The organism is Streptomyces sp. NPDC054866, from assembly GCF_053610745.1.
On record NZ_JBSGZA010000003.1, the window covers coordinates 958,381 to 1,013,282 of the forward strand.

The window sequence follows — 54,902 nt, forward strand, 5'->3', positions numbered from 1 at the left end:
TCATCCCGAACAAGCAGGCCCTGGAGGCCCAGCTCAAGGGCAACCCGGCCGCCGAGGCCATGGCCCCCGCCACCGCCGGCGGTGGCACGACCCCGCTGATCCCGGAGTGGGCCGCCGTGGAGAACCCGCCGAACCCGATCAAGAACTACATGACCGCGGTCCTGAACGGTAAGTCCAACGACGAGGCCGCCAAGTCGGTCGAGGGCGAGCTCAACAAGCGCCTGGCGCAGAAGCAGTAAGGGCGTACTCCTGCCGGGGATTCCGGGCCCGGGGTGTCATCACCCCCGGGCCCGGTGCCCCGGCGCAGCGCTGCGTTCCGCGATGCCCACGAAAGAGATGGCGAGCATGACCGTGCAGACCGAACGGCCGCCCACCGGCCCGACGGACGTCGTGAAAACGGACCGACGGCCGGGGGATTCCGGCAAGCCCCGCGAGCGTGCCCGGTCGCTCGCGCCCTATCTGCTCCTGCTTCCCGCGGTCGCGGCCACCCTGGTGTTCCTCGGCTGGCCGCTGGTCAACAACGGGATCCTGTCGTTCCAGAACCTCAACATGAGGCAGTTCATCCTGCACCTCACGGAGTGGAACGGGATCGACAACTTCAAGGAGGTCCTCAGCGGCGAGGACTTCTGGCGGGTCACCGGGCGCTCGATCGCGTTCACCGCGGTCAACGTCGTACTGATCATGCTGCTCGGCACGCTGGTCGGCCTGCTGCTCGCGCGGCTCGGCAAGCGGATGCGGACGCTGCTCCTGGTCGGACTCGTGCTCGCCTGGGCCATGCCGATCATCGCGTCGACCACCGTCTACCAGTGGCTGTTCGCGACCCGCTTCGGCGTCGTCAACTGGGTCCTCGACAAGGCCGGCTGGCACTCGATGGCCGAGTACGACTGGATGGGCAGCCAGTACTCCACGTTCTTCGTGGTCATCGTCCTGATCGTCTGGCAGTCGATCCCGTTCGTGGCGATCAACCTGTACGCCGCGACGACGACGATCCCCAAGGAGCTCTACGAAGCCGCGGCGCTGGACGGCGCGGGCGCGTGGAAGCGGTTCACGAACGTCACGCTGCCGTACATGAGGCCCTTCCTCTACGCGACGACGTTCCTGGAGATCATCTGGGTCTTCAAGGCGTTCGCGCAGGTCTTCGCGCTCAACGAGGGCGGGCCCGACCGGCTCACCGAGATCCTGCCCGTCTACGCCTACATCGAGGGCATGGGCAACCAGCACTTCGGCATGGGCGCGGCGATCGCGCTGCTCACCATCATCATCCTGCTGGCCCTGACCTCCTTCTACCTGCGGATCGTGCTCAAGCAAGAGGAGGAGGAGCTGTGACGCGCACTGCTTCGTCGTTTTCGTCGAAGGTTCGCCGCATCTGGCCCAACGCGGTGGCCGTCGTACTCTTCATCGGCTTCGTCTTCCCGGTCTACTGGATGTTCGCCACGGCCTTCAAGCCGACCGGCGACATCATCAGCGAGGACCCGGTGTGGTTCCCGACCGACGCGACGTTCGAGCACTTCAAGACAGCCGTCGAGGCCGAGCACTTCTGGACGATGGTCGGCAACTCCCTCACCGTCACCGTGCTCGCCGTGGTCTTCTCGCTGATCATCGGCCTCGCGTCGGCGTTCGCGCTCGCCCGGATGCGGTTCAAGGGCCGTAGGGGCTTCATCATCGGCTTCATGCTGGCCCAGATGGCGCCCTGGGAGGTCATGGTCATCGCGATCTACATCATCGTGCGTGACGCCGACATGCTGAACAGCCTGGTCCCGCTGACGCTGTTCTACATGGTGATGATCCTGCCCTTCACGCTCCTGACGCTGCGCGGCTTCGTCGCCGCGGTGCCGCGTGAGCTGGAGGAGTCGGCGATGGTCGACGGCTGTTCACGGATGCAGGCGTTCCGCCGGGTGATCCTTCCGCTCCTCGCGCCGGGCCTGATGTCGACCTCGCTCTTCGGCTTCATCACCGCCTGGAACGAATTCCCGCTCGTCCTTGTCCTCAACAAGGAGGCGGAGGCCAAGACGCTGCCGGTGTGGCTCTCCGGTTTCCAGACCGCCTTCGGCGACGACTGGGGCGCCACCATGGCCGCCGCCTCGCTCTTCGCCATCCCGATCCTCGTCCTCTTCGTCTTCCTGCAGCGCAGGGCCGTCAGCGGTCTGACCGACGGTGCCGTGAAGGGATAACCCGCCATATGACGACACTCATCCGCCCCACCACTGCATCTAATCCAAACGATGGTCTGACCCGCGACGCCCTGACCGTCCTGCAGCCCGGCTTCGTCGGGACCAGCGCGCCGGACTGGCTGCTCCGCAGGATCGGCGAGGGCCTCGCATCGGTCGGTCTCTTCGGCCGCAACATCGCCTCGCCCGAACAACTGGCCGCCCTGACGGCCCAGTTGCGTGCTGAGCGCGACGACGTCCTGGTCGCCATCGACGAGGAGGGCGGTGACGTGACCCGCCTCGAGGTCCGCTCCGGCTCCTCCTTCCCCGGCAACCACGCCCTCGGCGCGGTCGACGACACGGCGCTGACCCGTGACGTGGCCGCCGAGCTCGGCCGCCGGCTCGCCGCGTGCGGCGTCAACCTCAACTGGGCGCCGTCCGCCGACGTCAACTCCAACCCGGACAACCCCGTCATCGGCGTACGCTCCTTCGGCTCCGACCCGCTCCTGGTGGCCCGGCACACCGCCGCCTACGTCGAGGGGCTGCAGTCCGCGGGCGTCGCCGCCTGCACCAAGCACTTCCCGGGGCACGGCGACACCGCGGTCGACTCGCACCACGACGTGCCGCGCATCGGCGTCGACCCCGAGGTCCTGCGCGCCCGCGACCTCGCGCCGTTCAGGGCCGCGATCGCCGCGGGCTCGCGCGCGGTGATGAGCGCGCACATCCTGGTCCCGTCCCTGGACGCGGAATACCCGGCAACGCTCTCGCGCCGCATCCTGACAGGCATCCTGCGCGAGGAACTGAACTACGACGGCCTGATCGTCACGGACGGCATGGAGATGCGGGCCATCTCCGCCACGTACGGCATCGAGCGCGGCAGCGTCCTCGCCATCGCCGCGGGCGCCGACGCGATCTGCGTGGGCGGCGGCCTCGCGGACGACGACACGGTGCTTCGCCTGCGTGACGCCCTGGTCGGGGCGGTGCGCGCGGGCGAGCTCTCCGAGGAACGCCTCGCCGACGCGGCAGCCCGCGTCCGTGCGCTGGCCCACTGGACTTCGGTGCCGGGCGCGGCCGAGCGTTCGGGGGGCGCGCCCGGCACCGAGATCGGCCTGGTCGCGGCCCGCCGCGCCCTGACGGTCACCCGGGGCGAGTCCTACGCGGCCCCGCTCACCGAAGCTCCGTACGTCGCCGCCTTCACGCCGATGGCCAACATCGCGGTGGGCGACGAGACCCCGTGGGGCGTGGCCGCGGAGCTGGAACGCCTGCTCCCGGGCACGGAGACGGGCAGCTTCACGGGCGAGGACGCGGGCGCGCTCGCGCTGGGCGAGGCGGGGGAGCGGCGGATCGTGGCCGTGGTCCGCGACGCCCACCGCCACGCGTGGATGGCACAGGCGCTGGACGTGCTGCTCGCGGCCCGCCCCGACACGATCGTGATCGAAATGGGCGTCCCCCAATCCGCCCCGAAGGGCGCCCTCCACATCGCCACACACGGAGCAGCAAGGGTCTGCGGCCTGGCGGCGGCAGAGGTCATCACGGGGGGTTGAGCAGAGCCGCGCCCCGAAAGGGGCGCGGGGAACTGCGCGCCCAGCCCCAACGCACCAGCAGGTGGCTGCAAACGGAAGGTGCCGGGCGCCCCCAGCAGGGGGCACCCGGCACCTCCGAGTAACACCAGGTCTGCTTAAAGCCCTTGCCAGGAAGGCTTCGCGGCATACGTGGCCCGGAAGTACTCCCCAAGCTTCAGCTTGGAGGCGGCGGCCTCGTCCACGACGACCGTCGCATGCCGGTGCAACTGCAGAGCCGAAGCCGGAACAACCGCGGCGACAGGCCCCTCCACCGTCGCGGCCACCGCGTCCGCCTTGCCCTCACCCGTGGCGAGCAGCACCAGATGCCGCGCCTCCAGGATCGTCCCGATCCCCTGAGTGATCACGTGGTGCGGCACCTGCTCGATGTCCCCGTCGAAGAACCGCGCGTTGTCCACCCGCGTCTGCTCCGTCAGCGTCTTGATCCGCGTACGCGAGGCGAGCGAGGAGCACGGTTCGTTGAACCCGATGTGCCCGTCCGTGCCGATCCCGAGCAGCTGGAGGTCCACACCCCCGGCGTCCGCGAGCGCCTGGTCGTACGCCTCGCACGCCGCCTGCACATCCTCCGCGCTGCCGTCAGGCCCCATGAAGGACTTCTCGCCGAGCCCCAGCGGCTCGACGACCTCACGCAGCACCACGGAGCGGTAGGACTCGGGATGCCCGGCGGGCAGCCCCACGTACTCGTCGAGCTGGCAGATCCGCGCCCGCGACGCATCCACTTCGCCGGAACCGACCTTGGCGGTCAGGGCTTCGTAGATGGGCAGCGGGGTGGATCCGGTGGCGACACCGAGCAGGGCGTCAGGCTTACGGCGCACCAAGGAGGCCATGGCCTCCGCGATGAGCTCGCCGCCTGCCTTGGCGTCCGGGACGATGACAACTTCCACGCTGGGCCTGCCGATCTGGAGAGGGCTCACGGGTCTGGAGAGAGGACCCACGGGGACTACTGGCTATGTGGTATAGACCAATCTAGCAGAGCTGACCCGCCCGGACCCAAGGTTCCAGGGCTTCGCTTCCCGCGTCCCATGCTCGGCTCTCCGCCCCGCTCCCGCCCGTCGGGCAAGCCACGCCCCGAACGGGGAAAGTGGAAGGCATGACCGCCACGCCGACCACCCCGCAGAGCGAGCAGCCGGGCCGGATCATGGCCCGCGAGATGTCCGAACAGCCCGACGTCCTGCGCCGACTCCTCGACACCGGCGCCCCGGACATCCGCGAGACCGCCCGACTGGTCGCCGCCAAGAAGCCCCGCTTCGTCCTCCTCACCGCACGCGGCACCTCGGACCACGCCGCCCTTTACGCCAAGTACCTCCTGGAAGTCCGTCTGGGTGTGCCCTGCGGCCTCACCTCGATGTCCACCTTCACGGCCTACGGAGCCAAGCCCGACCTGAGGGACGTCCTGGCCGTCACCGTCAGCCAGTCCGGGGGCTCGCCCGACCTGGTGGCCTCGACCCGCGCGGCCCGCGAGGCCGGCGCGCTCACCCTCTCGGTGACCAACAACCCCGACTCGGCCCTGGCCGCCGTCTCCGAACACCACATCGACATTCAGGCCGGCCCGGAGAAGGCGCTCCCCGCCACGAAGACCTACACGGCATCTCTCCTCGCCCTCTATCTCTTCGTCGAGGGACTGCGGGGTGAAGACGGCGCCGCCGCCACCGCACTGCCCGGACTCGCCGCCCAACTCCTCGACCGCCAGGCCGAGATCAAGACCCTCGCCGCCCGCTACCGCTTCGCGGAACGCATGGTGATCACCTCGCGTGGCTACGGCTACCCGACCGCGAAGGAGGCGGCCCTCAAGCTGATGGAGACGAGCTACATCCCCGCCCTCGCCTACTCCGGAGCCGACCTGCTGCACGGCCCGCTCGCCATGGTCGACAACATCTCGCCCGTCATCGCGGTCGTCACCGACGGCAGAGGAGGGCAGGCCCTGCAACCGGTCCTCGACCGTTTGCGCGGACGCGGCGCCGACCTCGTGGTCGTCGGCCCGAAGGCCCAGGTCGAGCAGGCGTCGGCCGGTTTCGTCCTGCCGACCGACGGCGTACCGGAAGAGCTCCAGCCGATCCTGGAGATCATCCCCCTCCAACTGCTCGCCCACGAGGTCACCATCGCCCGCGGCCAGGACCCGGACGCGCCGCGCGCCCTGGCGAAGGTGACGGAGACCCGCTGACGCGGGGCCTCACAGACCGAGCGCCGAGCCTCCTGTCGCGTCGATGTACTGGCCGGTGATCCACCGGGCGTCGTCCGATGCGACGAAGGTGACGATGTCCGCCACGTCCGCCGGCTGGCCTATGCGGTCGAAGGTGGAGTAACCGGCCATCTCGGCGCGCTGCTTCTCGGGGATGCCGTCCATCATCTCCGTCTCGATGATCCCCGGCGCCACGGCATTGACCGTGATCCCGCGCGGGCCCAGGTCCTGGGCCAGGGTGTGCGTCAGGACATTCAGGGCTCCCTTCGTCATCGAGTACCCGATCGTGATCGGGAAGGCGATGCGGGTGACGCCCGAGGAGATGTTGATGATCCGGCCGCCGTCGCGCAGCCGGGACAGGCCCTTCTGGATGATGAAGAACGGCGCCTTCACATTGACCGCGAACACCCGGTCGTAGTCCGCCTCCTGGACCTCTCCCACCTGGCTGTAGAGCCCGATCCCCGCGTTGTTCACCAGGATGTCCAGGCCGTCCGCGTGCCGGTCGAACTCGGCCCAGAGGGCTTCGGCGTCTCCCGGGACACCCAACTCCGTACCGAAGGCGAAGGCGGATCCGCCCGCGGCCTCGATGGTCGCGACCGTCTCCTTCGCCGCTGTCTCGTTGCTGCCGTAGTGCACGGCGACCCGCGCGCCGTCCCGCCCGAGCCGCTCGGCGATGCCCCGCCCGATGCCGCGGCTGCCGCCCGTGACCAGTGCCGTCTTCCCCGCAAGCGTGCCCATGAGAGCCGCCCCCTATTTCTCTAGTGGTCGCTACAGAAAGAACCGTAGCGGACGCCGGGCCGTTTTTCTAGCGGCCGCTATACAATTCACTCCATGGCGACGAAACAGCGCGGACGCCCCCGCTCCTTCGACCGCGAGACCGCGCTGGAGCAGGCCCTGCGCACCTTCTGGGAACAGGGGTACGAGGCGACATCGGTCACGGATCTCACCCGGGCCATGGGCATCGGCGCCCCCAGCATGTACGCGGCCTTCGGTGACAAGCAGTCACTGTTCGAGGAGGTCGTGCTGCTGTACGGGCAGACGCACGGTTCCTTCGGCGAGCGCGCCTTCGCCGAGGAGCCGACCGTCCGCGGCGGAGTGGCGCGGATGCTGCACGAGGCCGCCGGCAAGTACACGGAAGCCGGACACCCCCGCGGCTGCCTGGTCATCTGCGCCGCGACGAACTGCGCGACGCCGGAGGTCGAGTCCGCTCTGCGCGACCGGCGCAACGCCAACGTCAGCTCCATCGAGTCCCGCATAAGAGCCGCCGTCGCCACGGGCGAGCTCCCCCCGGGGACGGACGCCCCCGCCCTGGCCCGCTACACCGGAGCCGTACTCCAGGGCATGTCCCAGCAGTCCCGCGACGGCGCGAGCCGGCAGGAGCTGGAAGCGGTCGCCGAGCTGGCCATGCGGGCCTGGCCCGATGTATAAGTCCGCTGGGCCACAAGTGAGAGAAAGAGACAACAACAAACATCTGCCGACGCATAGACACAAGTGAATGGTCTAGTCCACAATGCGTTGGTAAAGCATCCGCCCTTCCCGCACAGGAGGGCGGACCGAGGAACCGGCACTCTCTGCCCTGACCGTGTCGGATCCTCCGATCGGCCGTCCGGTACCGCACATTCCGGTGGTCGTGTTCCTGAAGGGCTGCGGTGCCGTGGGTGGGTTGAGGGTCCCGCCCTGGCGCCGCGGCTCGTCGGGAATCTCCCGGAGCGGGCCCGCCGGACGTGCCAGGTACGCTCGCACACGTGCCCTCCATGAACGACCTCGTACGCCAGCACACCGCTCTCGGTGACTCCGATCTCGAGTGGCTGCATCTGCTGGTCTCGGAGTGGCAGCTGCTCTCCGACCTCTCCTTCGCCGACCTCGTGCTCTGGGTTCCCACCCGCGACGGCACCCGCTATGTCTCCGTTGCGCAGATGCGGCCCAACACCGGGCCCACCTCCTACCAGGACGACATGGTCGGCCACCTCGTCCCGCGCGGCCGCCGCCCGCTGCTCGACGCCGCCCTCGACGAGGGCCGCATCGTGCGCGAGGGCGACCCCGAGTGGCGAGAAGAGGTCCCGGTGCGGGTCGAGTCCATCCCCGTACGCAGGGAAGGGCGCGTCCTCGGGGTCATCGCCCGCAACACGAACCTGCTCACGGTGCGCACCCCCTCGCGCCTTGAGCTGACCTATCTCCAGTCGGCGTCCGACCTGGCCCAGATGATCGCCGCCGGTTCCTTCCCGTTCCCCGGCCAGCAGGTCGACATGGACGCGTCCCCGCGCGTGGGCGACGGTCTGCTCAGGCTCGACGCCGACGGCATCGTCCAGTACGCGTCGCCGAACGCGCTCTCCGCGTACCACCGCCTCGGCCTCGCCGCCGACCTGGTCGGCCACCACCTCGGCACGGCGACCGCCGAACTCGCCCCGTCCCGCGGCCCGGTGGACGAGGCGCTCGCCAAGGTCGCAAGCGGCTGGGCGCCCCGCGAGTTCGAGATCGAGGGCGGCGACGGCGTGATCCAGCTCCGCGCGATCCCGCTCAAGCCCAAGGGCCCGCGCATCGGCTCGCTCGTCCTGCTCCGCGACGTCACCGAACTGCGCCGCCGGGAGCGGGAGTTGATCACTAAGGACGCGACCATCCGGGAGATCCACCACCGGGTGAAGAACAATCTCCAGACGGTCGCCGCGCTCCTTCGCCTCCAGGCGCGCCGCATCGACTCCGCCACCGGCCGCGAAGCCCTCGAAGAGGCCGTACGCCGCGTGGGCTCCATCGCCATCGTGCACGAGACGCTGTCCCAGAACCTGGACGAGCGCGTGGAGTTCGACGAGATCGCCGACCGCGTCCTCGCGATGGTGGCCGAGATCTCACCCGGCAAGGTCACCGGCCGGCGCACCGGCCGCTTCGGCATCCTGGACGCCGAGGTCGCCACCCCGCTGTCGATGGTCCTCACGGAGGTTCTGCAGAACGCCCTGGAGCACGGCTTCCAGGAGGGCGACACCGGAACGGTCGAGGTCTCCGCCGTGCGCGGCGGCACCAGCAAAGATGCTCGACTCCTCATCACCGTGCAGGACGACGGCGTCGGCCTGCCCGACGGCTTCGATCCGCACCGCTCGGGCAACCTCGGCCTGCAGATCGTCCGCACCCTGGTGGAGGGCGAGATGGGCGGCACGTTCGACATGGTGCGGGCCCCGGAGCGCGGCACGCAGGTCGTGCTCGACATTCCGGTGCGCGCCGACAAGTAGCGCAGGGGGAAGGGGAGATCACGGCAGATCGCCCCCGCCCGGCACCGCAGACGCAAAGCAGTGAGCCCCGGACCGAAGTGGTCCGGGGCTCACTGCTCACGTTGCGTTGCGCATCGGGGGTACTGCGCGGCTGCGGCTCGGGGGCGGGAGATGCGTACTCGCTGTACGCGCCGCCGGGCTCAGGCTCGTAGGGGGCGTGAGCGTCAGGCGCTGGCCTGGCGTGCACGGTTGCGAGCGGCGCGGCGCTTCATTGCGCGGCGCTCGTCCTCGCTGAGGCCACCCCAGACGCCGGAGTCCTGGCCGGACTCGAGCGCCCACTGCAGGCACTGCTCCATGACGGGGCAGCGGCGGCAGACGGCCTTGGCTTCCTCGATCTGCAGCAGCGCAGGACCGGTGTTGCCGATGGGGAAGAAGAGCTCGGGGTCTTCCTCGCGGCAAACGGCGTTGTGACGCCAGTCCATGGCTGCTACCTCTCCTTGGTATTACATGCAGGTTGCTTGTGAATGTGAACGCTTTCACGAATCCCTCGACGACGGAAGGGACTTTCGTCACATACGCGACGATGTCCTATGCGTTGAGGAGGGGGTTCTGGCTCTCTGTGGGGCCGATGTTGCGGGCCGTCCCGATCGCCATGTAGAGATTCGCAAACCTCGGCGGCGGATACAACCCCTTCCGGCAAGTTTTTTTTGATTCCTCAGTGTCGGCTGGGTCACAGCCGTACTTCCATGGGGTGGACCCTGGCCTAAACGTTCGAGTGAAAGGACTTTCGCCCCTTCTACTCACACAATCACACGCAGTGCACGGCGTACGCCTGTGAACGTCACGCTCGTGCGCAGCCCCAGGTGGTCGCCGTCCATCTGAAGCGGGAGCGGCACCTTCGAATGCAAGGTGAAGTCGGTGAGGTCATGGAGCGTAACCGCGTGCTTGCCGTGCGGTCCGCGATCGGGCGTCGACGTCAGGAGTTGCGTCCCGTACCGGGCCACCGCGGTGGTGGACAGCTTCTTCAGTCCGAGCACGTCGAGGCCCGTGTCGAAGGAGGCCTGCGGGGACGCGTACATCGGGCGATTGCCCAGGTAGGTGTAGGGGGAGGTGTTGCAGACTATGGAGAGCACGAGGTCGGTCACCGGGTCCTCGCCGGCCCGTTCCAGCGTGATCATTCCGTGCCTGCGGTGCGGCTCGTCGAGGAACTGACGGAACACCTGGCGCAAATACAGCGCATGGGTGGACCGCTTCCCGCGCTCCCTCTGCTGTTCGACCCGTCCCACCACTCCGGCGTCGAAACCGAATCCGGCGGCGAAAGTGAACCAGTGCCCGGGAACGGCTTCGTCCTCCGTGCCGGGAGTCCCCGACAGATGGCCGAGGCTCACTGTCCGTTCGCTTCCCTCACGCAGGGCGTCGAGCAGTGCGCCGGTCGCCTCCACGGCGTCGTTGGGCAGACCGAGGGCGCGCGCGAAGACGTTGGTGGAGCCGCCGGGGACGACGGCCAGGCGCGGCAGATGGGCCGGAGCGGGGCCGTTGTGCAGCAGGCCGTTGACGACCTCGTTGACCGTGCCGTCCCCGCCGAGGGCGACGACGAGCTCGATGTCCTTGCTCTCCGCGGCCTGTCTTCCGAGGTCCCGGGCGTGGCCGCGGTACTCCGTGGTGACCGCCTCGAGTTTCATCTCGCTCGCCAGCGCGTGGATCAGTACGTCACGCGTGCGCGCGCTGGTGGTGGTTGCCGCTGGGTTGACCACAAGGAGTGCACGCATGCGAAGCAGAGTACCTAGGGGTCGTTATCCGGCCTAGACCGAGGGGGCGGACCGGGGCCCGGAGCACGGACACGCACAGCTACCCTGCAAGGGTGAGTACTGAGCGGAACCCCACCCCCGAAGCCCCGCAGTCAGGCCCGCGTCCCGGACGCCTGACGGCCGCGGCGGCCCTCGCCGCGCTGGAGGGCGTCGCACTCATCGCCGCCGGTGTCTACATGCTCGTGATGGGCCTCGCGGGTGACCCCGACAATCCGGAACAGGCCACGACGGGCGGCATCACGCTGATCGTCCTCGCGCTCCTGCCCCTGCTCGCCGCCCGCGGTCTCCTGCTCCGCCGCAGCTGGAGCCGGGGGCCCGCCATCATCACGCAGATCATGGCGCTTCCGGTGGCCTGGCAGCTGCTGCAGGCCGACAGCATGGCCATCCCGGGCGGCATCGCGCTCGCCGCGGTCGCGGTGGCCGCGCTCGTGCTGCTGGTCAACCCCGCCACGACCGAGGCCCTCGGCATCCGGGGACCGGGGAACGTACAGGACGACGTGAAGTAGCCGTCCCGCACGCGACAGACCTGCTGAACGAGAGAGACCTTCCGAAGGAGCAGGCCAGGAGGGGCGGCCTGCTCCTTCGTCACTCCTCTACGAGGAGCTTCTCGCGCAGCTGCGCGAGCGTGCGGGCGAGGAGCCGGGAGACGTGCATCTGGGAGATGCCGACTTCCTGGGCGATCTGCGACTGCGTCATGTTGCCGAAGAACCGCAGCAGCAGGATGCGCTTCTCGCGCGGTGGAAGGTCTTCAAGGAGCGGTTTGAGGGACTCCCTGTACTCGACGCCCTCCAGGGCCTCGTCCTCCGCACCCAGGGTGTCCGCGACCGCGGGGGACTCGTCGTCCGTGTCCGGGACGTCCAGGGACAGCGTGGAGTACGCGTTGGCCGACTCCAGGCCCTCCAGGACCTCCTCTTCGGAGATGCCCAGTTTCTCGGCGAGCTCGTGCACCGTGGGCGAGCGGCCGTGCAGCTGGGACAGCTCGGCGGTCGCCGTGGTGAGGGCGAGCCTGAGCTCCTGGAGGCGCCGCGGGACCCGGACCGCCCACCCCTTGTCGCGGAAGTGACGCTTGATCTCGCCGACGACCGTGGGTGTCGCGTACGTGGAGAACTCCACGCCGCGCTCCGGGTCGAAGCGGTCCACGGACTTGATCAGGCCGATGGTGGCGACCTGCGTCAGGTCGTCGAGGGGCTCGCCGCGGTTACGGAAGCGGCGGGCCAGGTGCTCGACGAGCGGCAGATGCATGCGGACCAGCTTGTTGCGCAAATCCGCGTACTCAGGGCTGCCGTCCTTCAGCTCGCGCAGCTCGATGAACATCGCGCGTGCACCGCTGCGGTCCTGCGGCTCGTGCCGGGTGTGCTGCTGCTCGCTCATGTATCCCGCCCGTTGCGCGCCGCCCCGGACGGAGGGCTTCGCGCGCTCCTCCTGGGCGGTCGGCTCTGCCTGCTCCGACGCGTCAGCCACAGTCGACGGACCCGGCTGCTCCGGGTCCTCCGGGTGCGGCCTGGCCTGCTGCTCGGGGATGCCCGTGAGCGCCGGCTCCACCGGAGCCTCGCGCCCCCTTGTCGGCTTTATCGGCGCACCTCCCCGGCCACCGGGCAGACCCCGTGTGCCGCGCTCTTCGTCCCGCACCGGCCCCTCCCTGCCCCTCACGCCGGCCCGGGTCCCGCGCCGCGCTTCTTGTAGAGACTGATCGAGACGGTGTTGTCCTCGGCCACGGAGGAGTCGACCTGACCCGCGAGGGCGGACAGCACAGTCCAGGCGAAGGTGTCCCGTTCCGGGGCCCGGCCGTCGGTGGTCGGCGCCGAGACGGTCACCTCCAGGGAGTCGTCGACGAGCCGGAAGACGCAGCTGAGCACCGAACCGGGCACGGCCTGCTGGAGCAGGATCGCGCAGGCCTCGTCGACCGCGATGCGGAGGTCCTCGATCTCGTCGAGAGTGAAGTCCAAACGCGCCGCGAGACCGGCCGTAGCCGTACGCAGCACCGACAGGTAGGCACCCGCAGCCGGAAGGCGGACCTCGACGAAGTCCTGATTCCCGGGCTCGCCTGCGATCTGGGACACCCTCACCTCCAAGGTGGTACAAGCACTTTCGGGGCTCCAGGTCCGCCGTCCAGCGGCGGTCCGGACTGCGTCACACGGGTAACGCACCACGTAGTTCTGCGGTGACGCTACCGCGCTCCCCAGTTCCGTGTCCCGGGGACCCCGCTCCGTTGCTGTCACTCATAGTAAGCCTAAGGGTACGGAGAGTGGCTAGGGGTCTCGCGGTCTCAATTGGAGAGTACGGGCGTCGGGTTGACGTACCCAGGCCTCAGACGATCGAACCGTCCACGAAGCACCAACGCCAGCTCTCGCCAGGCTCGAAGGTCCTCATCACCGCGTGTCCGGTGTCCTTGAAGTGTGCCGTCGCGTGCTGGAAGGGCGAGGAGTCGCAGCAGCCCACATGGCCGCAGTCCAGACAGAGCCGCAGTTGCACCGGGTGACTGCCGACCGCGAGGCACTCAGGACAGGTCTCGCTCAGCGGGGCGGGCTCAGGGTGCGGCAGCGCAGCGACATGCGGGCACTCGTTCATGATTGCCAGGTTACGACGGGAACGCGTATCGCGGAGGGCCTGACCGATGGACGTACTGCCCCTGGTGGCACTGATCGCGGCGAGTGCCGCGGTGGCCGGAGCCGCGCGCTGGACCCCGGTGCCGGCGCCGCTGCTGCTCGTCGCGGTGGGTCTGGTCGCCGCGTACGTGCCCGGGGTTCCGGACTACCACCTGGACCCGCACATCGTGCTGCCGCTGATCCTGCCGCCCCTGCTGCACACCGCGGCCCTGGAGAGTTCGTACCTCGATCTGCGCGCCAACATCAGGCCCGTGGCGCTGCTCTCGGTCGGGTACACGCTGTTCGCGACCCTCGTCGTCGGCTATCTCGCGTATCTGCTGATCCCCGATCTGCCGCTGACCGCCGCGCTGGTCCTCGGCGCGGTGATCGCGCCGCCGGACGCGGTGGCGGCCACGGCCATCGCGCGGAAGGTGGGGCTGCCGTCCCGGATCACCACGATCCTCCAGGGCGAGTCGCTGGTGAACGACGCGACCGCGATCACCGCCTTCAAGGTCGCGCTCGCGGCTGCGGTCGGCGAGGGCGCGAGCTGGGCGGGCGGGATCCAGGAGTTCCTGGTGGCCGCGGTCGGCGGGGTCGGTGTCGGGCTGATCCTCATGGTGCCGATCCACTGGCTGCGCAGGCACATGAAGGAGGCGATGCTGCAGAACACCCTCTCCTTGCTGATCCCTTTCGTCGCGTACGCGGCCGCCGAGCAGGTCGGCGCCTCCGGAGTGCTCGCCGTGGTCGTCGTCGCCCTGTTCCTCGGACACCGCTCCTGGGAGGTCGACTTCGAGACGCGGCTCCAGGAAGCCGCCGTGTGGAAGGTGGTCGCGTTCATCCTGGAGTCGGCGGTCTTCGCGCTCATCGGTCTGCAACTGCCGCTCGTGCTCAAGGGGCTCGGCGAGTACGGCGGCGTACAGGCGGCCTGGTACGCGCTGGGGGTCTTCTTCTTCGTCGTCCTCGTGCGCTTCGTGTGGTCGTATCCGGCGACCTATCTGCCGCGGATCCTGTCGACGCGCATCAGGGAGCGGGAGTCCGACATGGACTGGCGGCGGCCGCTGATCGTCAGCTGGGCCGGGATGCGCGGTGTGGTGTCGCTGGCGATCGCCTTCTCGATCCCGCTCGTCATGGACGACGGGGAGCCGTTCCCCGCGCGCAACCTCGTCCTGTTCCTGACCTTCACCACGGTGATCGGCACGCTGGTCGTGCAGGGGCTCTCGCTGCCGTGGCTGATCCGGGTCTTGAAACTGCCGGGGCGTGACGCGCAGGCGGAGACGCTCGCGGAGGCGCAGGCGCAGAACGCCGCCTCGCAGGCCGCGGAGCGCAGGGTGGACGAACTCATGCGGGACGAGCGCAATCGCCTCCCAGAGCCCCTCCAGGACCGTCTGCGCACCGTCCTCGAGCGGCGCCGCAACTCCGTGTGGGAGCGGCTCGGTCAGTCCAACCCCGTGACGGGGGAGTCCGCCGACGACACCTACCGCAGGCTCGCTCGGGAGGCGATCGCCGCGGAGCGGGAGGTGTTCGTGAAGATGCGGGACGAGCGGCGCATCGACGACGAGATGATGCGGACCCTGCTGCGGAAGCTGGACCTGGAGGAGGCGGCGGCCTATCGGGAGGTCGAGGACTGAGCCGCGGGGGGCGCCGGCTCCGTCGCGGTGATGACCGCCGTGACGTTGCTGCCGGGGGGAAACGCGCCCTCTTCGGAGAGGGCTGTCAGCGCGTAGAGGAGCTTGGCCACGTAGACGCGCTCCACGGGGAGGCCGTGCCGGTCCTCGAAGTCGTTTGCGAACGCGGTGAGTTCAGAAGGCGTGCGGGCGTAGCCGCCGAAGTGGAAGCGCTCGTCCAGGTGCCAGTTGGCGGTGGGGGCGCCGAAGGCCCGCTGTTGCAGTGCCTGTATCTCGGGGCCGAGGAAGCCGCCCTTGAGTACGGGTATGCCGAGCGCGCGCTGGTCGGGGGCGAGGCCCGCGGCCATGCCGGCCAGGGTGCCGCCGGTGCCGCAGGCCACGGCCGCCGTGTGGGTGCGGCCGCGCAGCTCCTCGCCCAGGGCCGTACAGCCCTGAACGGCAAGGGAGTTGCTGCCCCCTTCGGGGATGACGTAGGGGTCTTCGGCGCCTGTCGCGCGCAGGAGGGCGGCCAGGACCTCCGGCTCGGTCTTCCTGCGGTACGTCGCCCGGTCGATGAAGTGCAGGCGCATTCCGTCGGCCTCGCATTGCGTGAGCGACGGGTTCAGGGGGCGGCCCGCGAGTTCGTCGCCGCGGACCACGCCGATGGTGGTCATGCCGAGGAGGCGGCCCGCCGCGGCGGTCGCCCTGAGGTGGTTGGAGTAGGCGCCGCCGAAGGTGAACAGGGCTTCGTGCCCCGCGGCGACGGCGGCGTCCAGGTTCAGGAAGAGCTTGCGGTACTTGTTGCCCGGGAGGTCCGGGTGGATCAGGTCGTCCCGCTTGAGTGTGAGAGTGACGCCTTGCCGCGTGAACCGGTCGTCCTGGAGCTCTTGGAGCGGGGACGGGAGCCGGGGGCGCGGGGTGGTCGGCGGGGTGGTGCTCACCCCGCCATTCTGCCCGCCGCCGTGCCGCCGGGCACGGCCACGGTCCGCCCGCTCGGGGCGCGCTCCTCGTTCGAGGTGTTCCTCGGCCTACTTGAGGCGTTCCTCGACGCGCTCCCGCATGGCGTTCATGGTGAAGCCCTTGGGATCGATCTTGCCCGGTTGCCATTCGAGGTGGCCGATCACCGAGCGGTGGGTCCAGCCGTGGTGGCGGCAGATGGCCGCCGAGACCCTCTCGATGGCGTCCAGCTGCGCGTCGGGCCAGGGATCCTCGCCGTCGCCGAGGTTCTCGCACTCGAAGCCGTAGAAGTGGCGGTTTCCGTCGGTGTTCGCTTCGTTGTCCGGGGGGAGCGCCTTCTCGGCGATGACCGCGCGCAGGACGTCGTCGTCACCGAGCCCCGCGTGGTTGGCGCGGCCGTACCCGACGAGGTGGACGCGGCCGTCCTTCGTGATGACGCCGTGGCAGAGCGGGCCGGGCAGCGAGGCATACCCGTCCCGGCAGATCTCCACCGTCCGCTCGCTGCCCGATGTCACCGTGTGGTGGATCATCACGCCGTGCACGGGCCCCCACGGCCCCTTGTGGTTGCGGTTGTGGTGAGGCCAGTCGCCGACTTCGACGACGGTCACTCCTTCGTCCTTGAGCACGTCGAGGAACCTGCCCGCGGACATGGGTGGGGCCATGGCCGACTCCTTTGCGGAGCACGACGGCCGCCTGTCGCGGACCGTCTTGTATGTCCGCTTTTACCGGAACCACGGTGCCCGGACCAGCCGTTCGGAGGGAATCCGTCGCTGTTCGGGCACCGTGCGAGCCGATTTGGTCAGCCGCGGTGTTCGCCGCTGTGCAGGAACGCGTCGCCGTTCGTCGCGATGTGGGCCTCGAGTGCCCGCAGGGCCTGCTGCGTGGCCTCGGGGGTTCCCGTGCCGTGCTGCTGCGCGTAATACGCCGCGCCCAGCTTCTTCAGGAGGTCGCCGCCCGTGCGCTGCGCCTGGACCTCGTCGATCTTCTGCTTTCCCTGAGTGAGTCCGCGCTGCGCCTGTTCCTTGGCGCGATCCAGGAAGCCTGCCATTGCCGTCTCCTACGGATTGGTGCGGGATGCTGCGAGATGGTGCATATCGGTACGAAGAGTATCGGCCGTTGTGTCCTGTTCAACGGATGCACGGATCTTGGAGTTCCCCGCCCCCGAGAACCCAGTTCCTGGTACGCGGGTGAGTGCCCCGTTCTCGCCCGATCCATTCCCGCTCGTTTGTGTAATGGCGCCGACACTCCCCGTGCTGGAAGGGTTGACGGCGCAGATCAGCGCTTGATCGGGAGGGCATAGCCAATGTCGGTAGGCGAAGAGGTCCGAGCGGAACAGTCCGAGCCGCAGCAGAGCTTGGGCACATCGGCCGCGCGGAATCTGGCCACCACCACCAAGTCCGCGCCGCAGATGCAGGAGATCAGCTCACGCTGGCTCCTGCGGACGCTGCCGTGGGTGCAGGTGCAGGGCGGTACGTATCGAGTGAACCGGAGGTTGAGTTACTCGGTCGGCGACGGCCGGGTGACGTTCGTGAAGACCGGGGACCGGGTCCAGGTCATCCCCGCGGAGCTCGGCGAGCTGCCGACCCTGCGGGATTACGAGGACGTGGAGGTCTTGGGGGAGCTGGCCCAGCGGTGCCAGCAGCGGGAGTTCGCCGCGGGGTCGGTCATCACTTCCTTCGGCAGCCAGGCCGACGAGGTGTTCCTGCTCGCGCACGGCAGGGTCGAGAAGATCGGCACCGGGCCCTATGGGGACGACACGGTTCTCGGGACGCTCGCCGACGGCGCCTACTTCGGCGAGCAGGCACTGCTCGACCCGGAGGCCATCTGGGAGTACACGACGCGCGCGGTCACCGCGTGCACCGTGCTCACCCTGCCGCGCCAGGACCTGGAGCAGGTCGCCGAGCGCACGGATTCGCTGCGCGAGCACCTGAGGCGGCTGCGGTCCATTCCGGCCCAGCGGACCAACAAGTTCGGCGAGTCGCCCATCGACCTCTCCGCGGGACACATCGGCGAGGCGGTGCTGCCGGGCACGTTCGTCGACTACGAATCAGCGCCGCGTGAGTACGAACTGAGCGTCGCCCAGACCGTTCTGCGCGTCCACACGCGCGTGGCCGACCTCTACAACCAGCCGATGAACCAGACCGAGCAGCAGTTGCGGCTCACGGTCGAGGCGCTCAAGGAGCGCCAGGAGCACGAGCTGATCAACAACCGCGAGTTCGGACTGCTCAACAACTGCGAGTACGAGCAGCGGCTGCAACCCCACGACGGCGTGCCGAGCCCGGACGACATGGACGAACTGCTCAGCCGCAGGCGGGGGTCGAAGCTCTTCCTGGCCCACCCGCGCGCGATCTCCGCGTTCGGCCGCGAGCTCAACAAGCGCGGCCTCGTGCCGGAGACCATCGACATGGGCGGCAACCGCATCCCCACCTGGCGCGGGGTGCCGATCTTCCCGTGCAACAAGATCCCGGTCACCGAGGCCCGCACCACCTCGATCATCTGCATGCGTACGGGCGAGGAGGAGCAGGGCGTCGTCGGCCTGCACCAGACCGGCATCCCGGACGAGATCGAGCCGAGCCTGTCCGTGCGCTTCATGGGGATCAGCGAGCAGGCGATCATCTCGTACCTCGTGTCGACCTACTACTCCGCGGCGGTCCTCGTGCCAGACGCGCTGGGCGTGCTGGAGAACGTCGAGATCGGCCGCTGGCGATGAGGCCGTGTCTGTGGGCGCGCCGCCGGGTACACCCCATCCGTACGCGCCCGCAGGCCCAGGAACAGCCACCGTCCGCATCCTCTCCGGGGTGAGTCCATGACGGACACGACGACGGACGTGACGGAGTTCAATGAGCACGCGGGGCACGAATCGCCGGAAGCGGCGGAGCTCCTGGCGTCGGCGCGGGCGTGCGTCGACCCGGAGCTGCGCCGGGCGATCGACTCGCTGCCCGGAGCGATGCGCCGCATCGCGCTCTACCACTTCGGATGGGAACACGCGGACGGCACACCGGCGGCCGGGCACGCGGGCAAGGCGATCAGGCCCGCGCTCGTGCTCGCCGCGGTGCGGGCGCTCGGCGGGGACCAGGCCATGGCCGTCCGCGCGGCGGCAGCGGTGGAGCTGACCCACAACTTCACCCTGCTGCACGACGACGTCATCGACCGCGACACCACCCGCAGGCACCGGCCCACCGCATGGACCGTGTTCGGCGAACCCGACGCGATCCTGGCCGGTGACGCGCTCCAGGCCCTTGCGCAGCGGCTCATCGCCGAGGACCCGCACCCCGGGGCCCCGGCGGCGGCCGCCCGGCTCGCCTCCTGCGTGGTGGAGCTCTGCGAGGGCCAGCAGGCGGACGGCGCGTTCGAGCGGCGCGGCCCCGACGAGGTCACGCTCGACGAGTGCCTCGCCATGGCCGAGGCCAAGACCGGGGCGCTGCTCGGCTGTGCCTGTGCGCTGGGGGCGCTGTACGCGGGGGCGGGGCACAGCGAGGTGGAGGCGCTCGACGGGTTCGGCCGCGAGGCAGGGCTCGCCTTCCAGCTCATCGACGACGTGATCGGCATCTGGGGCGACCCGGACCACACGGGCAAGCCGGCCCGTGCCGACCTCGCGGCCCGCAAGAAATCCCTGCCGGTGGTCGCGGCGCTGGCCTCCGGCACCCCGGCCGCCGCCGAGCTGGCCGAGCTGTACGGACGCCCGTCCAGCGACGGCGACCTGGACCGCATGGCGCACGCCGTCGAGGCGGCGGGCGGCAGGGACTGGGCGCTGCTGCACGCGGGCGACCGGATGTCCCGCGCGATCAACCAACTGGCCGGCGCGGTGCCGGCCCCGGAGGCGGCCGGCAGCCTGCTGGCGCTCGCGGAGTTCGTTACGCGGCGCACGCACTGAACGTACGAAGACGTGCGGCGACGTACGGAGAGGAGCCGACCCGCATAAGACGGGCTGAAACAGGACGGCCGAGCGCGGCCGAGCGCGGCCGATGAGCCCCGCACCCTGCCGAGATCCGGTCAGGCTGCGGGGCTCTCCCGTGTTCCGGGGCCCGATCACTTAGGCTGCAACCGAAGCAACCGGTGGGGCGGGGCACGCAGTTGAGCGTGGGCGAGGGGCAAAGGGGCGGGCTGTGGGCGTAGTCATCCGGAGGGCCGGGGAGAGCGACAGAGCGGACGTGGTCCGGCTGCTCGACGAGGCGTTCCGAGACGATCCGGTGAGCAGCTGGGTCTTCCCTGGCGAGGAGCACCGCCGCCGCAGACACGGCGCTCTGATGGAGGCCTTCTACGACCTGGCGGTGGGCCAGGGCTACGTGGACATCACGGAGGACGGCTCGGCCGTCGCGCTGTGGTGGTCCGTCCCCGCGGGTGGGGACGAAGGTGGGGACGAGGACGCGGAAGAAGGGCCTGCGCAGCTGCGCGAGGCCGTCGACCCGGGCAACGAACGGATCGAGATGATCGGCCGGCTGACCGGCGACGCGCACCCGACCGACCGGCCCCACCAGTATCTGCACATGATCGGCGTGAGCCCGGAGCGGCAGGGCGAGGGGCTCGGCACCGCGCTGATCGGCGCCGTGCTCGAACGCTGCGACAAGGAAGGGCTGCACGCCTATCTGGAGGCGAGCAGCAGTCGCAGCCGCGCGCTCTACACACGGCTCGGATTCCGTTTCACCGGAAACGCCATCGACCTGCCGGACGGCCCGCACCTGTGGCCGATGTGGCGGGAACCCCAGCCTTTCGGCACGGACGGTATGGGGGGACGAGCCCCATGTGCCGCGAAATGACCCGCGAGGTGTCCGGCGACACGTCCCGCGAGCGACTTCTGGCGGAGGCATTCGTGGAGATGGCCGACTCCTTGACCGACACTTTCGACGTCGCCGAATTCCTGCAGAACCTGACCGTGCGCTGCGTGGAACTGCTCGGCGTCTCGGCCGCGGGCGTCCTGTTGGCGGACGCCCAGGGCGAGTTGAGGCTTCTCGCGGCGTCCGGCGAGCACGCCTGGGTGCTCGATCTGTTCGCCCTGCAGCAGGAACAGGGGCCGTGCCTGGACTGCTACCGCTCCGGCACGGCGCACACGAACATCGCACTCAACGGACTGGAAGCGAACACCTCTTGGCCGCGGTTCGCCACGCGCGCCAGGGCGGCCGGCTACGCGATGACGCAGGTGCTGCCCCTGCGCCAGGGCGATCAGGTTCTCGGGACGCTCAATCTGTTCCAGGCGAAGCCGCAGGTGCTCGGCCCCGACGAGATCGCGCTCGCGCAGGCCCTCGCGGATGTCGCCACGATCGCGATACTCCAGCGGCGTTCCCTGGAGCGGAGCGAGTTGCGGCGCGACCAGTTGCAGGAGGCTCTCACCAGCCGGATCGCCGTCGAGCAGGCGAAAGGTGTGCTCGCCGAGCGCTGGAAGTGCACGGTCGACGAGGCGTTCGGGGCGCTGCGGCGGCATGCGCGCGCGAACCGGATGCGGCTCGCCGAGTGCGCGCGGCAGGTGGTGGCGGGGGAGCTCGACACGGAGGGGATTCACCGGGGGTGACGGGGTGGCACCGCCCGGCATGAAGGGCCCCCGTCGCAGGAAGCGCTGACAGTCGGCTTTCCGGCCGGGGCGGGCCGCCCTACCCTGAACGCATGGGCAGCGATGGGAGCCGGTCCGGCCCGCGCCCGCAGAGCGAGCCGGTGTGCGCGAGCTGCGGACGGCCTGTCGGTACGGCCATCAAGCGGCGCAAGGTGCTCGGGGTGTACGTCCCTATGTGGGTCCCCCGCCCCTGCCGCAACCCGCAGTGCGACGCGCGCGTCGACGAACCCCAAGAGCGCGAGAAGCGCGAGAAGCGCGAGGCCGAGGCCGACGCGGAGCCCGCGCGCTCCGACGACGACTGAGGCACGAGTCCGGCGCGCGCGGACCAACCAGGACCGGGTGCGGGCCGATGTGAAGCGGGTGCTCGGCGAGAAGCAGCGGGTCTGCATCATGGGCTCATGGACATGACCGAGCTGGATCAACTTCCGTCGGCCGTCGACGGCGAGCGGCTGCTCGCACTCGCCGACGGCCACCACGCCCGCACCGCACGGCCCTTGGGCGTCCACGAGGCCGGCGGACACCTCGTGAAGGCGTACGCCGTCGAGGCGCCCGGGCGGAAGGTGACCGGGCAGGACGAGGAAGCCGCGCTCGCGATCGCGGGAGCGCATCTGGGGCTCGGTCGTGCGCGTGGGTCGGCGGGGCTCGCCGTGCTGATCGTGCACGCGGGCGGTGACGGGGACTACGTCCTGGTGCAGAGCTGGATCGAGGGGTACATGTCGGACCTCGCGGTCTTCGTCGGCCCCGCCGGGGACCCCGGAGCGCTGCGGCCGGGCCGCACCGGGCTCGCGCCGTGCGTGTGGGAGGCCGCCGTGCTCACGCATGAGCGGGACGCGTACGTGCGGTGCGTGCTCGACGGGAGCGGCACCCTCGCGGAGCGGCTCACCGCGTGGGGCCGGGACGTCATAGAGGGGGACCTGCGATGACGTACGAAGGTCCATTGGCGTACGAAGGTCCGATGACGTACGAAGGTCCGACCGCGCACGACGGCTCACGCGCGCAGAACGGCGAAGCCCCCCGCGTCCGCCACGCCCGCCCCGCCGACCTCCCCCGCGTCGTGGAACTCGTCGCCGAGCATGCCGCGTACGAGAAGGGAGCCCCGCCCGCCCCCGGTCTGGAACAGCGCCTGGACGCGCTCCTCTTCGGGGTGCCGGACCCGCGGCTGCGCTGTCTGGTGGCCGAGCTGCCCGGCGGCGAGGTCGTCGGCTACGCGACGTGTGCGCCGGAGATCTCCACCTGGGACGGCGCCGAGTACCTCCACATGGACTGTCTCTTCCTGCGCGACGGCCACCGGGGTCTCGGCCTCGGCGAGCGGCTGACGGACGCGGTGGCGGCAGAGGCCCGTGCGCTCGGCCTCACCGAGGTCCAGTGGCAGACACCCGCGTGGAACGAGGGCGCGATCCGCTTCTACGGCCGCATAGGCGCCGACGCCAAGGAGAAGCTGCGGTTCACCTGGCAGGTGCCGCCGCTGCCGTTCGACGCCGTGCTCTGCGACCTCGACGGCGTGATCCGCTTCTACGACATGTCGGCGATGGAGGAGATGGAGCGCGCCGCCGGTCTTCCCCACGGCAGCACCGCCGAGATCGCCTTCGCGCCCGAGACCGACCTGCCGCTGATGCTCGGGCGCACCGGCAAGGAGGAGTGGGTGGAGGCCATCGCGCGGGGCCTCGCCGACCGGGTGCCCCACGAGCGCGGGCACGCCCTGGGCACCGCGCTCGCCGAGGCCGGGTTCTCCGCCGACGCCACCGTGGTGGACCTGCTCAGGCGGGCCCGCGCGCACCTGCACGTGGCGCTCGTGACGAACGCGACCCCGTGGCTCGACGACGACCTGACCGAGCTCGGCATCGCCGGCCTCGCGCACACCGTGGTCAGCAGCGCCGACGTCGGCATCGTCAAGCCCGACCGACGGATCTACGAGATCGCCGTGGAGCGGACCGGGGTCCCCGCCGAGCGCTGCCTGTTCGTGGACGACCGCAAGGAGAACGTGGACGCGGCCGTCGCGCTCGGCATGGTGGGCCTGCACTACACCGGGCCCGACGACCTCAGGGAGGCGCTCGCCCCGGTGCTCGGCAGGGACTGACCCCAGGGCCGCACCGTCCACCGCGCCGCCTACGACACCGTCCACCGCCCGCCCCGCATCAGCTCCCTGCCCTCCAGCTCGTCGGCCTCGCGCCAGGCCTGGAGCCGCTGCGGGGTGATGCGGAAGTAGGTGTAGGCGGTGTCGAGTTTGCTCGGGTCGAAGCCCGTCTTCTCGGCGAAGGCGTCACGGTCCTCGGGGGTCAACTCGCCCTCGCCCAGGGCGCGTACGGCCCCCTCCATGAGGATGACGTCGCGGGTCGGTCCGATGCCGACCCGTGCCCTGCCGGTCGCCCGGAGGTTGCGGCCGGTGACACTGGCGTCCGGAGTGGCCACCAGCAGGCTCTCGCCGTCCCAGAGGAAGGACAGCGGGATCAGATACGGGGTTCCGCTGTCCGCGTCGGCCGTCGCCACCCACGCGTCGATGTCGTGGGTGAGGCGGTGCAGGGCGTCCCGCTTGCGCTGCTCGGGTGCGCGCGGTCCTGTCGTCTCGGTGTTCATTACTGTTCTCCTCCAAGTGCGCCGGCACGGTGCGTCATTGATGTGACGTACCGCGAGGGGGGAATGTGACAGATGGATCAGAACGAAGCAGCAGTAGATCAGGACGAAGCGCTGGCGGCCCGCTTCGAGGAGCACCGGCCGCATCTGAAGGCCGTCGCCTATCGCATGCTCGGTTCGCTCAGCGAGTCCGAGGACGCGGTCCAGGAGTCCTGGATCCGGCTCAGCCGCTCCGACACCAGTGAGGTGGCGAACCTGGGGGGCTGGCTGACGACGGTCGTCGGCCGTATCTGCCTCGACATGCTGCGTACGCGGCAGTCGCGGCGCGAGGACTCCCTGTCGCTCGCCCTCGACACCCATGTGCCGGACCCGGTGGTGAGCTGGGGAGACGTGGTCGACCCCGAGCAGGAGGTGCTGCTCGCCGACTCGGTGGGCCTCGCGCTGCTCGTCGTACTGGAGACGCTTGCGCCCGCCGAACGCCTCGCGTTCGTGCTGCACGACATGTTCGCCGTGCCCTTCGACGAGGTCGCCCCGATCGTGGAGCGCACCCCGGCCGCGACCCGGCAGCTGGCGAGCCGGGCCCGCCGCAGGGTGCAGGCCTCGGCGCCCACCCCCGACAACGACCCCGTACGCCAGCGCGAGGTCGTCGGTGCCTTCCTCGCGGCCGCGCGGGGCGGGGACTTCGACGCGCTGCTCGAACTGCTCGACCCGGACGTGGTGTTGCGGGCCGACACCGGCGAACTGGCCTCGGGGCTCTCGAAGTTGGTGCGGGGAGCGTCGGTGGTGGCCGGGCAGGCGGCGATGTTCTCGCAGGGGGCACCGACCACCGAGCTCGCGCTCGTCAACGGCCGCGTCGGCGTGGTCGGAGTGCCCGGCGACGAGGTCGTCTCGGTCATGGAGTTCACGATCTCGAACGGCAGGATCGTCGAGCTCAACATCCTCGTCGACCCCGCCCGCGTAGGCGCCCTCGGCCTGCCTGCCTTCCGACGCTGACCCCGCTGACCTAGCCGGCCAGGGCTTAGCGCCGGACACCCGCCACCTCCCGCAGATACTCCTTGCGGCAGAGCGGATTGCGGTCGGTCCGCGGCCGGTCCGGGGCCCCGCCCCGGACCGGCTGGTAGCGCTCGAAGGCGGACTCCAGCTCGCCCTCGCCGCGCGTCAGCGAGGGCAGCAGCTGTTCGAGCTCGTGGACACGGGCCGCGGGGATCTCGCCCTCGACCACGTACGAGGCTCCGCGCGCCGTCTGGGTGTGCGGGACCGCCCGCAGCCGTGACAGCGCGGGCAGGAGCTGCCCGAACACGTCGTCCGGGACGCTGAGCCGGAAGCTGTGCAGCGGCTCGTGCACCTCGGTGCCCGCCCGTCGCAGCGCGCTCAGGAGGACCAGCGGAGTCAGCTGCCTGAAGTCACCGGCCGTGCTCGACATGCTCTTGTCGAAGGTGCCGTGCGCGTGGCTCTGGCGGGGCCAGTACCCGGAGTGCGTCATGGTGACCACACAGTCGTCGACCTCCCACCCGTGGACCCCCTGGTGGAGGGTCTCCCGCACGGTCTCCTCGACGGCGCGGAAGAACGCGTACGGCATCGAACCGAGCTCGATCTCCAGGCGGAACTCCACGCCGGAACCCGGCTGACCGGGATCGACGCGCAGACCGACGGTGGCCAGGAAGGGGTTGTCGTCCTTGTCGATGATCTCGTAGGCGGCCCCGCTGCCGGTCACGCGCTCCACGCAGATGGTCGTGGTCTCGCGGAACGTGACGTCGATGCCGTACTCATCGAGGAGCGTCGCCTGGATGACCTCCTTCTGGACCTCGCCGTACAGCGACACGTAGACCTCCTGGCGGAGATCGTCCTGCCGCAGGTTGATCAGCGGGTCCTGCTCGGCGAGTTGGGCGAGCGCGAGGTGCAGCGCGCCCCGGTCGCCGGGGCGGGCGGGGACGACGACGGTCTCCAGGGTGGGCGGCGAGAAGTGGTGCCGCCCGTCTCCGCCCCTCTGGGAGTGCCCTGCGCCGATGACATCACCGATCCGGATGTCCCCGAGCCCCCACAACTTCCCGATCTGCCCCGCGGAAACACCCTCACGCGGGGTGGCGGACCCGCGGTCGAAGACGCTCACCGCGGTGACCTTGCCCTCGCGCCCGCTGCCGAACGGCAGCCGGTCACGCGTGCGGATCGTCCCCGCGAACATCCGTACGTACGCGATCTTCTCCCCGGCGTCCCCGCGCTCGACCTTGAAGACGGTGCCGGAGGCCGGGACGTCGGCGCGCGGGGAGCCGTCCTCGGAGGGCAGCAACTCCCGGATTCCCGCGATGAGTTCGTCGACACCCGCGCCGGTGGCGGCCGAACCGAAGAACACCGGGTGCACCAGGGCCCGCTCGGTCTGCTTGCCGAGTTCGGTGCGCAGCCGCCGGTAGGGGAGGCCCGCCTCGTCGTCGACGTACGCGGAGAGCAGGGCGTCGTCGTGCGCGGCGAGTACGTCGACGAGGCGGGCGGTGAAGGCGGGATCGCCGCCGTCGAAGGGCACGAAGGACGCGTCGCGACCGCCGAGGCCGTGGGCCGCCCCCATGGGCACGATGTCCGGGACGAGCCGCTCCGCGATGTCCCGCAGCAGGTCCTCGTGGCGCGCGCCGCGTCGGTCGATCTTGTTCACGAAGACGAGCGTGGGAATGCGGAGCCGCCGCAGGGTCCGCATGAGTACGCGGGTCTGCGCCTGGACGCCTTCGACCGCGGAAATGACGAGAACGGCGCCGTCGAGCACGCTCAGGACCCGCTCCACCTCGGCGATGAAATCCGGGTGACCGGGGGTGTCGATGAGATTGACGGTGACGTCGTCGACGGCGAAGGAGACGACGGCGGACTTGATCGTGATGCCGCGCTGCCGCTCCAGGGCCAGTGAATCGGTCTGGGTGTTGCCCGCATCGACGCGACCGATCTCGTCGATGACACCGGCGGCGTGCAGCAGCCGCTCGGTCAGGCTGGTCTTCCCGGCGTCAACATGCGCAAGGATCCCCAGATTCAGGGAGTTGGACGTGCTCGACGTATGCACTGAGTGTCATGTCCTCTGGGTTGATGGCGATTCCCTTCTGGCTGGACATGAACGAACGGCGCATTGCGTCTCCTTGACGGGTCTAGGCGTACGGAGAGTGCAACAGGGGCGGGCCGCGGCGGCAACTGATTTATCCGGCGGCGCGACGCGGGGGCCGCCGACTAGCCTCCCGTCATGCTCACCGCCGCACTCGCGTTCGCGGGCGTCGCCGCGATCATCAACATCACGCCGGGCCTGGACACACTCCTGGTCCTGCGCACCTCCGTGGCCCACGGCCGTGACGGCGGTCTCGCCGCCGCCCTCGGCATCCTCACCGGCTGTCTGGCCTGGGGCGTGGCGACGGCGATCGGCCTGACGGCACTGCTCACGGCGTCCCGTTTCGCGTACGACGCCCTGCGCATCGGGGGCGCCGTCTACCTGGCATGGCTGGGAGGCACGGCGCTGTGGCGCTCCCGCCGCGCTGAGCGGACGCCGGAGCGGGAGCAGGCGGCGGAGGCCGAGCAGACGGCGGAGGCCGAGCCGCCCTCTCCCCGGGACCGCTGGGCGGCCTTCCGCGCCGGCCTCGGCACGAACCTGCTCAATCCCAAGGCCGGGCTCTTCTACATGAGCCTGATCCCGCAGTTCATCCCGGAGGGCGCCCCCGTTTTCAGCGCGACGCTGCTGCTCACAGCGATCGACCTGGTGGAGCTCGCGCTCTGGTACTGGATCGTCACTTACGCGGCGTCCGCGCTGGGCGAGCGCATCCGGCGGCCGTCGTTCCGGCGCCGCCTCGAGCAGTTCAGCGGGGTGGCGTTCCTGGGCTTCGCCGTGAACCTGGCACTGCACGACCGGGCCTGATGCGGGACCCTGGAAGGGAGGAAGTGAGTGCCATGAGAGTCATGCTGCGAGCACGTCTGGACACCCAGATCTCGAACGAGGCGATCAAGAACGGCACGCTGCCGAAGCTGATGCAGTCGGTGGCGGAACAGATCAAGCCCGAGGCGGCGTACTTCGGCCCCAGTGCGGGCGGCCGCGCGGCCACCTTCGTCTTCGACATGCAGGACAGCTCGGAGATGCCGTCCATCGCCGAGCCGTTCTTCCTGGAGCTCGGCGCGGAGATCGAGATCTACCCCATCATGAACGCGGAGGACCTACAGAAGGGGCTCGCCTCGCTGCGGGGCTGACAGACGGCGAAAGCACCCGGCTCCGCGCGGATGCCGGGTGCTTTCACCTGTGGTGATGCGAAGGCTAGGCCTTCTTCGTCTCCCAGAAGATCTTGTCGATCTGGGCGATGTAGTCCAGCGCCTTCTGGCCCGTGGCCGGGTCGGACGAGCCCTTGGCGGCCGAGAGGGCCTTGAGGGTGTCGTTGACCAGCTGGTGCAGCTCCGGGTACTTCTCGAAGTGCGGGGGCTTGAAGTAGTCGCTCCAGAGCACCGAAACGTGGTGCTTGGCGAGCTCGGCGCGCTGCTCCTTGATGCCGATGGCGCGCGTCTGGAACTGCGCGTCGTCGTTGGCGGCCATCTTCTCCTGCACGGCCTTGACCGACTCCGCCTCGATGCGGGCCTGGGCCGGGTCGTACACGCCGCAGGGGAGGTCGCAGTGGGCGCTGACCTTTACCTTGGGGGCAAACAGGCGGGAAAGCATGCAGCGGTCCTTCCTCGTGATCGTCTTCTCAGGTGGGACATTACTCCGTGAGAGACGGGTTTTCGCGAGTGCCCCCATGGGCTTAGGACAAAAGTCCAGGGTCAGACTGGGACTCGTGGAGGATAGGACCGGGGAGGTGCGGTGATGCCGGAGCTGTCGCAGGAGAGCGAACGGAGAAGGGGCATCTTGCCGTTGGGCGCGGCCGAGGTGACCGGCCCTTCGATGGTGCCCACGCTGTACCACGGGGACCGCTTGGTGGTGCAGTGGGGCGCACGGGTCCGAGCGGGTGACGTCGTGGTGCTCCGCCATCCGTTCCAGCAGGACCTGTTGGTCGTCAAGCGCGCCGCCGAGCGGCGCGAGGGCGGCTGGTGGGTGCTCGGGGACAACACGTACGCGGGAGGGGACAGTACGGACTACGGCACGGTGCCCGAGGAACTCGTCCTGGGGAAGGTGTGGTTCCGCTACCGCCCGCCCCAGTGGAAGTCCGGTCAGCGCTCGCCGTTCACCCTGCTGCGCTGGGCCGTTTCGGCCGCGCGGCCCGTGCTGGCCGACCGCTCCGTCTCCAGGCGTTTGCGGGCGCGGTAGGCGGCGACATTGGCGCGGGTCGCGCAGCGGTCCGAGCAGTAGCGTCGGGAGCGGTTCGTCGACGTGTCGAGATAGGCGTTGCGGCAGGGCGCTGCCTCGCACAGGCCGAGGCGGTCGACTCCGTGCTCGGTGAGGTGGAAGGCGAGGCCCATCGCCGCGATCGCCGCGTACCCGGACGTCGCGTTCGACGGGTGGTCCGCCAGGTGCATGTGCCACAGCGGGTTGCCCTCGTCGTCGCGGTCGTCGTGGCCCGAGATCTGCGGGCTGACCGGGAACTCCATGAGCAGTGAGTTCAGGAGGTCGACCGCGAGCGTCTCGTCGCCGCCGTCGGCCGCCTCGAAGACCGCCCTGAGCCTGGCCCGTACCGAACGGAAGCGGGTGACATCGGAGTCCGTGGCGCGACGAGCCGCCTGCGAACTGCCTCCGAACAGCTCACGGACCGCGTCGACCGACGTCAGCGTGTCCTTGTTGCGACCCGGCTCCTCGCTGTTGACCAGACGTACGGCGTAGTCCGAGTAATAGGCCAGTTCCACTTGTAGTCCTTACCGGGGCGGGCTATCTTCGTCAGGTGCGTGAGTAACAGTTGCGCGTGCTTCTAGGGTATTACGAGAGCGTATTACGTACGGGAGGGCTTCTCATGACGGAAACGGTGGCCGGGACCGACTGGCGTGCCTGGCAGGACAGCTGGGACCGGCAGCAGGAGTGGTACCTGCCCGACCGCGAGGAGCGGTTCCGGGTCATGCTGGACATGGTCGAGGCCGTCGTCGGCACCCAGCCGCGCGTCCTCGACCTCGCGTGCGGTACGGGGAGTATTACGGACCGGCTGCTCAAGAGGTTCCCGAACGCGGTCAGCACGGGCGTCGACCTCGACCCCGCCCTCCTCGCCATCGCCGAGGGCACCTTCGCCGGGGACGACCGCGTCACGTTCGTGACCGCCGACCTCAAGGACCCCGACTGGACGGCCCAGCTCCCGTACGACTCGTACGACGCCGTCCTCACCGCCACCGCCCTGCACTGGCTGCACAGCGAACCCCTCACCACGCTCTACGGGCAGATCGCGGGCGTCGTACGCGACGGCGGCGTCTTCATGAACGCCGACCACATGCCCGACCCGGCCACGCCCCGCCTGAACGACGCCGACCGGGCCCAGCGGCACGCCCGTATGGAAGCGGCCAAGGCCGAGGGCGCCGTGGACTGGCGGGAATGGTGGGAGCTCGCCGCCAAGGACCCGGTGCTCGCCGGGCCCACCGCCAAGCGCTTCGAGATCTACGGCGAGCACGCGGACGGCGACACCCCCTCGCCCGAGTGGCACGCGCGGACGCTGCGAGACGCGGGCTTCGGCGAGGCGCGGACGGTGTGGTCGTCGCCCTCGGACGCGATGGTGCTGGGGCTCAAGTAACTGGCCGCAGGCAGCGGAACACGAAGGGGCGGTACGGATCCCGGATCCGTACCGCCCCTTTCGCATCTGTACGCGTTACAGCACCTTCGGCTTACAGAACCTTCGACAGGAACGACTGCGTCCGCTCGTGCTGCGGATTCGTCAGGACGTCGCGCGGGTGGCCGGACTCGACCACCACGCCCTCGTCCATGAAGACGAGGCTGTCGCCGACCTCGCGCGCGAAGCCCATCTCGTGCGTGACGACGATCATCGTCATGCCGGACTCCGCGAGATCGCGCATGACGTCGAGCACGTCACCGACCAGCTCCGGGTCGAGCGCCGACGTCGGCTCGTCGAAGAGCATCAGCTTCGGGTCCATCGCGAGCGCGCGGGCGATGGCCACGCGCTGCTGCTGGCCGCCCGAGAGCTGCGACGGGTAGTTCTTCGCCTTGTCGGCGAGGCCGACGCGCTCCAGGAGCTGACCGGCCCGCTCCCGCGCCGCCGCCTTGGACTGGCCCTTGACCTGGACCGGCGCCTCCATGACGTTCTCGAGGGACGTCATGTGCGGGAAGAGGTTGAAGCGCTGGAAGACCATGCCGATGTCCCGGCGCTTGAGGGCGACTTCGCTGTCCTTGAGCTCGTACAGCTTGTCTCCCTTCTGCCGGTAGCCGACCAGTTCGCCGTCGACGTAGAGCCGCCCGGCGTTGATCTTCTCCAGGTGGTTGATGCAGCGCAGGAACGTCGACTTGCCGGAGCCGGACGGGCCGATGAGGCAGAACACCTCACCCGACTTGACCTCCAGGTCGATGCCCTTGAGGACCTCGACGTTGCCGAAGGACTTGTGGACGCCCTCGGACTTCACCATGGCGGTGGTCATCAGCGCACCCCCGAACGGTTGCCGAGCGACAGCATGTTGGCCTTGATCTTCTGGAAGGGAGTGGCCGGCAGGGAGCGCGACGAACCGCGTGCGTAGTAACGCTCCAGATAGAACTGACCGACGCTGAGGATCGACGTCATGATCAGGTACCAGGTCGCGGCGAGCAGCAGCGTCTCGACCGTGGCGCCGGACGAGGTGCCGATGTCCTGGGCGTACCGCAGCAGTTCGAAGTACTGGACCGCCGCCACCAGGGACGTCGTCTTGAGCATGTTGATGACTTCGTTGCCCGTCGGCGGCACGATCACGCGCATCGCCTGCGGAAGCACGACCCGGCGCAGCGTCTTGCCGTGGCTCATGCCGAGCGCGTGGGACGCCTCGGTCTGGCCCTCGTCGACCGAGAGCAGACCGGCGCGGCAGATCTCCGCCATGTACGCGGCTTCGTTGAGACCCAGGCCGAGCAGCGCCGTCAGGAACGGCGTCATGAAGTCCGACCACTCGTCCTTGTAGACGGGGCCGAGGTTCACGTACTCGAAGACGAAGCCGAGGTTGAACCAGATGAAGAGCTGGACCAGGACCGGCGTACCGCGGAAGAACCAGATGTAGAACCAGGCGATCGACGAGGTCACCGGGTTCTTCGACAGGCGCATCACCGAGAGGAGGATGCCGCCGACCACGCCGATGAGCATCGAGAGGACGGTCAGGAGCAGGGTCTCCCGGACGCCCTTGAGGATGCGGTCGTCGAAGAAGTTGTCGGGAATCGCGTCCCAGTTGATGTCACCCTGCGCGAACGCGTAGACGATCGCGGCGAGGGCGCCGATGGCGAGGAGCGCGGAGACGTACCGGCCGTAGTGCCGGACGGGGATGGCCTTGATGGCCTCGGGGTGGGAGGAGGACGGCGGTGAGTCCTCCGGCCCCTTCTTGGAGATGTCGGTAGTCACGGGAGTGGCCTTTCAGCGGCGAGACGGTTGCGCGGTCACTTGCCGCCGTTGATCTTGGCTTCCTTCACCGCGCCGTCCTCGACGCCCCACTTCGAGATGATCTTGTCGTACTCGCCGTTCTTGATGATCGCGTCGAGCGCGGCCTTGATCGCGTCACGCAGCTCGGGGTTCTTCTTGGAGATCGCGATGCCGTACGGAGCGGCCTCGACCTGCTCGCCGACCAGCTCGAAGTCCTTGCCGCCGCCCGAGGTCTTCACCGCGTACGCGGCGACCGGGAAGTCCGAGGAACCGGCGTCCGCACCGCCGGAGCGCAGGCGGGTCTGGGCCTGCTGGTCGTTGTCGAAGGACTCGATGGCGATCTTCTTGCCGCTCTTGCACTTCTTCGACTCGGCCTTGGCGAGGTCGTGCGAGACGGTGCCGCGCTGGACGACGATCTTCTTGCCGCAGAGGTCGGCCCAGGTCTTGATGCCCTGGTCGTCGCCCTTCTTGGTGTAGATCGAGACGCCCGCGGTGAAGTAGTCGACGAAGTCGACGCCGTCGCCGATCTTCTTGCCGGTCTCCTCGTCGACGCCTTCCTGGCGGTTCTTGGTGTCGGTCATGGCCGACATCGCGAGGTCGTAACGCTTGGAGCGCAGGCCGCCGAGCAGGGTGTCGAAGGTGCCGTTGTCGAACTGGAACTTCACGCCGAGCTGCTTGCCGAGGGCGTCGCCCAGGTCGGGGTCGATACCGACGGTCTTGCCGGACTTGTCCTTGAACTCGACGGGCGGGTACGCGATGTCCGAACCGACCTTGATGACTCCCGCGTCCCGGATGTCCTCGGGGAGCTTGTCGGCGAGCGGCGCGTTGCTCACCTTCTCGCCGCCCTCGTCCTTGCTCTTGGTCTGGTCACCGCATCCGGTCAGCAGCAGCGCGCCGGCGACCGCGATCGCGCCGACCGTGGCCATCCGGGACTTCGCGGACTTACCGGCGGTGGTACGACAGATGGAGCGTGCGGTCATGAGGGTCCTCCGGCGGATGAGGGAGTTGCCGAGCGGTCGTGCACACACCTTCGGGTGTCGCGACCTCGTGTGATGACGGCATCTTGCCATTCGGACCGTCCGATTCTGGGTGCCAGAGATGTCAAAATCGGATAACGGGTGACCACGGGACCCCGACAGGCCCGGACAACCGTGCCGTACCGGCCTGGAACGAAGTACCGCCATTTGAGATCTTCGGTGAATCTCGGGTGAATCTCGCGATGTGGACCGGCGGCGTGCGCTCCTCGGAAAATTCGGGCATGGGCCCGTCATCCGTTCTTGACGTTCTTGTGGGACCACCACAACGGCCACGGGCGCCTCACGTAACCAATCCCACTCGCCCAGGGCAAGGACCGTCAGGTAGAAAGGTGCGTTACACCCCTCATCCGGGGCCCAGAGCGCGTGTGCGGCGCGCTCGCGTGTCTGTACCTCCCTCCGCCGACAGGCGGGGAACAGACGCGGTGCCCGCCCACTTCTCAACCAGGAGTGGACACCCTCAACTGATGATTTAAGACTTAAGGGGTCAGACAAGTGGCAGCGGAGATCGTCAATCCTCGCAGCGACAGCAGTACGGGTCACGAAGGCGCTGAAGAGCCCTTCGATCCGGCGTTCGCGCTGCACCGTGGCGGCAAGATGGCCGTGCAGGCCACCGTGCCGGTGCGGGACAAGGACGACCTGTCCCTGGCGTACACGCCCGGCGTCGCGAAAGTGTGCACCGCGATCGCCGAGCAGCCGGAGCTGGTGAACGACTACACATGGAAGTCGAACGTCGTGGCCGTGGTCACCGACGGCACGGCCGTGCTCGGCCTCGGTGACATCGGTCCCGAGGCCTCCCTCCCCGTGATGGAGGGCAAGGCCATTCTGTTCAAGCAGTTCGGCGGCGTGGACGCCGTTCCGATCGCGCTCGGGACGACGGACGCGGACGAGATCGTCGAGACCGTGGTGCGGATGGCGCCGTCCTTCGGTGGTGTGAACCTCGAGGACATCTCGGCGCCTCGCTGCTTCGAGATCGAGCGCAAGCTCCAGGAGCGGCTCGACATTCCGGTCTTCCACGACGACCAGCACGGCACGGCGGTCGTCACGCTCGCCGCGCTGCGGAACGCGGCGCGGCTGACCGGGCGCACGCTCGGTGAGCTGCGTGCCGTGATCTCCGGCGCCGGTGCGGCCGGTGTCGCCATCGCCAAGTTCCTGCTCGAAGCGGGCCTGGGCGATGTGGCGGTCGCGGACCGCAAGGGCGTCGTGAGCCGGGACCGGGACGACCTCACCCCGGTCAAGCGTGAGCTCGCGGAGATCACCAACAAGGCCGGGCTCAGCGGTTCGCTGGAGAGCGCCCTCGCGGGTGCGGACGTGTTCATCGGCGTCTCGGGCGGCACCGTCCCCGAGCCCGCGGTCGCCTCCATGGCGCCGAACTCGTTCGTGTTCGCCATGGCCAACCCGAACCCCGAGGTGCACCCGGACATCGCCCACAAGTACGCGGCTGTCGTCGCGACGGGGCGCTCGGACTACCCGAACCAGATCAACAACGTGCTCGCCTTCCCCGGCATCTTCGCGGGCGCGCTCCAGGTCCGGGCCTCGCGGATCACCGAGACGATGAAGATCGCCGCTGCGGAGGCGCTGGCCGGCGTGGTGGGCGATGAGCTCTCCGCCGATTACGTGATCCCCTCGCCGTTCGACGAGAGGGTCGCCCCGGCCGTCACTGCCGCCGTGGCCGCGGCCGCGCGTGCCGAGGGCGTTGCCCGCCGCTGATCGGTGACTTCATGGCGTGACCGCGCCCCCGTTTCGTACGCCCCGACGCGTACGAGACGGGGGCGCGGCGCGTGTGGGGTGGGGCGGGGGTGTACGAGACGGGGGCGCGGCGCGCGTCACAGTCGTGCGTGGTTACGTACGGGTAGGCCCCCGGCCTATCGTCACCTCATGTTCGCTGCCTACGCCGCCCGCATCGACCGTGACCAGCCGCTCAGTGGCCTTGAGTTGGGGGAGCGTCCCGCCCCCGAGGCCAGGGACGGTTGGTCGACCGTGAATGTCCGGGCCGCCTCCCTCAACCATCACGACCTGTGGTCCCTGCGCGGGGTCGGACTCCCCGAGGGGAGGCTGCCGATGATCCTCGGCTGTGACGCCGCGGGGATCGACGAGCACGGCAACGAGGTCGTCCTGCACTCCGTCATCGGCCAGACCGGGTACGGGGTCGGTCCCGACGAGGGGCGCTCGATCCTGACCGAGAAGTACCAGGGGACGTTCGCCGAGCAGGTGTCCGTCCCCACGTGGAATCTGCTGCCGAAGCCGAAGGAGCTGTCGTTCGCCGAGGCGGCCTGCCTGCCGACCGCGTGGCTCACCGCGTACCGCATGCTCTTCACCAACGCCGGTGTGCGCCCCGGGGATTCGGTCCTCGTCCAGGGCGCCGGTGGCGGCGTCGCGACGGCCGCGATCGTGCTCGGCAAGGCGGCGGGGCTCCGGGTCTTCGCCACGAGCCGCGACGAGGCCAAGCGGAAGCGGGCCCTGGAGCTGGGTGCGGTGGAGGCTGTCGAGTCCGGCGCGCGGCTGCCGCAGCGGGTGGACGCCGTCATCGAGACGGTGGGGGCGGCGACGTGGTCGCACTCCGTCAAGTCCCTCAAGCCAGGCGGCACTCTGGTGATCTCGGGTGCGACGAGCGGGGACCGCCCCTCGCACGCGGAGCTGACCCGGGTCTTCTTCCTGGAGCTGAAGATCGTCGGTTCGACGATGGGGTCCAAGGACGAGCTGGAGGACCTGCTGTCCTTCTGCGCGGCCACGGGCGTACGTCCCGTCATCGACGAGGTGCTGCCGCTTGACCGGGCGCGTGAGGGCTTCGAGCGCCTGGAGTCCGGCGATCTGTTCGGGAAGATCGTGCTCGAAGTCGGGTGACCCATCCCGCGTGTCAACTGTGGTTGACATGCGCCTCCCGTCAACGTAAGTTGACACGCATGACCGAAGCTACGGATCTCGCCGAGCGTGCGGGTGACCGTGACCCACGAGTCGGACTGCGGGCCGTCTCCGCGCTGCGGAGGCTGGTGGAGCAGTTGGAGGCCGTGCAGGTGCGCAGTGCGCGTCAGCAGGGCTGGTCGTGGCAGGGGATCGCCGCGGAGCTCGGAGTGAGCAGGCAGGCCGTGCACAAGAAGTACGGGAGGCAGTGATGTTCGAGCGGTTCACGAAGGACGCCCGCGCCGTGGTCAAAGGCGCGGTCGAGCATGCCGCGGGCGAGGGCGCGGCCTCCGTCGACGACGGGCACATGCTCCTCGCGCTGCTCGACCGCGAGGCGAGCCGGGCGTCCTTCGCCCTGGCCTCGCTCGGGGCCACGCGCCGCCGGGACTCGATCGAGGGCGCGCTGGGTGAGGCGCGGCGCCGCGCTGGCCTCTCGCAGGCCGACACGGAGGCGCTGGCCGGACTCGGCATCGATGTGTCCGAGATCGTCTCCCGGGTCGAAGAGGCTCATGGCGTGGGCGCGTTGGCGGGTGGCCGCAGGGCCGGGCGCCGCTCCGGCCGGGCCTTGAGCGGGCACCGGCCGTTCACCCGCGAGGCCAAGGACACCCTGGTGAGGTCCCTGCGCATGGCCACAGCGCGCAAGGACCGGTGCATCGGCGACGAGCACATCCTGTTCGCCCTGACCGTCCGCCCCGGGCTCGTCAGCGAGGTCCTCGCGGACCATGGCGTGACCCATGAGTCGGTGGAGAGGGTGCTGTACGGCGAGGGCGCCGCGTAAGCCGATGGGCCTGGGTGGCCACCGGGGCTGCCGAGGTCCGGGGCCACCGAGGCCCGGGGCCACCGAGGCCGCCCCGGTGGCCCGGTTGCCCGGTGGCCACCCAGGTCAGCCCTTCGGTGTGCGCAGGCTCGCGGCGATGTGGGCCGCCGCCGACGACAAGTGACGGCGGGCGTCGCGGAGTTGGTCCTCCGTCACGCCGTGGTCCCGGGCCGCGTCCCTGATGTCGTCACGGAAGCGGTCCAGGAGGCGGTCCAGGTCACGTGACGGATTGCCGGTGGTGTCCTCCTGCGCCCACTCCGGGACGTACTCCGTGGGGACCCCGTCCTCAGGGGCGGACGTGAACTTGGGCTCCTCGGTGGCGGACCGCGGGCCCTTGCGGCCGAAGTCGCCGAAGTCCTTGCCCAGGTCCTTGCCGAACTCCCCGAACTCCTTGGCCAGTTCCGTCAGGCCCTCGCGGACCCCCGTCGGCCAGTCGCCCCGCGTGAAGTGGTCCTGCACCTGGGCCTGGACGCGCCGTGCGATGCGCTGCACCTCCTCCTGCGCCTGGGCGCGCGCGGTCTCCTGCGCGTCCTGGGCCTGGCGGCGGGCGCGCTGGGCGTCCTCGCGTGCCCTGCGGGTCTCGTCCTTCGCCCGCCGGGCCTGCTCCTTCCACTCCTGCTTGGCGCGCTTGAACTCCTCCTTGGCTTGGCGCCAGCCGTCGTTGTCGGCCCAAGAACCGTCGAAGAAGTCCGAGGGGTCCGGGAAGGGCTTGCCGGAGCCCGCGCTGGAGCCGGAGCCGGCGCCCGCGCCGCTCTTGCCCTCGGGCCTGCCGCCGGACGCGCGCGCTTCCTTGGCCGCCTCCCGCATCTCACGGCGGAGCTCACCGGCCGCGCCCCGCACACCGTCCCGGATCTCGGCGGCGAGCTCGGCGACGGAATCGCGGATCTCCAGCTCCAGATCGGCCAGCTCACCGCTGCGGTCGGCCAGTTCGGCGCGGCCCGCGTCCGTGATGGCGTATACCTTGCGGCCGCCCTCGGTGGTGTGCGTGACCAGGCCCTCGGCCTCCAGCTTCGCCAGGCGGGGGTAGACTGTCCCGGCCGAAGGCGCGTAAAGACCCTGGAAGCGCTCCTCCAGGAGGCGGATCACCTCATAGCCGTGGCGCGGCGCCTCGTCGAGGAGCTTGAGCAGGTACAGGCGCAGTCGGCCGTGGGCGAACACAGGGGCCATCTCAGAGCACCTTCTTGTCGGTCGGGGCGGCGTCGTCGTCAGCCGGGGGAGCGTCTTTCGGGTCCGTCGGGGACGCGGTCGGCGGGAACTCGTCGGACGGATCTTCCTCCGTGGGTGGCCTGCGCAGCAGCGCGATGGACCCCGTCACCGTCGTCGCCTTCAGCTTTCCGCTGCCCGAACCCAGGCGGCCGGTGATCTTCTTCGCCCCCCACTGGCCGCTGACCCGCAGATCCTCGAACGCGTTGGACACCGCTCCGCTCGCGGTGTTCGCCTCGACGTCCGCGTCCGTCGGGTGGGGCAGCCTTATCGCGATCTCCCCGGACACGCTCGTCAGGCCGATGTCGGTCAGAGTGCTCGCCGGGTCGAGATCCACGATCATCGAGCCGCTCACCGAATCGGCCCGAACGGAGGAGCCCGCGCCCTCGAAGACGGTCAGATCGCCAGAGACGGAGTTGAACCGCAGGTCGCCGGTGATGCCCTGCGCCTCCAGGCTGCCCGAGACCGTGTCGGCGCGGACCCGGCCCGAGAGGCCGACGAGGGTCGTGTCGCCGGTGACGCCCTTGACCTCCGTGGTCCCCTCGATCCCCGAGACCACGGCGCCCGCCCCGACCACGCCCACCTCGACACGGGTGCCCGCGGGGACGGCAAGTGAGATCACGGCACTGCGGCGCCAACCCTTGCGGTCGAGCCACTTGAGGAAGCCCTTCCAGGGCAGGTCGTCATACGCGACGGTCAGGATGCCGTCGGCCTGCGTGACGGTCAGGGGCGGCCCCTCGATCTCGGAGACCTCGAGCCGGGCGGAAACTTCGTCGGTGCCCACGACGTTCACTGTTCCGTTGACGACGCGCACATGGAGGGTCTTCACGGGGGCGTCGAACGTGAGTTTCTGGGGCTCGGCGACGGACCACTCTGACATCGGGCTGACCTCCTCGGCGGGCTGGGCTGCTGTGGGCGGGAGGGCTCGGAAGCCCGGACGGCAACGCGCCATATCGCGTCTCTGAGATACACGATATATCGCGGTCACGGAAAGTCAAGACGCCCTCGCTCCTCTGCGCTAAATATGGCGATTTGACCTAGCGTGGGGCCATGTCGTCCGAAGCTTTCGAGCACACCGCCGCCGGTGCGCTGCTGCTCTGCCGGGCCGAACCCGACGCGGTCGAGCCCTCCGCCCGCCTGTTGCGCGAACAGCTGCTGCTCGCCCCTGCGGGCCGCGAGTGGAGCGTCCTCGTACCCGAAGGCAAGCCCTGGGCGCACGGTGACGAGCCGGTGGACCGGGTGCTCACCGGCTGGGCCACCGCGCTCGCCGTCGGGTCGACCTGGCCGGTGCTCGCGTTGTGGTGGGACTCCGACCGCTCCGGCTGCACCCTCGCCGCGGGCTTCCGGCGCACCGTCGAGTACGTGTGGCTGGCGAACGGGACGCCCGTCGGCGAGGACGAGGCCCTGCGTACCTTCGGCGCACGCCTCGGCCTCGACCCCGTCCTGGACATGCAAGCCCTGGAGGCCCTGGGGCGCCCCGACACGGAGTCCGACGCACGCGCACGACTGCTGGGCCTGCTCGCCGTCCTCGCGCGGGCAGGAGTGGCGCTCCCGTCCGGCCTCGGCCCCGGCGAACCCGCGGACCGGCTGCGCGCGGTGGCACGCGTGGTGCCGGGGGTCCGGGAGGTGGAGTGGTCCGGGTGGCGGGACGCGGTGCGGGCGGAGCTCGACGTGGTCGAGCGGGGACCCTTCGGGCCCTGGCTGCGCGGACCCCGGGCCCGCGCGCTGGCCGTGGCGCAGATGGCCGCGGGGCTGCCGCTCACGGCGTGGGCCGTGCGGCGGCGCAGCGGGGGCTGGGCCGTGGCGGGAGCGCTCCTGCTGGTGCATGGCGCCCTGGGTCTTGCGTACGACAGGGTGCGGGCGGCCGACACCGGATCCGGGTGGGGCTGAGAAGGCCCCCCGAGGCGCCCTGGGTCTTGCCTACGACAGGGTGCGGGCGCCGACCACGTCTCGCTGCCTACTCGTCCTCGTCCTCGTCGTCCAGACGGGCCAGCCAGGTCGCCAGGCGCTCGACCGGGACCTCGAAGTCCGGGTTGAGGTCCACGAAGGTGCGGAGCTGCTCGGCGAGCCACTCGAAGGTGACTTCCTCCTCGCCGCGCCGCTTCTCCAGCTCCTCGATGCCACGGTCGGTGAAGTACAAGACAGGCTCCGCGATTCAGGAACGACGACTGACGAGCGATGTGCTCAGGACATTCAGGATAAGCCGATACGCCGGTGGGCCCGGCCCCGGGTGACAAGCACTCGGGACCGGACCCACCTGCGTACAGAACCTTCGTAAAGACCGCTCAGGCCTACGCCTCGAAGACCTCGCGGAGCAGCTGTTCCTGCTCCTGCTCGTGGCGCTTCTTCGAGCCGACCGCCGGGGACGAGCCGTGCGGCCGCGAGATGCGGCGCAGGCGCTCGCCGTGCGGGATGTCCGCGCCGACCGCCAGGTCCAGGTGGTCGATGAGGTTCAGGGCGATGAAGGGCCACGCCCCCTGGTTCGCCGGCTCCTCCTGCGCCCACAGGTACTTCTCGGCGTTCGGGTACTTGGCGATCTCCGCCTGGAGCTCGGCACCCGGCAGCGGGTACAGACGCTCGATACGGATGATCGCGGTGCCCGTGTCGCCGCGCTTCTTCCGCTCGGCTTCGAGGTCGTAGTACAGCTTGCCGGCGCAGAAGACGACCTTGCGGACCGCCGACGCCTCGACCGTCTCGTCGCCGATGACCGGGCGGAAGCCACCCGTCGTGAACTCCTCCGTCTTCGAGGCCGCCGCCTTGAGGCGCAGCATCGACTTCGGGGTGAAGACCACCAGCGGCTTGTGGTGCGGGTTGTGCACCTGCCACCGCAGGAGGTGGAAGTAGTTCGACGGCAGGGTCGGCATCGCGACCGTCATGTTGTTCTGCGCGCACAGCTGGAGGAAGCGCTCGATGCGGGCGGACGAGTGGTCCGGGCCCTGGCCCTCGTAGCCGTGCGGCAGCAGCAGCGTGACGCCGGAGTGCTGGTTCCACTTCTGCTCGGCGGCCGAGATGTACTCGTCCACCACCGTCTGCGCGCCGTTGACGAAGTCACCGAACTGCGCTTCCCACATGACGAGGGACTCGGGGCGGGCCAGCGAGTAGCCGTACTCGAAGCCCATCACCGCGTACTCGGAGAGCAGCGAGTCGTAGACGTTGTAGCGGGCCTGGTCCTCGGAGAGGTACAGGAGCGGCGTGAAGTCCTCGCCCGTCTCGCGGTCGATGAGGACCGCGTGGCGCTGACCGAACGTGCCACGGCGCGAGTCCTGGCCCGAAAGACGGACCGGCGTGCCCTCCAGGAGCAGCGAGCCGATGGCGAGGGTCTCGCCCATGCCCCAGTCGATGGTGTCTTCCTCGACCATCGACGCGCGGCGCTGCAACTGCGGCAGCAGACGCGGGTGGACGGTGACCCGGTCGGGGATGTTGACCTGGGACTCGGCGATCCGCTTGACGACTTCCTGGGTGATCGACGTGTCGACGTTCACCGGGAACTCGGCCTCGGGGGCCGGGACTTCGGCCTCGGCGGGCTGCGAGATGGCCTCGCGGACCTCCGTGAAGACCTTCTCCAGCTGGCCCTGGAAGTCCTGGAGGGCCTGCTCGGCCTCTTCCAGGGTGATGTCGCCGCGACCGATGAGGGACTCGGTGTAGAGCTTGCGCACCGAGCGCTTCTTGTCGATCAGGTCGTACATCAGCGGCTGCGTGAACGCCGGGTTGTCCGACTCGTTGTGACCGCGGCGGCGGTAGCAGATGAGGTCGATCACGACGTCCTTGTTGAACGCCTGACGGAACTCGAACGCGAGCCGCGCGATGCGGACGACGGCCTCGGGGTCGTCGCCGTTCACGTGGAAGATCGGCGCCTCGATCATGCGGGCCACGTCCGTGGCGTACATGGAGGAGCGCGACGACTCCGGGGCGGCGGTGAAGCCGACCTGGTTGTTGATGACGATGTGGACCGTGCCGCCCGTGCGGTAACCGCGCAGCTGCGACATGTTCAGCGTCTCGGCGACCACACCCTGGCCCGCGAAGGCCGCGTCGCCGTGCAGGGCGACCGGCAGGACCGTGAAGTCCGTGCCGCCCTTGTTGATGATGTCCTGCTTGGCGCGGGTGATGCCCTCGATGACCGGGTCGACCGTCTCCAGGTGGGAGGGGTTCGCCGCGAGCGAGACCTTGATCTGCTCGCCGTCCAGGCCGGTGAAGGTGCCCTCGGCGCCCAGGTGGTACTTCACGTCGCCGGAGCCGTGCATGGACTTGGGGTCCATGTTGCCCTCGAACTCGCGGAAGATCTGGGCGTACGACTTGCCCACGATGTTCGCGAGGACGTTCAGGCGGCCGCGGTGGGCCATGCCGATGACGACCTCGTCCAGGCGCGACTCGGCGGCGCTGTCGATGACGGCGTCGAGCAGCGGGATGACGGACTCGCCGCCCTCCAGGGAGAAGCGCTTCTGGCCGACGTACTTCGTCTGAAGGAACGTCTCGAAGGCCTCGGCGGCGTTCAGCCTGCGCAGGATGCGCAGCTGCTCCTCGCGCTCGGGCTTCGTGGCGTGGGTGCGTTCGATGCGGTCCTGGAGCCACTTGCGCTGCTTCGGGTCCTGGATGTGCATGAACTCGATGCCGGTGGTGCGGCAGTACGAGTCGCGCAGCACGCCGAGGACGTCGCGCAGCTTCATCATCGACTTGCCGGCGAAGCCGCCGACCGCGAACTCACGCTCAAGGTCCCACAGGGTGAGGCCGTGCTCGGTGATGTCCAGGTCGGGGTGCTTGCGCTGCTTGTACTCCAGCGGGTCCGTGTCGGCCATGACGTGGCCGCGGACGCGGTAGGAGTGGATCAGCTCGAAGACGCGGGCGGCCTTCGTGACGTCGTCGTCGTGCGAGGCGTCGATGTCCTTGAGCCAGCGGACCGGCTCGTACGGGATCCGCAGCGCCTTGAAGATCTCGTCGTAGAAGTCGTTCTCGCCGAGCAGCAGGTTCGCGACGATGCGCAGGAACTCGCCGGAGGCGGCGCCCTGGATCACCCGGTGGTCGTAGGTCGACGTGAGCGTCATGACCTTCGAGATGCCGAGCTTGTTCAGGGTGTCCTGGGAGGTGCCCTGGAACTCCGCGGGGTAGTCCATCGAGCCGACGCCCATGATGACCGACTGTCCGGGCATCAGGCGGGGGACCGAGTGGACGGTGCCGAGGCCGCCGGGGTTGGTCAGCGAGACCGTGACGCCGGTGAAGTCGTCCATGCCGAGCTTGCCGTCGCGTGCGCGGCGGACGATGTCCTCGTAGGCCTGCCAGAACTCGAAGAAGTTCAGCGTCTCGGCCTTCTTGATGCCCGCGACGACCAGCTGGCGGTCGCCGTTCGGCTTCACGAGGTCGATGGCGAGGCCGAAGTTCACGTGCTCCGGCTTGACCAGCGTCGGCTTGCCGTCCTTCTGCACGAAGGAGTAGTTCATCGACGGCATGGCCTTGATGGCCTGCACCATCGCGTACCCGATGAGGTGCGTGAAGGAGATCTTCCCGCCGCGGGCGCGCTTGAGGTGGTTGTTGATGACGATGCGGTTGTCGAAGAGCAGCTTCACCGGGACCGCGCGGACCGACGTCGCCGTCGGGACCTCCACGGAGGCGTTCATGTTCTTCGCAACTGCGGCGGCGGGGCCGCGCAGCGTCACGTACTCGGGTCCTGCCGGGGCCGATTCAGCAGGGGCCGCGGGCTCCGCCTTGGCGGCGGGCTTCGCGGCTGCGGGCTTCGCGGCGGGGGCCGGAGCGGCGGCCGCGGGCTTCGCAGCCGGAGCTGCGGGCGCGGCGGACGCGGCGGGCTTCGCGGGTGCGGCCGGAGTGGCTGCGGGTGCGGCGGGAGCTGCGGGGGACGTGGTGTCCGCAGCCCCCGCGGCTGCGTCACCCGCCGGCTTGGCCGGGGCAGCGGCAGGTGAGGCGCCCGCTCCCGGCTTGTAGTCGGCGAAGAAGTCCCACCAGGCTCGGTCGACCGAGTTCGGGTCCTGGAGGTACTGCTGATAGATCTCGTCGACGAGCCACTCATTGGGACCGAAGGCAGCAGCAGGGTCCTTGCCCTGACCGTCTTGGTCGGTCGAGATGCTCGAGCTACTGGGGGACTGTGACGACACGGCGGTAACCGCCCTCTTCCGCTTCACAAGGTGATGGACAGCGGGAATTAAGGCTACGCCTCCATCGCCGTCAGGTGCAGACCGGCCCCGTCATCCGTCGCGTAAGTCACATTGGATGGGGGGTTTCGGTGACGTAAATGGCGGGAAACAAGCGAGGTTCCGGATCGCCGGATGGCCGCGCGGGCCGTGCCCAACGCGGTGGCGTCACCCGGGCGCGCTTCCGATGCGCCCGCGAATCGCTTCCGTTTCGAACCCTACGTCAACTTCTCAGTTCGGGCAGGCCCGGAAGAGTGACCTGGATCCGGCAGCCACGAGGGGATTCGGCCACACCGATGTGACCGCCGTGCAGATCGACCGCCCAGCGCGCGATGGCGAGCCCGAGCCCGGTGCCGCCGTCGCTGCCGGGGCCCGACGGAGGCGTGTTGGCGTGGCTGCCGCGGTTGAAGCGCTCGAAGACCCGGTGCCACTCCGACTTGGGGATGCCGGGGCCCTCGTCGAGGACCTCCAGGTCCAGGGACTCGGGGTAGAGGCCGCGCCGGGCGCGCACGGTGACGCGGCCGTGCGGCGGGCTGTGCTTGACCGCGTTGTCGATGAGGTTGGCCACGACCTGGTGCAGGCGCTCGGCGTCCGCGTGCGCGGTCAGCTCGGGCGGCGTGACGTCCAGATGCAGATGCACGTCCGTGCGCGTGTGGCTGCCGGAGCCCGACGCGATGCCCGCACGCGCGGAGGCCACCATGTTGGCCTCCTTGAGGACGCCCGACAGGTAGGGCCACACCTCGAAGCGGCGGGCCTTCAGCGGTACGACGCCGTTGTCCAGGCGGGACAGGTCGAGCAGGGTCTCCACGAGCCGCCCGAGCCGCTCCGTCTGCTTCAGGGCCGTACGCATGGTCTCCGGGTCGGCGGCGGAGACTCCGTCGACGACGTTCTCCAGGACCGCGCGCAGGCCCGCGATGGGGGTGCGCAGTTCGTGCGAGACGTTGGCGACCAGCTCCTTGCGCTGCTGGTCCTGGGCTTCCAGGTCGTCCGCCATGCGGTTGATCGTGGTGGCCACGTCGCCCAGCTCGTCACGGCGGTCGGCGCCGCGCACCCGGCGCGTGTAGTCGCCGTGCGAGACGGCGCGCGCCACGGAGTTCATCTCGTCCAGGGGAGCGGTGAGGCTGTGCGCCACGAACTGCGTGATCAGCAGCGTGGCGATCACGGAGAAGACGGTGATGAAGCGCAGCTCCGTCTCCGTCTTCATCGCCACCATCAGCAGACCCGTGGTGATGAAGACCGAGACGACCACCAGCGTGCCGAGCTTGGTCTTGATGGAGAACGGCCGCAGCCCGCCGAAGGGACCTGTCATCGGACGGCTCACCTCAGGGGGTCGGGGTCTCCAGGGCGTACCCGACGCCGTGCACCGTACGGATCCGCTCGGCGCCGATCTTCCGGCGCAGGGCCTTGATGTGGCTGTCGACGGTCCGGGTGCCCGACGCGTCCGCCCAGTCCCACACCTCGGCGAGCAGCTGCTCGCGCGAGAGCACCGCGCGCGGCGTGTTGGCCAGGCAGACGAGCAGGTCGAACTCCGTCGGCGTCAGATGGACGTCCTCGCTGCGGACCCTGACCCGCCGCTGGGCGTGGTCGATCTCCAGCTCGCCGAGCCGCAGGATCCCGCTGCGCGGGGTGGTCGCGGCAAGGGCGGCCCGCTCGACCCTGCGCAGCAGGACGTGCACGCGGGCCGCGAGCTCCCGCATGGAGAACGGCTTGGTCATGTAGTCGTCGGCGCCGACGCCGAGCCCGACCAGCATGTCCGTCTCGTCGTCGCGCGCCGTCAGCATGAGGACCGGCACCGGCCGCTGGGCCTGCACCCGACGGCACACTTCAAGCCCGTCGAAGCCCGGCAGCATGATGTCCAGGATCAGCAGATCGGGCTGCCAAGCCTGCGCGGTGTCGACCGCGGACGGGCCGTCGCCCGCCGTTTGCACTACGAAACCCTCGGCGCGTAGCCGGGCGGCGATGGCGTCGACGATCGTCGGGTCGTCCTCGACCACCAGAACCCGGCGCTGGGCGCCTGGCATCGCCGCCGTCGCACCGTTGTGGGAGGTGTGTGTCTGCTCCATCGCCCGCCCCTGACACTGATCGCTTGTGTTCGGTCAGCAGGGTACGGGTCGCGAAGGCACCTCGGCTACGCAGCCCTGACGCCGAGATGAACCACGTCGGGTACGCCTCGGGCAACGGGGATCTCTTCCGTCCGTACCGACTGGAACCCGGCATTCCGTAGAGCGAAGTCGAAAGCGGACGAGGGCTGGGCGGACCACACGGCGAGCACTCCGCCGGGGTTGAGGCGAGCCTGACAGGCCGCCAGACCGGCCGGAGAATAGAGGGAGTTGTTGTCCTCCGTCACCGTCCAGTCCGGGCCGTTGTCGATGTCCAGACAGAGCGCGTCGTACGTTTTCGGGGTGCCGTCAGGGGCGTCGGCGCCGGAAAGGTGCGCCACGAGGTCTGTGTGCAGGATCTCCGTGCGCGGATCGGCGAGCGCGGTGCCGGAGAGCCCGGCCAGCGGGGCGTCCGCACCTGAGCGGTGCCAGTCGATGATGGCCTGCTCGCGCTCCACGACCGTGATGCGGCCCCAGCGCGGGTCGGCCGCCGCGTGGGCGAGGGAGAAGCCGACGCCCAGGCCGCCGATGAGCAGCGCGGGCTCCCGGGGATCGTCGAGGGCGTCGTACGCCGCGTCGACGAGCAGCCGCTCCGAGCGGCCGTCCGAAGTGTCCATGAGGAAACAGCCGTTGGCGATGATCTGCAGAAGCGCACCATGGCGCCGCAGTACGACTTCGCCGTACGGCCCCTCACGCCGGTCGATGACGACGGGGGCGGTGGTGTGGGTGTGCATGGCCGCCAGCGTATGACCGGCGCCCGTGCGGCTCGGGGCGGACGCGAACACGAGCGGGCAGGTTGCTGTGATTCGTGTCTCACGTGGCGCGGGTCATAGACAGTGCCGGAAAGATCGGCAAAGGGTGGACATGACGGAAGGAGCGTCCCACCTTGAACCTGAGCGTGTCGGCTGCCCCCACGGCACCCGAGGAGACAGCCCCGCCCGGCCTGGACGGCATCCCCCGGCAACGGTCCCGAGCCCCTGAGGTGACCGCCCCCGAGGCGACGGCCGCACCCGGACGGCGCCCGCGCCTCTGGCGCCTGCTCCCGACCCCCACGGGCACGCCCTTCACGTTCGGCTACGCGGCCGTGCTGACCGCGACATCGCTCCTGACGCAGTACGCGGACCCGTCCCTCATCTCGACGCTGCACCAGCACTCCAGCACGGACGTCGCGCACCTCACCCAGGAGCCGCTCCTCGTCCTGGTGGCCAGCGCGCTGTGGATCGCGGGCGGCATCGCGTCGCCGTACGCGATCGGCTTCCTGCTGGTCCTCACGGCCCTGGAGCGCCGCATCGGGGCGCTGCGCACCGCGGGCGTCTTCCTGCTCGGCCACGTCGTGGCCACCCTCGCGACCGAGGTCCCGGTCGGCCTCTCGGTCCTCGCGGGCCATCTGCCGGACAGCTCCTTGCACCGCCTCGACTACGGCATCAGCTTCGGTGTCGCGGCGAGCGTCGGCGCGCTGGCGGGCCTCTTCAGGCCGTGGCTCCGGTGGCTGGTGCTCGCCGGGTTCGGCGGCATGCTGATCGAGGATCTGATCGCGTTCGAGGACCCGATGACGAACTGGGGCCATCTGCTGGCCCTGTCGATCGGCGTCGCCACGTGGCCGCTGGTGCGACGGTGGCGCCGGCTCGCCTGATCGCCTCGTATCGAAGTGATCGCTGACAGCGAACACCCTTTGGGGAACATTCAAGGACTCACGAGCATTGAGTCCACATAGCTCAACTTGAATGCCGAAGGGGAGATCATGTCTGCTGAGTCTGCTCAGTCAAACGCGTCCACGCCGCTGACCCTGCCCGTGCTGCCGCTCGACGACGAGGTCGTCCTGCCCGGCATGGTGGTTCCGTTCGACCTGTCCGACGCCGACGTACGAGCCGCGGTGGAGGCCGCCCAAGCGGCCGCCCGCTCCAACGGGAGCAGCAAGCCGCAGGTCCTTCTTGTTCCGCGCATCGACGGCACGTACGCCGCGACCGGCGTCCTCGGCACCGTCGAGCAGGTCGGCCGCCTCTCCGACGGTGACCCCGGCGCCCTCATCCGTGGCCGTGGCCGCGTGCGGATCGGCGCCGGGACGACCGGGCCCGGTGCCGCGCTCTGGGTGGAGGGCGTCAAGGTCGAGGAGACCGTGCCCGACCCCCTGCCGGGAGCGGTCGCCGAGCTGGTCAAGGAGTACAAGGCGCTCGCCACCAGCTGGCTGAAGAAGCGCGGCGCCTGGCAGGTCGTCGACCGCGTCACGCAGATCGACGACGTCTCCGCCCTTGCCGACAACTCCGGATACTCCCCCTTCCTCTCCACCCAGCAGAAGATCGAGCTCCTGGAGACCGACGACCCGGCCGCCCGCCTGAAGCTCGCCACCGAGCAGCTGCGCGAGCACCTCGCCGAGCAGGACGTCGCCGAGGCCATCGCCAAGGACGTCCAGGAAGGCGTCGACAAGCAGCAGCGCGAGTTCCTGCTGCGCCGCCAGCTCGACGCCGTGCGCAAGGAACTGCGCGAGATCAACGGCGACAGCAAGGACGCAGCCGAGGAGTCCGACGACTACCGCACCCGCGTCGAGGCCGCGGACCTCCCCGAGAAGGTACGGGAGGCCGCCCTCAAGGAGGTCGACAAGCTGGAACGTTCCAGCGACCAGTCGCCCGAGGGCTCCTGGATCAGGACCTGGCTCGACACCGTCCTCGAACTCCCGTGGAACGAACGGACCGAAGACGAGTACGACATCAAGGGCGCCCAGAGCATCCTCGACGCCGAGCACGCGGGCCTCGAGGACGTGAAGGAGCGCATCACCGAGTACCTCGCCGTGCGCAAGCGACGCGCCGACCGCGGCCTCGGGGTCGTCGGCGGCCGTCGTGGCGGCGCGGTCCTCGCCCTGGTCGGTCCTCCGGGCGTCGGCAAGACGAGCCTCGGCGAGTCCGTCGCGCACGCCATGGGCCGCAAGTTCGTGCGGGTCGCGCTCGGCGGCGTACGCGACGAGGCGGAGATCCGCGGGCACCGCCGTACGTACGTCGGGGCGCTGCCGGGGCGGATCGTGCGGGCCATCAAGGAGGCCGGGTCCATGAACCCCGTCGTGCTCCTCGACGAGATCGACAAGGTGGGCTCCGACTTCCGGGGCGACCCGGCGGCCGCCCTCCTCGAAGTCCTCGACCCGGCGCAGAACCACACCTTCCGCGACCACTACCTGGAGGTCGAGCTCGACCTGAGCGACGTGGTGTTCCTGGCGACGGCGAACGTCCTCGAATCCATCCCCGAGGCGCTGCTCGACCGCATGGAGCTGGTCAGGCTCGACGGCTACACCGAGGACGAGAAGGTCGTCATCGCCCGCGACCACCTGCTCCCGCGCCAGCTGGAGCGGGCCGGTCTGGAGACGGACGAGGTCACCCTGGACGAGAGCGCGCTGCGCAAGCTCGCGGGGGAGTACACCCGGGAAGCGGGCGTACGGAACCTGGAGCGGTCCGTGGCGCGGCTGCTCCGCAAGGTCGCGGCCCAGCACGAACTGGGAGAGCGGGAGCTGCCGTTCACGGTGACGGACGAGGACCTGCGCGGGCTCATCGGGCGCCCGCACCACGTGCCCGAGTCGGCGCAGGACCCGGCCGAGCGGCGCACGGCGGTGCCGGGCGTGGCGACCGGGCTCGCGGTCACCGGCGCGGGAGGCGACGTGCTGTTCGTCGAGGCGTCGCTGGCCGATCCGGAGACCGGCGCCGCGGGCCTGACCCTGACCGGTCAGCTCGGCGACGTGATGAAGGAGTCCGCGCAGATCGCGCTCTCCTTCCTGCGCTCGCGCGGCGCCGAACTGGAGCTGCCCGTCGCCGACCTGAAGGAACGCGGCGTGCACATCCACTTCCCGGCGGGCGCGGTGCCCAAGGACGGGCCGAGCGCGGGCGTCACCATGACGACCGCCCTCGCGTCGCTGCTCAGCGGCCGTCTCGTCCGTACGGACGTGGCCATGACCGGCGAGGTCTCGCTGACCGGACGGGTGCTGCCGATCGGCGGCGTCAAGCAGAAGCTGCTCGCCGCGCACCGCGCAGGGATCACCACGGTGATCATCCCGAAGCGGAACGAGGCCGATCTGGACGACGTCCCGGCGGAGATCCTGCAGAAGCTGGACGTGCACCCGGTGACGGACGTCCGTCAGGTGCTCGAACTGGCCCTGACGGAGGCCGAGGTGAGGATCCCGGCCGCCGCGTGACGGAGGCGGCCGGTCAGTGAGGGCCCGGGACCCCGCAAAGGGTGCCGGGCCCTCGCGCGCCGGGCGTGCTCAGCCGTTGGCGAGTGCCTGCACCCTGTCCAGGGCGCCGTTGAACTTGTTGTGGTCCCCGACCGTCGGGCCCGTCGAGGTGTACTGCCACATGGTGTGGAAGCCCCATCCGGCGGGCAGCTCGCCCGGCGAGGTGTTGTAACGCGCGATCCACAGCGGGTTGTTGACCGCGAAGCCGCCGTAGTTGCCGGTGCACTGCTTCCACCAGCTGGTGGCCGTGTAGATCACCGCGTGCCGCCCGGTGCGCGCCTTGTACTGGTTCAGGAAGTCACGGATCCAGGTGACCATCGCCGACTGGGACTTGCCGAAGCAGGCCGCCCCGTACGGATTCCACTCGATGTCAAGCGCGCCCGGCAGCGTCCTGCCGTCGCGCGACCAGCCGCCGCCGTTGTCCACGAAGTAGTTGGCCTGGGTGGCGCCGCTCGTGGTGTCGGGCGTCGCGAAGTGGTAGGCGCCGCGGATCATGCCTACGTTGTACGAACCGTTGTACTGCTGGGCGAAGTACGGGTTCTTGTAGTACGTGCCCTCGGTCGCCTTGACGTAGGACCACTTCACGCCGCTGTTCCAGAGCGTCGACCAGGCGACGTTGCCCTGATGGCTGCTGACGTCGACGCCCTCGGTCTGTACGGCGTCGCCACCGGGCGGCAGACTGCCCTGCCCGTCGTGCTTGATGACGCCCTGGCCCATGCGGGCGGAGCCGCGGGCCGGTGTGTCATCGCCGCCGGCGGCCTGTGCGGCGCCCGGCAGCGTGAGGAGGAGGGAGAGGGCGGAGAGGACTGAGAGCAGGATTCCGGCCGCTGACCAGCGGGAGCGGCGGGGCGTTCCGGGTCTGTGCACGGGCATGTGCGTGCCTCCGTAGGCCTCGGTTGAGCTCGATGGAGCTCGTGGGGGGACCTGTCGACAGTTCCTGGTGTGAACATGTCACGCATGACGCTACGCACGTAGACCCGAGGCTGGGAAGAGGGTCCGGTCTCTGCCGTTGGTCTACTCCAGCGGCGGTGGCCTCGGGGTGATGCCCCGGGGCGTTACGAAATACTGGGCGAGCTGCGGCGATGGGCCGACGCGGATGTCTTCCGCCGTGCGGGGCGGAAAATTTTCATGATCCGGAAAGAAAGCGTGCCATGGGTGCTGAAGTGCACAAGGGCGGGAACGACGGTGGAGTCGACGTGGACAGGGAGGGCGGAGTCGACGTGAACAGGGGGGTCGACCGTGAGTTCCTCTCCCTGGAGCGTGAGTTGTCGCTGCTCCTGCGCCGGGCACGGGCCTCCTCCGGCGAGATGGCGCGTCAGGTCCACCCCGACCTGGAGCCCGCCGCGTACGGACTCCTGGTCTGCCTCGACGACTCGGGCCCGCAGCGGGCCACGGACCTCGCCGCGTACATCGGCGTCGGCAAGGCGACGATGAGCCGTCAGCTGCGCGCCCTGGAGGAACTGGGGCTCGTCGCCCGCGAGCCCGACCCCGCCGACGGGCGGGCCTGGCTGGTCCACCTCACGAAGGAGGGCGCGACACGGTTCCGCACGGTGCGGGCCGCCCGTCGGGAGCGGTACGTGCGGAAGCTGGCCGGGTGGGATCGCGCGGAGGTGGCGGAGCTTGCCCGCTTGCTGCGGCAGCTGAACGAGTCCCCGGAGTCTTGACGGGGCCGGCCCACCGCTCGGGCCGGGGCGCGGCATGTCTCCGTCCGCGGCCGCGTCGTGGCTGGTCGCGCAGTTCCCCGCGCCCCTTGAGGGGCGCACCCCCGGCCACGTCAGAACTCCGCGTACACCACCGCCGCGTCGTCATGCCGCTTACCCCGCGGGAACTCCGCGCCCTCCGGGTCCGCGCGCTCCAACTCCCTTACCCGGTCCACCAGGCGCTGCGGACCGTCCTTCCGCAGCAGCGCGAAGCACTCGGCCCAGTCGCCCTGCCGGAACGTCTCGACCCAGCGGCCGACCCCGTCCGTCAGGGCCGCCACCGCCGTCACCTCGGCGCGCGGCCAGGTGCCTGTGACGGCCCGAGCCGCCGCCGACGGGTCCGCGGCCGCGGTGAAGAAGCCGTCCTCCGCGTTCCGCAGGGCCTCGACGGCGGCGCCGTACGCGCGGCCCGCCTCCTCGCGCTCGGCGGAGCCGCGCGGCAGCGCGCGGACCGCGTCACGCATCGCGCGGATCCTCGGCGGCAGTTCCGCGAGGCGCTCGTCGAGCACCGGAGTGACCAGGCCGTCGGGGCCCGCCATCAGGAGCGCGGAGTCGGACAGGACGAGGTGCTCGACCTGGTCCTCGTCCCAACGCACCAGAATCACGGTCGCCTGAGGCGTACGCGGGTGAGAAAGGTCACAGGTTTGACAATGGGCCTCCGCGGTGCGCACGATCGCCGCCGCGAGGATCTCAGAGAGCGTCATATCCCGTCGTGAAACGGACAGTTCCCCCAGTGCGCCCCCGAGGCGCGCCGTGAACCAAGGGACGGAATGCAGACAGCCGTCATCTCCGGCAGGTGGAGTCACCCCATCCAGAAGGACGAGCGATCCGCCCTGTCCGGCCGCGGGAAGAATCACCGCCGCATAGTCCTCGTTGGGGCGTGCGGGGTCTCCGGGCTCGGTGGCGAGTTCGATACGCATTCGGCCAGTCTGCACGAGGCCTTCACAAGGTCATCCGGAGGTCGCAGAAAGCCGAGGATTGGCCCGGACCAGCAGGTCAGACGCCGGATTTCAGTCGGAATGATCGCTTCCAGCGGCGTGTGGCGGCGCATCCTGCCAAAGCCTGCGGTCGACGTCCAACCGGCGCACCGTGGCCGAGACTTTCGGTCCGGGGCGGGACTTGCTCCCCAACTCCCCGCCGATGTTCACTCCTTCGGGTGGCCAGGCATGTGATGCACGACTGCCACCCACCGGCACTGGAAGGGTCTGGAGCCGTACCGGGGGGCGCGTGTGTTGACGGATCGTCACCCGGGCCCATGGGCAGACGAAAAACAAGAATGCGAGCACCGGTGCAGAAGATGCGGCCTGGGCGCAAGGGCAAGCAGACGGCTCCCGAAGGGGCCACGCCGGGCGCGGACTCCCCTACAGAGCGATCGCCCGAGCCCACAGCGGGAGAGAACCCCGAGCCCACAGCGGGAGAGCACGCCGCCCCCGCCGTGACGGCTCCTGACGGCTCGAAGCCCGCCGACGGACCCTCGAAGCCCGGTGACGGACTCTCGAAGCCCGTGAAGTCCGTCAACTCCAAGCCCACCGCGCGCGTACGCAATCGGCTGATCGTCGCCGTCGCCGTCGTGGCCGCCGCGATCGCCGGGGCCGGAGCGCCCGCCATCGTCGCCGCGTCCGGGCAACTGAGCGACGCGCAGCAACTGGTGACCCTCGCCGAGCGAACCCAGGACGCCGTGTCCCTCGGCCACTCGCTCGCCGACGAGCGCGACGAGGTCACCTCGTTCATCGCGGCGGGCCGCCCGCAGGGCAAGGGGCTCTCCGAGAGCCGCAGCGCCCGCGTGGACCGCCAGATCGAGGAGCTGCGCACGGCTGACGCCCCGGCCGGACTGCGGGGCGACCTCGCCGACATCGCGGCCGTACGCAGAGCGGCGCTCACCGGCAAGAGCACTGCTCTGGAAGCCCACACGGCGTACTCGAACGTCATCACCGAGCTGCACGGCCTGACCCGCGAACTCGCCGAGAAGACTCCGCCACGCGCGGGCTCCGGCGCCTACGCCCTAGCCGACCTGGACCACGCCGTCGAGCAGGCGGCCAGCGCCCGCGGCCTCCTCCTCGCCACCCTCGCCGTCCCGCGCTCCACGGAGACGAGCACCACCGTCGACCCCGTCACCGGCCTTCCCACCACGGTGGTCGACGAGTCTCCCGCGCAGAGCAAGAGCCG

56 protein-coding genes (2 of these 56 only partly in view) are annotated in these 54,902 nt (G+C 69.9%); 30 read left to right on the top strand and 26 right to left on the bottom strand.

The genetic code is table 11. The features are described 5' to 3' along the window. The 4 genes from ACWGI2_RS19735 to ACWGI2_RS19750 all read left to right on the top strand — a co-directional run. On the top strand, positions 1-239 hold the end of the coding sequence (locus ACWGI2_RS19735) for an extracellular solute-binding protein (RefSeq protein ID WP_453397855.1). It extends 1,042 nt beyond the left edge of the window; the window shows 239 of its 1,281 coding nt (coding positions 1,043-1,281); its start codon lies off the left edge, out of view; its stop codon occupies positions 237-239. A gap of 106 nt (positions 240-345) precedes the next feature. Then, the gene (locus ACWGI2_RS19740) at positions 346-1,326 is read left to right on the top strand and encodes a carbohydrate ABC transporter permease (protein WP_453696548.1); all 981 of its coding nucleotides are present in this window, start codon (positions 346-348) and stop codon (positions 1,324-1,326) included. A 38-nt stretch (positions 1,327-1,364) separates the two neighbouring features. Continuing rightward, positions 1,365-2,171: a carbohydrate ABC transporter permease gene (locus ACWGI2_RS19745; protein WP_453398112.1), complete on the top strand. Its 807-nt coding sequence runs from the start codon at positions 1,365-1,367 to the stop codon at positions 2,169-2,171. 8 nt (positions 2,172-2,179) lie between these two features. Continuing rightward, positions 2,180-3,691: a glycoside hydrolase family 3 protein gene (locus ACWGI2_RS19750; protein WP_453696549.1), complete on the top strand. Its 1,512-nt coding sequence runs from the start codon at positions 2,180-2,182 to the stop codon at positions 3,689-3,691. Positions 3,692-3,825: 134 nt separating this feature from the next. Here ACWGI2_RS19750 and nagB read toward each other — a convergent pair whose 3' ends face one another. Then, positions 3,826-4,611, bottom strand: coding sequence for a glucosamine-6-phosphate deaminase (nagB, locus tag ACWGI2_RS19755; RefSeq protein WP_453696551.1), 786 nt, complete (start codon positions 4,609-4,611; stop codon positions 3,826-3,828). Between the two features lie 206 nt (positions 4,612-4,817). Here nagB and ACWGI2_RS19760 point away from each other — a divergent pair, with 206 nt between their 5' ends. After that, on the top strand, positions 4,818-5,888 hold the full coding sequence (locus ACWGI2_RS19760; protein ID WP_453696552.1) for an SIS domain-containing protein: 1,071 nt from the start codon (positions 4,818-4,820) through the stop codon (positions 5,886-5,888). A gap of 9 nt (positions 5,889-5,897) precedes the next feature. Here ACWGI2_RS19760 and ACWGI2_RS19765 read toward each other — a convergent pair whose 3' ends face one another. Further along, positions 5,898-6,644 (bottom strand): SDR family oxidoreductase, encoded by a 747-nt coding sequence (locus ACWGI2_RS19765; RefSeq protein ID WP_453696554.1) that lies wholly within the window; start codon positions 6,642-6,644, stop codon positions 5,898-5,900. A 93-nt stretch (positions 6,645-6,737) separates the two neighbouring features. Between ACWGI2_RS19765 and ACWGI2_RS19770 the strand changes: the two genes are divergently transcribed. Continuing rightward, positions 6,738-7,334, top strand: coding sequence for a TetR/AcrR family transcriptional regulator (locus tag ACWGI2_RS19770; RefSeq protein WP_453397860.1), 597 nt, complete (start codon positions 6,738-6,740; stop codon positions 7,332-7,334). A gap of 326 nt (positions 7,335-7,660) precedes the next feature. Then, on the top strand, positions 7,661-9,127 hold the full coding sequence (locus ACWGI2_RS19775) for a sensor histidine kinase (protein ID WP_160510515.1): 1,467 nt from the start codon (positions 7,661-7,663) through the stop codon (positions 9,125-9,127). A gap of 203 nt (positions 9,128-9,330) precedes the next feature. Here the strand turns inward: ACWGI2_RS19775 and ACWGI2_RS19780 are convergent, their stop codons facing one another. After that, positions 9,331-9,588 carry a WhiB family transcriptional regulator gene (locus ACWGI2_RS19780; RefSeq protein WP_016639615.1) on the bottom strand — a complete coding sequence of 86 codons (258 nt, stop codon included), beginning with the start codon at positions 9,586-9,588 and terminating at the stop codon, positions 9,331-9,333. 318 nt (positions 9,589-9,906) lie between these two features. Continuing rightward, positions 9,907-10,875 carry a diacylglycerol/lipid kinase family protein gene (locus tag ACWGI2_RS19785; protein WP_453696555.1) on the bottom strand — a complete coding sequence of 323 codons (969 nt, stop codon included), beginning with the start codon at positions 10,873-10,875 and terminating at the stop codon, positions 9,907-9,909. Positions 10,876-10,967: 92 nt separating this feature from the next. Between ACWGI2_RS19785 and ACWGI2_RS19790 the strand changes: the two genes are divergently transcribed. Continuing rightward, positions 10,968-11,420, top strand: a complete 453-nt coding sequence (locus tag ACWGI2_RS19790) for a hypothetical protein (protein ID WP_160507160.1) — start codon at positions 10,968-10,970, stop codon at positions 11,418-11,420. 79 nt (positions 11,421-11,499) lie between these two features. Here ACWGI2_RS19790 and ACWGI2_RS19795 read toward each other — a convergent pair whose 3' ends face one another. The 3 genes from ACWGI2_RS19795 to ACWGI2_RS19805 form a co-directional block, all read right to left on the bottom strand. After that, a complete protein-coding gene (locus tag ACWGI2_RS19795) occupies positions 11,500-12,543 on the bottom strand; it encodes an RNA polymerase sigma factor SigF (RefSeq protein WP_453696557.1) in 1,044 nt (347 codons plus the stop codon). 17 nt (positions 12,544-12,560) lie between these two features. Continuing rightward, complete coding sequence (locus ACWGI2_RS19800; protein WP_135332116.1) at positions 12,561-12,974, bottom strand: ATP-binding protein; 414 nt, start codon at positions 12,972-12,974, stop codon at positions 12,561-12,563. Positions 12,975-13,221: 247 nt separating this feature from the next. Then, the gene (locus ACWGI2_RS19805; protein ID WP_160507162.1) at positions 13,222-13,482 is read right to left on the bottom strand and encodes a UBP-type zinc finger domain-containing protein; all 261 of its coding nucleotides are present in this window, start codon (positions 13,480-13,482) and stop codon (positions 13,222-13,224) included. Positions 13,483-13,528: 46 nt separating this feature from the next. Between ACWGI2_RS19805 and ACWGI2_RS19810 the strand changes: the two genes are divergently transcribed. Continuing rightward, positions 13,529-15,127 carry a Na+/H+ antiporter gene (locus tag ACWGI2_RS19810; protein ID WP_453696558.1) on the top strand — a complete coding sequence of 533 codons (1,599 nt, stop codon included), beginning with the start codon at positions 13,529-13,531 and terminating at the stop codon, positions 15,125-15,127. Here the strand turns inward: ACWGI2_RS19810 and ACWGI2_RS19815 are convergent. The 3 genes from ACWGI2_RS19815 to ACWGI2_RS19825 form a co-directional block, all read right to left on the bottom strand. Then, positions 15,106-16,044, bottom strand: coding sequence for a 1-aminocyclopropane-1-carboxylate deaminase/D-cysteine desulfhydrase (locus tag ACWGI2_RS19815; RefSeq protein WP_453696559.1), 939 nt, complete (start codon positions 16,042-16,044; stop codon positions 15,106-15,108). The two genes, ACWGI2_RS19810 and ACWGI2_RS19815, sit on opposite strands and share 22 nt — an antisense overlap. Before the next feature lie 87 nt (positions 16,045-16,131). Next, a complete protein-coding gene (locus tag ACWGI2_RS19820; RefSeq protein ID WP_453397866.1) occupies positions 16,132-16,722 on the bottom strand; it encodes an N-acetylmuramoyl-L-alanine amidase in 591 nt (196 codons plus the stop codon). A gap of 137 nt (positions 16,723-16,859) precedes the next feature. Continuing rightward, on the bottom strand, positions 16,860-17,108 hold the full coding sequence (locus ACWGI2_RS19825; RefSeq protein ID WP_453397867.1) for a hypothetical protein: 249 nt from the start codon (positions 17,106-17,108) through the stop codon (positions 16,860-16,862). A 255-nt stretch (positions 17,109-17,363) separates the two neighbouring features. Between ACWGI2_RS19825 and ACWGI2_RS19830 the strand changes: the two genes are divergently transcribed. The 7 genes from ACWGI2_RS19830 (at position 17,364) to ACWGI2_RS19860 (ending at position 23,682) form a co-directional block, all read left to right on the top strand. Further along, positions 17,364-18,770, top strand: coding sequence for a family 2B encapsulin nanocompartment shell protein (locus tag ACWGI2_RS19830; RefSeq protein ID WP_160507167.1), 1,407 nt, complete (start codon positions 17,364-17,366; stop codon positions 18,768-18,770). A gap of 96 nt (positions 18,771-18,866) precedes the next feature. Beyond that, the gene (locus ACWGI2_RS19835) at positions 18,867-19,934 is read left to right on the top strand and encodes a family 2 encapsulin nanocompartment cargo protein polyprenyl transferase (RefSeq protein WP_453696561.1); all 1,068 of its coding nucleotides are present in this window, start codon (positions 18,867-18,869) and stop codon (positions 19,932-19,934) included. 232 nt (positions 19,935-20,166) lie between these two features. Beyond that, entirely contained in the window at positions 20,167-20,817 is a 651-nt protein-coding gene (locus ACWGI2_RS19840; protein WP_453696563.1) for a GNAT family N-acetyltransferase, read from the top strand. Beyond that, positions 20,814-21,566, top strand: a complete 753-nt coding sequence (locus ACWGI2_RS19845) for an ANTAR domain-containing protein (RefSeq protein ID WP_453696564.1) — start codon at positions 20,814-20,816, stop codon at positions 21,564-21,566. The genes ACWGI2_RS19840 and ACWGI2_RS19845 overlap by 4 nt, the downstream gene beginning before the upstream one ends. 92 nt (positions 21,567-21,658) lie before the next feature. After that, a complete protein-coding gene (locus ACWGI2_RS19850) occupies positions 21,659-21,907 on the top strand; it encodes a hypothetical protein (RefSeq protein ID WP_453696566.1) in 249 nt (82 codons plus the stop codon). A gap of 96 nt (positions 21,908-22,003) precedes the next feature. After that, on the top strand, positions 22,004-22,528 hold the full coding sequence (locus ACWGI2_RS19855) for a hypothetical protein (RefSeq protein WP_453696568.1): 525 nt from the start codon (positions 22,004-22,006) through the stop codon (positions 22,526-22,528). A gap of 32 nt (positions 22,529-22,560) precedes the next feature. Beyond that, positions 22,561-23,682 carry an HAD-IA family hydrolase gene (locus ACWGI2_RS19860; RefSeq protein WP_453696570.1) on the top strand — a complete coding sequence of 374 codons (1,122 nt, stop codon included), beginning with the start codon at positions 22,561-22,563 and terminating at the stop codon, positions 23,680-23,682. Positions 23,683-23,711: 29 nt separating this feature from the next. Here the strand turns inward: ACWGI2_RS19860 and ACWGI2_RS19865 are convergent, their stop codons facing one another. Next, positions 23,712-24,179 carry a pyridoxamine 5'-phosphate oxidase family protein gene (locus ACWGI2_RS19865; RefSeq protein ID WP_453696572.1) on the bottom strand — a complete coding sequence of 156 codons (468 nt, stop codon included), beginning with the start codon at positions 24,177-24,179 and terminating at the stop codon, positions 23,712-23,714. Between the two features lie 72 nt (positions 24,180-24,251). Here ACWGI2_RS19865 and ACWGI2_RS19870 point away from each other — a divergent pair, with 72 nt between their 5' ends. After that, complete coding sequence (locus tag ACWGI2_RS19870) at positions 24,252-25,169, top strand: sigma-70 family RNA polymerase sigma factor (protein ID WP_453696573.1); 918 nt, start codon at positions 24,252-24,254, stop codon at positions 25,167-25,169. Between the two features lie 25 nt (positions 25,170-25,194). Here the strand turns inward: ACWGI2_RS19870 and ACWGI2_RS19875 are convergent, their stop codons facing one another. Beyond that, entirely contained in the window at positions 25,195-27,216 is a 2,022-nt protein-coding gene (locus ACWGI2_RS19875; protein ID WP_453696575.1) for a GTP-binding protein, read from the bottom strand. A 174-nt stretch (positions 27,217-27,390) separates the two neighbouring features. Between ACWGI2_RS19875 and ACWGI2_RS19880 the strand changes: the two genes are divergently transcribed. Continuing rightward, positions 27,391-28,053: a LysE family translocator gene (locus ACWGI2_RS19880; protein ID WP_453397877.1), complete on the top strand. Its 663-nt coding sequence runs from the start codon at positions 27,391-27,393 to the stop codon at positions 28,051-28,053. A 32-nt stretch (positions 28,054-28,085) separates the two neighbouring features. Further along, a complete protein-coding gene (locus tag ACWGI2_RS19885; protein ID WP_453696577.1) occupies positions 28,086-28,379 on the top strand; it encodes a hypothetical protein in 294 nt (97 codons plus the stop codon). Between the two features lie 64 nt (positions 28,380-28,443). On the opposite strand, the gene sodN is transcribed toward ACWGI2_RS19885, so the two are convergent. Next, complete coding sequence (gene sodN, locus ACWGI2_RS19890) at positions 28,444-28,839, bottom strand: superoxide dismutase, Ni (protein WP_160507177.1); 396 nt, start codon at positions 28,837-28,839, stop codon at positions 28,444-28,446. A gap of 144 nt (positions 28,840-28,983) precedes the next feature. Here sodN and sodX point away from each other — a divergent pair, with 144 nt between their 5' ends. Beyond that, positions 28,984-29,424, top strand: coding sequence for a nickel-type superoxide dismutase maturation protease (sodX, locus tag ACWGI2_RS19895; protein ID WP_453696579.1), 441 nt, complete (start codon positions 28,984-28,986; stop codon positions 29,422-29,424). On the opposite strand, the gene ACWGI2_RS19900 is transcribed toward sodX, so the two are convergent. Beyond that, on the bottom strand, positions 29,328-29,957 hold the full coding sequence (locus ACWGI2_RS19900) for a CGNR zinc finger domain-containing protein (protein WP_453696580.1): 630 nt from the start codon (positions 29,955-29,957) through the stop codon (positions 29,328-29,330). The genes sodX and ACWGI2_RS19900 overlap by 97 nt on opposite strands. A 104-nt stretch (positions 29,958-30,061) precedes the next feature. Between ACWGI2_RS19900 and ACWGI2_RS19905 the strand changes: the two genes are divergently transcribed. Beyond that, the gene (locus ACWGI2_RS19905) at positions 30,062-30,823 is read left to right on the top strand and encodes a class I SAM-dependent methyltransferase (RefSeq protein ID WP_453696581.1); all 762 of its coding nucleotides are present in this window, start codon (positions 30,062-30,064) and stop codon (positions 30,821-30,823) included. A 91-nt stretch (positions 30,824-30,914) separates the two neighbouring features. Here ACWGI2_RS19905 and ACWGI2_RS19910 read toward each other — a convergent pair whose 3' ends face one another. The 3 genes from ACWGI2_RS19910 to ACWGI2_RS19920 are packed head-to-tail and all read right to left on the bottom strand — an operon-like array spanning position 30,915 to position 33,615. Next, the gene (locus tag ACWGI2_RS19910) at positions 30,915-31,667 is read right to left on the bottom strand and encodes an amino acid ABC transporter ATP-binding protein (protein WP_453696782.1); all 753 of its coding nucleotides are present in this window, start codon (positions 31,665-31,667) and stop codon (positions 30,915-30,917) included. Positions 31,668-31,678: 11 nt separating this feature from the next. Then, the gene (locus ACWGI2_RS19915) at positions 31,679-32,617 is read right to left on the bottom strand and encodes an amino acid ABC transporter permease (protein ID WP_453397882.1); all 939 of its coding nucleotides are present in this window, start codon (positions 32,615-32,617) and stop codon (positions 31,679-31,681) included. Between the two features lie 35 nt (positions 32,618-32,652). Then, complete coding sequence (locus ACWGI2_RS19920) at positions 32,653-33,615, bottom strand: ABC transporter substrate-binding protein (protein WP_453696583.1); 963 nt, start codon at positions 33,613-33,615, stop codon at positions 32,653-32,655. A gap of 549 nt (positions 33,616-34,164) precedes the next feature. Between ACWGI2_RS19920 and ACWGI2_RS19925 the strand changes: the two genes are divergently transcribed. From ACWGI2_RS19925 to ACWGI2_RS19940, 4 genes are all read left to right on the top strand, one after another. Beyond that, entirely contained in the window at positions 34,165-35,379 is a 1,215-nt protein-coding gene (locus ACWGI2_RS19925; protein ID WP_453696585.1) for an NAD(P)-dependent malic enzyme, read from the top strand. Between the two features lie 168 nt (positions 35,380-35,547). Further along, complete coding sequence (locus ACWGI2_RS19930; RefSeq protein WP_453397886.1) at positions 35,548-36,513, top strand: zinc-binding dehydrogenase; 966 nt, start codon at positions 35,548-35,550, stop codon at positions 36,511-36,513. A gap of 59 nt (positions 36,514-36,572) precedes the next feature. Continuing rightward, complete coding sequence (locus ACWGI2_RS19935; protein WP_160507185.1) at positions 36,573-36,782, top strand: helix-turn-helix domain-containing protein; 210 nt, start codon at positions 36,573-36,575, stop codon at positions 36,780-36,782. After that, a complete protein-coding gene (locus ACWGI2_RS19940) occupies positions 36,782-37,348 on the top strand; it encodes a Clp protease N-terminal domain-containing protein (protein WP_453696587.1) in 567 nt (188 codons plus the stop codon). The genes ACWGI2_RS19935 and ACWGI2_RS19940 overlap by 1 nt, the downstream gene beginning before the upstream one ends. Positions 37,349-37,453: 105 nt before the next feature. Here the strand turns inward: ACWGI2_RS19940 and ACWGI2_RS19945 are convergent, their stop codons facing one another. Next, a complete protein-coding gene (locus ACWGI2_RS19945; protein ID WP_453696589.1) occupies positions 37,454-38,554 on the bottom strand; it encodes a helix-turn-helix transcriptional regulator in 1,101 nt (366 codons plus the stop codon). A gap of 1 nt (position 38,555) precedes the next feature. Beyond that, on the bottom strand, positions 38,556-39,470 hold the full coding sequence (locus tag ACWGI2_RS19950) for a DUF4097 family beta strand repeat-containing protein (protein ID WP_453696590.1): 915 nt from the start codon (positions 39,468-39,470) through the stop codon (positions 38,556-38,558). Between the two features lie 170 nt (positions 39,471-39,640). On the opposite strand from ACWGI2_RS19950, the gene ACWGI2_RS19955 reads away from it, so the two are divergent. Then, the gene (locus tag ACWGI2_RS19955; RefSeq protein ID WP_453696591.1) at positions 39,641-40,480 is read left to right on the top strand and encodes a hypothetical protein; all 840 of its coding nucleotides are present in this window, start codon (positions 39,641-39,643) and stop codon (positions 40,478-40,480) included. 67 nt (positions 40,481-40,547) lie between these two features. On the opposite strand, the gene ACWGI2_RS19960 is transcribed toward ACWGI2_RS19955, so the two are convergent. From ACWGI2_RS19960 to ACWGI2_RS19980, 5 genes are all read right to left on the bottom strand, one after another. Then, positions 40,548-40,730: a DUF6104 family protein gene (locus ACWGI2_RS19960; RefSeq protein ID WP_003961784.1), complete on the bottom strand. Its 183-nt coding sequence runs from the start codon at positions 40,728-40,730 to the stop codon at positions 40,548-40,550. A gap of 151 nt (positions 40,731-40,881) precedes the next feature. Beyond that, entirely contained in the window at positions 40,882-44,691 is a 3,810-nt protein-coding gene (locus ACWGI2_RS19965; RefSeq protein WP_453397891.1) for a multifunctional oxoglutarate decarboxylase/oxoglutarate dehydrogenase thiamine pyrophosphate-binding subunit/dihydrolipoyllysine-residue succinyltransferase subunit, read from the bottom strand. Positions 44,692-44,950: 259 nt separating this feature from the next. Next, entirely contained in the window at positions 44,951-46,036 is a 1,086-nt protein-coding gene (locus ACWGI2_RS19970; RefSeq protein WP_453397892.1) for a HAMP domain-containing sensor histidine kinase, read from the bottom strand. Between the two features lie 13 nt (positions 46,037-46,049). Continuing rightward, the gene (locus ACWGI2_RS19975) at positions 46,050-46,790 is read right to left on the bottom strand and encodes a response regulator transcription factor (protein ID WP_055555160.1); all 741 of its coding nucleotides are present in this window, start codon (positions 46,788-46,790) and stop codon (positions 46,050-46,052) included. A gap of 65 nt (positions 46,791-46,855) precedes the next feature. After that, positions 46,856-47,560: a spermidine synthase gene (locus ACWGI2_RS19980; RefSeq protein WP_453696592.1), complete on the bottom strand. Its 705-nt coding sequence runs from the start codon at positions 47,558-47,560 to the stop codon at positions 46,856-46,858. A gap of 152 nt (positions 47,561-47,712) precedes the next feature. Here ACWGI2_RS19980 and ACWGI2_RS19985 point away from each other — a divergent pair, with 152 nt between their 5' ends. Beyond that, positions 47,713-48,459, top strand: a complete 747-nt coding sequence (locus tag ACWGI2_RS19985) for a rhomboid-like protein (RefSeq protein ID WP_453696594.1) — start codon at positions 47,713-47,715, stop codon at positions 48,457-48,459. Positions 48,460-48,567: 108 nt separating this feature from the next. After that, on the top strand, positions 48,568-50,997 hold the full coding sequence (gene lon / locus ACWGI2_RS19990; RefSeq protein ID WP_453696596.1) for an endopeptidase La: 2,430 nt from the start codon (positions 48,568-48,570) through the stop codon (positions 50,995-50,997). A gap of 69 nt (positions 50,998-51,066) precedes the next feature. On the opposite strand, the gene ACWGI2_RS19995 is transcribed toward lon, so the two are convergent. Continuing rightward, positions 51,067-51,909: a lysozyme gene (locus ACWGI2_RS19995; RefSeq protein WP_453696597.1), complete on the bottom strand. Its 843-nt coding sequence runs from the start codon at positions 51,907-51,909 to the stop codon at positions 51,067-51,069. A gap of 278 nt (positions 51,910-52,187) precedes the next feature. Here ACWGI2_RS19995 and ACWGI2_RS20000 point away from each other — a divergent pair, with 278 nt between their 5' ends. Further along, entirely contained in the window at positions 52,188-52,700 is a 513-nt protein-coding gene (locus ACWGI2_RS20000; RefSeq protein ID WP_453696599.1) for a MarR family winged helix-turn-helix transcriptional regulator, read from the top strand. A gap of 110 nt (positions 52,701-52,810) precedes the next feature. Here ACWGI2_RS20000 and ACWGI2_RS20005 read toward each other — a convergent pair whose 3' ends face one another. Next, positions 52,811-53,656 carry a protein phosphatase 2C domain-containing protein gene (locus tag ACWGI2_RS20005; protein WP_453696600.1) on the bottom strand — a complete coding sequence of 282 codons (846 nt, stop codon included), beginning with the start codon at positions 53,654-53,656 and terminating at the stop codon, positions 52,811-52,813. A 356-nt stretch (positions 53,657-54,012) separates the two neighbouring features. Between ACWGI2_RS20005 and ACWGI2_RS20010 the strand changes: the two genes are divergently transcribed. Then, positions 54,013-54,902, top strand: the beginning of a protein-coding gene (locus ACWGI2_RS20010; protein WP_453696601.1) for a nitrate- and nitrite sensing domain-containing protein. Its footprint extends 1,930 nt past the window's final position; only the first 890 of its 2,820 coding nucleotides appear in the window; the start codon lies at positions 54,013-54,015; its stop codon lies beyond the right edge, outside the window.

Excerpts from the sequence above, each read along its gene's own strand:
- ACWGI2_RS19740 (WP_453696548.1), top strand. The coding sequence starts at position 346 with ATGACCGTGCAGACCGAACGGCCGCCCACCGGCCCGACGGACGTCGTG.
- ACWGI2_RS19785 (WP_453696555.1), bottom strand. The coding sequence starts at position 10,875 with ATGCGTGCACTCCTTGTGGTCAACCCAGCGGCAACCACCACCAGCGCG.
- ACWGI2_RS19780 (WP_016639615.1), bottom strand. The coding sequence starts at position 9,588 with ATGGACTGGCGTCACAACGCCGTTTGCCGCGAGGAAGACCCCGAGCTC.
- ACWGI2_RS19955 (WP_453696591.1), top strand. The coding sequence starts at position 39,641 with ATGTCGTCCGAAGCTTTCGAGCACACCGCCGCCGGTGCGCTGCTGCTC.
- ACWGI2_RS19850 (WP_453696566.1), top strand. The coding sequence starts at position 21,659 with ATGGGCAGCGATGGGAGCCGGTCCGGCCCGCGCCCGCAGAGCGAGCCG.
- ACWGI2_RS19820 (WP_453397866.1), bottom strand. The coding sequence starts at position 16,722 with ATGGCCCCACCCATGTCCGCGGGCAGGTTCCTCGACGTGCTCAAGGAC.
- ACWGI2_RS19885 (WP_453696577.1), top strand. The coding sequence starts at position 28,086 with ATGAGAGTCATGCTGCGAGCACGTCTGGACACCCAGATCTCGAACGAG.
- ACWGI2_RS19930 (WP_453397886.1), top strand. The coding sequence starts at position 35,548 with ATGTTCGCTGCCTACGCCGCCCGCATCGACCGTGACCAGCCGCTCAGT.
- sodX (WP_453696579.1), top strand. The coding sequence starts at position 28,984 with ATGCCGGAGCTGTCGCAGGAGAGCGAACGGAGAAGGGGCATCTTGCCG.
- ACWGI2_RS19770 (WP_453397860.1), top strand. The coding sequence starts at position 6,738 with ATGGCGACGAAACAGCGCGGACGCCCCCGCTCCTTCGACCGCGAGACC.
- ACWGI2_RS19975 (WP_055555160.1), bottom strand. The coding sequence starts at position 46,790 with ATGGAGCAGACACACACCTCCCACAACGGTGCGACGGCGGCGATGCCA.
- ACWGI2_RS19860 (WP_453696570.1), top strand. The coding sequence starts at position 22,561 with ATGACGTACGAAGGTCCGACCGCGCACGACGGCTCACGCGCGCAGAAC.
- ACWGI2_RS19750 (WP_453696549.1), top strand. The coding sequence starts at position 2,180 with ATGACGACACTCATCCGCCCCACCACTGCATCTAATCCAAACGATGGT.
- ACWGI2_RS19950 (WP_453696590.1), bottom strand. The coding sequence starts at position 39,470 with ATGTCAGAGTGGTCCGTCGCCGAGCCCCAGAAACTCACGTTCGACGCC.
- ACWGI2_RS19810 (WP_453696558.1), top strand. The coding sequence starts at position 13,529 with ATGGACGTACTGCCCCTGGTGGCACTGATCGCGGCGAGTGCCGCGGTG.
- sodN (WP_160507177.1), bottom strand. The coding sequence starts at position 28,839 with ATGCTTTCCCGCCTGTTTGCCCCCAAGGTAAAGGTCAGCGCCCACTGC.
- ACWGI2_RS19825 (WP_453397867.1), bottom strand. The coding sequence starts at position 17,108 with ATGGCAGGCTTCCTGGATCGCGCCAAGGAACAGGCGCAGCGCGGACTC.
- ACWGI2_RS19980 (WP_453696592.1), bottom strand. The coding sequence starts at position 47,560 with ATGCACACCCACACCACCGCCCCCGTCGTCATCGACCGGCGTGAGGGG.
- ACWGI2_RS19855 (WP_453696568.1), top strand. The coding sequence starts at position 22,004 with ATGGACATGACCGAGCTGGATCAACTTCCGTCGGCCGTCGACGGCGAG.
- ACWGI2_RS19845 (WP_453696564.1), top strand. The coding sequence starts at position 20,814 with ATGACCCGCGAGGTGTCCGGCGACACGTCCCGCGAGCGACTTCTGGCG.
- ACWGI2_RS19945 (WP_453696589.1), bottom strand. The coding sequence starts at position 38,554 with ATGGCCCCTGTGTTCGCCCACGGCCGACTGCGCCTGTACCTGCTCAAG.
- ACWGI2_RS19940 (WP_453696587.1), top strand. The coding sequence starts at position 36,782 with ATGTTCGAGCGGTTCACGAAGGACGCCCGCGCCGTGGTCAAAGGCGCG.
- ACWGI2_RS19830 (WP_160507167.1), top strand. The coding sequence starts at position 17,364 with ATGTCGGTAGGCGAAGAGGTCCGAGCGGAACAGTCCGAGCCGCAGCAG.
- ACWGI2_RS20005 (WP_453696600.1), bottom strand. The coding sequence starts at position 53,656 with ATGCGTATCGAACTCGCCACCGAGCCCGGAGACCCCGCACGCCCCAAC.
- ACWGI2_RS19905 (WP_453696581.1), top strand. The coding sequence starts at position 30,062 with ATGACGGAAACGGTGGCCGGGACCGACTGGCGTGCCTGGCAGGACAGC.
- ACWGI2_RS19870 (WP_453696573.1), top strand. The coding sequence starts at position 24,252 with ATGGATCAGAACGAAGCAGCAGTAGATCAGGACGAAGCGCTGGCGGCC.
- ACWGI2_RS19995 (WP_453696597.1), bottom strand. The coding sequence starts at position 51,909 with ATGCCCGTGCACAGACCCGGAACGCCCCGCCGCTCCCGCTGGTCAGCG.
- ACWGI2_RS19805 (WP_160507162.1), bottom strand. The coding sequence starts at position 13,482 with ATGAACGAGTGCCCGCATGTCGCTGCGCTGCCGCACCCTGAGCCCGCC.
- ACWGI2_RS19920 (WP_453696583.1), bottom strand. The coding sequence starts at position 33,615 with ATGACCGCACGCTCCATCTGTCGTACCACCGCCGGTAAGTCCGCGAAG.
- ACWGI2_RS19865 (WP_453696572.1), bottom strand. The coding sequence starts at position 24,179 with ATGAACACCGAGACGACAGGACCGCGCGCACCCGAGCAGCGCAAGCGG.
- ACWGI2_RS19970 (WP_453397892.1), bottom strand. The coding sequence starts at position 46,036 with ATGACAGGTCCCTTCGGCGGGCTGCGGCCGTTCTCCATCAAGACCAAG.
- ACWGI2_RS19765 (WP_453696554.1), bottom strand. The coding sequence starts at position 6,644 with ATGGGCACGCTTGCGGGGAAGACGGCACTGGTCACGGGCGGCAGCCGC.
- ACWGI2_RS19935 (WP_160507185.1), top strand. The coding sequence starts at position 36,573 with ATGACCGAAGCTACGGATCTCGCCGAGCGTGCGGGTGACCGTGACCCA.
- ACWGI2_RS19760 (WP_453696552.1), top strand. The coding sequence starts at position 4,818 with ATGACCGCCACGCCGACCACCCCGCAGAGCGAGCAGCCGGGCCGGATC.
- ACWGI2_RS19910 (WP_453696782.1), bottom strand. The coding sequence starts at position 31,667 with ATGGTGAAGTCCGAGGGCGTCCACAAGTCCTTCGGCAACGTCGAGGTC.
- ACWGI2_RS20000 (WP_453696599.1), top strand. The coding sequence starts at position 52,188 with ATGGGTGCTGAAGTGCACAAGGGCGGGAACGACGGTGGAGTCGACGTG.
- ACWGI2_RS19835 (WP_453696561.1), top strand. The coding sequence starts at position 18,867 with ATGACGGACACGACGACGGACGTGACGGAGTTCAATGAGCACGCGGGG.
- lon (WP_453696596.1), top strand. The coding sequence starts at position 48,568 with ATGTCTGCTGAGTCTGCTCAGTCAAACGCGTCCACGCCGCTGACCCTG.
- ACWGI2_RS19775 (WP_160510515.1), top strand. The coding sequence starts at position 7,661 with ATGAACGACCTCGTACGCCAGCACACCGCTCTCGGTGACTCCGATCTC.
- ACWGI2_RS19880 (WP_453397877.1), top strand. The coding sequence starts at position 27,391 with ATGCTCACCGCCGCACTCGCGTTCGCGGGCGTCGCCGCGATCATCAAC.